At 52.4% G+C, this 57,671-nt stretch carries 55 protein-coding genes and 1 rRNA gene (1 of these 56 running past the window's edge); 38 read left to right on the top strand and 18 right to left on the bottom strand.

Going from position 1 to position 57,671, the window contains the following annotated elements:
* Both NK662_RS03775 and NK662_RS03770 read left to right on the top strand, forming a co-directional pair.
* A protein-coding gene (locus tag NK662_RS03775; RefSeq protein ID WP_254757577.1) for a DUF4350 domain-containing protein crosses the window boundary here: on the top strand, positions 1–3,494 show its 3' portion. It extends 1,891 nt beyond the left edge of the window; the window shows 3,494 of its 5,385 coding nt (coding positions 1,892–5,385); the start codon falls outside the window, past its left edge; it ends in the stop codon at positions 3,492–3,494.
* A gap of 194 nt (positions 3,495–3,688) precedes the next feature.
* Entirely contained in the window at positions 3,689–4,930 is a 1,242-nt protein-coding gene (locus tag NK662_RS03770) for a diguanylate cyclase (protein ID WP_254757576.1), read from the top strand.
* Positions 4,931–4,985: 55 nt separating this feature from the next.
* Here NK662_RS03770 and NK662_RS03765 read toward each other — a convergent pair whose 3' ends face one another.
* The gene (locus NK662_RS03765; RefSeq protein ID WP_254757575.1) at positions 4,986–5,270 is read right to left on the bottom strand and encodes a DUF2651 family protein; all 285 of its coding nucleotides are present in this window, start codon (positions 5,268–5,270) and stop codon (positions 4,986–4,988) included.
* Between the two features lie 82 nt (positions 5,271–5,352).
* Here NK662_RS03765 and NK662_RS03760 point away from each other — a divergent pair, with 82 nt between their 5' ends.
* Positions 5,353–5,784 (top strand): DUF2383 domain-containing protein, encoded by a 432-nt coding sequence (locus NK662_RS03760; protein WP_254757573.1) that lies wholly within the window; start codon positions 5,353–5,355, stop codon positions 5,782–5,784.
* A 40-nt stretch (positions 5,785–5,824) separates the two neighbouring features.
* On the opposite strand, the gene amyS is transcribed toward NK662_RS03760, so the two are convergent.
* The 3 genes from amyS to NK662_RS03745 form a co-directional block, all read right to left on the bottom strand.
* Positions 5,825–7,369: an alpha-amylase gene (amyS, locus tag NK662_RS03755; protein WP_254757571.1), complete on the bottom strand. Its 1,545-nt coding sequence runs from the start codon at positions 7,367–7,369 to the stop codon at positions 5,825–5,827.
* Positions 7,370–7,488: 119 nt separating this feature from the next.
* A complete protein-coding gene (locus NK662_RS03750; protein WP_254757569.1) occupies positions 7,489–7,653 on the bottom strand; it encodes a hypothetical protein in 165 nt (54 codons plus the stop codon).
* Positions 7,654–7,797: 144 nt separating this feature from the next.
* Positions 7,798–7,989 carry a hypothetical protein gene (locus NK662_RS03745; RefSeq protein WP_254757567.1) on the bottom strand — a complete coding sequence of 64 codons (192 nt, stop codon included), beginning with the start codon at positions 7,987–7,989 and terminating at the stop codon, positions 7,798–7,800.
* 115 nt (positions 7,990–8,104) lie between these two features.
* Here NK662_RS03745 and NK662_RS03740 point away from each other — a divergent pair, with 115 nt between their 5' ends.
* The 3 genes from NK662_RS03740 (at position 8,105) to NK662_RS03730 (ending at position 10,277) form a co-directional block, all read left to right on the top strand.
* Positions 8,105–8,854, top strand: coding sequence for an alpha/beta hydrolase (locus NK662_RS03740; protein ID WP_254757565.1), 750 nt, complete (start codon positions 8,105–8,107; stop codon positions 8,852–8,854).
* 136 nt (positions 8,855–8,990) lie between these two features.
* The gene (locus NK662_RS03735; protein WP_254757563.1) at positions 8,991–9,443 is read left to right on the top strand and encodes a hypothetical protein; all 453 of its coding nucleotides are present in this window, start codon (positions 8,991–8,993) and stop codon (positions 9,441–9,443) included.
* A gap of 144 nt (positions 9,444–9,587) precedes the next feature.
* Entirely contained in the window at positions 9,588–10,277 is a 690-nt protein-coding gene (locus NK662_RS03730) for a YwrJ family protein (RefSeq protein ID WP_254757561.1), read from the top strand.
* Between the two features lie 177 nt (positions 10,278–10,454).
* On the opposite strand, the gene NK662_RS03725 is transcribed toward NK662_RS03730, so the two are convergent.
* Positions 10,455–11,813 carry an arsenic transporter gene (locus NK662_RS03725; RefSeq protein WP_254757559.1) on the bottom strand — a complete coding sequence of 453 codons (1,359 nt, stop codon included), beginning with the start codon at positions 11,811–11,813 and terminating at the stop codon, positions 10,455–10,457.
* A gap of 812 nt (positions 11,814–12,625) precedes the next feature.
* Between NK662_RS03725 and NK662_RS03720 the strand changes: the two genes are divergently transcribed.
* Both NK662_RS03720 and NK662_RS03715 read left to right on the top strand, forming a co-directional pair.
* On the top strand, positions 12,626–13,711 hold the full coding sequence (locus tag NK662_RS03720) for a CotH kinase family protein (RefSeq protein ID WP_254757557.1): 1,086 nt from the start codon (positions 12,626–12,628) through the stop codon (positions 13,709–13,711).
* Between the two features lie 19 nt (positions 13,712–13,730).
* On the top strand, positions 13,731–14,096 hold the full coding sequence (locus tag NK662_RS03715) for an SET domain-containing protein (protein ID WP_254758020.1): 366 nt from the start codon (positions 13,731–13,733) through the stop codon (positions 14,094–14,096).
* 28 nt (positions 14,097–14,124) lie between these two features.
* Here NK662_RS03715 and NK662_RS03710 read toward each other — a convergent pair whose 3' ends face one another.
* Positions 14,125–15,045 (bottom strand): MBL fold metallo-hydrolase, encoded by a 921-nt coding sequence (locus NK662_RS03710; protein ID WP_254757555.1) that lies wholly within the window; start codon positions 15,043–15,045, stop codon positions 14,125–14,127.
* Between the two features lie 133 nt (positions 15,046–15,178).
* Here NK662_RS03710 and NK662_RS03705 point away from each other — a divergent pair, with 133 nt between their 5' ends.
* Together NK662_RS03705 and NK662_RS03700 are read left to right on the top strand one after the other, a co-directional pair.
* Entirely contained in the window at positions 15,179–15,613 is a 435-nt protein-coding gene (locus NK662_RS03705; protein WP_254757553.1) for a GNAT family N-acetyltransferase, read from the top strand.
* A 67-nt stretch (positions 15,614–15,680) separates the two neighbouring features.
* Positions 15,681–17,693 carry a YhgE/Pip domain-containing protein gene (locus NK662_RS03700; protein WP_254757551.1) on the top strand — a complete coding sequence of 671 codons (2,013 nt, stop codon included), beginning with the start codon at positions 15,681–15,683 and terminating at the stop codon, positions 17,691–17,693.
* Between the two features lie 10 nt (positions 17,694–17,703).
* Here the strand turns inward: NK662_RS03700 and NK662_RS03695 are convergent, their stop codons facing one another.
* Positions 17,704–18,342, bottom strand: coding sequence for an alanyl-tRNA editing protein (locus tag NK662_RS03695; RefSeq protein ID WP_254757549.1), 639 nt, complete (start codon positions 18,340–18,342; stop codon positions 17,704–17,706).
* Positions 18,343–18,418: 76 nt separating this feature from the next.
* On the opposite strand from NK662_RS03695, the gene NK662_RS03690 reads away from it, so the two are divergent.
* On the top strand, positions 18,419–18,889 hold the full coding sequence (locus NK662_RS03690) for a GNAT family N-acetyltransferase (protein WP_254757548.1): 471 nt from the start codon (positions 18,419–18,421) through the stop codon (positions 18,887–18,889).
* 67 nt (positions 18,890–18,956) lie between these two features.
* Here NK662_RS03690 and NK662_RS03685 read toward each other — a convergent pair whose 3' ends face one another.
* Both NK662_RS03685 and NK662_RS03680 read right to left on the bottom strand, forming a co-directional pair.
* The gene (locus NK662_RS03685; protein ID WP_254757546.1) at positions 18,957–21,143 is read right to left on the bottom strand and encodes a peptidoglycan D,D-transpeptidase FtsI family protein; all 2,187 of its coding nucleotides are present in this window, start codon (positions 21,141–21,143) and stop codon (positions 18,957–18,959) included.
* A gap of 234 nt (positions 21,144–21,377) precedes the next feature.
* Positions 21,378–21,803 (bottom strand): cytidine deaminase, encoded by a 426-nt coding sequence (locus NK662_RS03680; RefSeq protein WP_254757544.1) that lies wholly within the window; start codon positions 21,801–21,803, stop codon positions 21,378–21,380.
* 138 nt (positions 21,804–21,941) lie between these two features.
* Between NK662_RS03680 and NK662_RS03675 the strand changes: the two genes are divergently transcribed.
* The 3 genes from NK662_RS03675 to NK662_RS03665 all read left to right on the top strand — a co-directional run bounded on the left by NK662_RS03675 (position 21,942) and on the right by NK662_RS03665 (position 24,701).
* Positions 21,942–22,730, top strand: a complete 789-nt coding sequence (locus tag NK662_RS03675) for an aminoglycoside adenylyltransferase domain-containing protein (RefSeq protein ID WP_254757542.1) — start codon at positions 21,942–21,944, stop codon at positions 22,728–22,730.
* 1 nt (position 22,731) lies between these two features.
* Positions 22,732–23,229: a GNAT family N-acetyltransferase gene (locus NK662_RS03670; protein WP_254757540.1), complete on the top strand. Its 498-nt coding sequence runs from the start codon at positions 22,732–22,734 to the stop codon at positions 23,227–23,229.
* 170 nt (positions 23,230–23,399) lie between these two features.
* Positions 23,400–24,701 carry an acetyl-CoA hydrolase/transferase family protein gene (locus NK662_RS03665; RefSeq protein ID WP_254757538.1) on the top strand — a complete coding sequence of 434 codons (1,302 nt, stop codon included), beginning with the start codon at positions 23,400–23,402 and terminating at the stop codon, positions 24,699–24,701.
* A gap of 69 nt (positions 24,702–24,770) precedes the next feature.
* On the opposite strand, the gene NK662_RS03660 is transcribed toward NK662_RS03665, so the two are convergent.
* On the bottom strand, positions 24,771–25,316 hold the full coding sequence (locus NK662_RS03660) for a TetR/AcrR family transcriptional regulator (protein WP_254757536.1): 546 nt from the start codon (positions 25,314–25,316) through the stop codon (positions 24,771–24,773).
* 11 nt (positions 25,317–25,327) lie between these two features.
* A complete protein-coding gene (locus tag NK662_RS03655) occupies positions 25,328–26,020 on the bottom strand; it encodes an MBL fold metallo-hydrolase (protein ID WP_254757534.1) in 693 nt (230 codons plus the stop codon).
* Positions 26,021–26,220: 200 nt separating this feature from the next.
* On the opposite strand from NK662_RS03655, the gene NK662_RS03650 reads away from it, so the two are divergent.
* The 3 genes from NK662_RS03650 (at position 26,221) to NK662_RS03640 (ending at position 30,019) form a co-directional block, all read left to right on the top strand.
* Positions 26,221–27,540 carry a UDP-glucose dehydrogenase family protein gene (locus NK662_RS03650; RefSeq protein ID WP_254757531.1) on the top strand — a complete coding sequence of 440 codons (1,320 nt, stop codon included), beginning with the start codon at positions 26,221–26,223 and terminating at the stop codon, positions 27,538–27,540.
* Between the two features lie 170 nt (positions 27,541–27,710).
* Positions 27,711–28,829 carry a non-hydrolyzing UDP-N-acetylglucosamine 2-epimerase gene (gene wecB / locus NK662_RS03645; protein WP_254757528.1) on the top strand — a complete coding sequence of 373 codons (1,119 nt, stop codon included), beginning with the start codon at positions 27,711–27,713 and terminating at the stop codon, positions 28,827–28,829.
* Between the two features lie 128 nt (positions 28,830–28,957).
* Positions 28,958–30,019, top strand: a complete 1,062-nt coding sequence (locus tag NK662_RS03640; protein WP_254757526.1) for a glycosyltransferase family 4 protein — start codon at positions 28,958–28,960, stop codon at positions 30,017–30,019.
* Positions 30,020–30,069: 50 nt separating this feature from the next.
* On the opposite strand, the gene NK662_RS03635 is transcribed toward NK662_RS03640, so the two are convergent.
* Together NK662_RS03635 and NK662_RS03630 are read right to left on the bottom strand one after the other, a co-directional pair.
* Positions 30,070–31,059: an LCP family protein gene (locus tag NK662_RS03635; RefSeq protein ID WP_254757523.1), complete on the bottom strand. Its 990-nt coding sequence runs from the start codon at positions 31,057–31,059 to the stop codon at positions 30,070–30,072.
* A gap of 29 nt (positions 31,060–31,088) precedes the next feature.
* The gene (locus tag NK662_RS03630; protein ID WP_254757521.1) at positions 31,089–31,727 is read right to left on the bottom strand and encodes a YigZ family protein; all 639 of its coding nucleotides are present in this window, start codon (positions 31,725–31,727) and stop codon (positions 31,089–31,091) included.
* A 261-nt stretch (positions 31,728–31,988) separates the two neighbouring features.
* On the opposite strand from NK662_RS03630, the gene NK662_RS03625 reads away from it, so the two are divergent.
* From NK662_RS03625 to NK662_RS03540, 18 genes are all read left to right on the top strand, one after another.
* A complete protein-coding gene (locus NK662_RS03625; protein WP_254757519.1) occupies positions 31,989–32,831 on the top strand; it encodes a DegV family protein in 843 nt (280 codons plus the stop codon).
* Positions 32,832–32,973: 142 nt separating this feature from the next.
* Positions 32,974–33,291 (top strand): winged helix-turn-helix transcriptional regulator, encoded by a 318-nt coding sequence (locus tag NK662_RS03620; RefSeq protein ID WP_254757517.1) that lies wholly within the window; start codon positions 32,974–32,976, stop codon positions 33,289–33,291.
* Positions 33,292–33,553: 262 nt separating this feature from the next.
* Entirely contained in the window at positions 33,554–34,696 is a 1,143-nt protein-coding gene (locus NK662_RS03615; RefSeq protein WP_254757515.1) for a C40 family peptidase, read from the top strand.
* A gap of 127 nt (positions 34,697–34,823) precedes the next feature.
* A complete protein-coding gene (locus NK662_RS03610) occupies positions 34,824–36,152 on the top strand; it encodes an ATP-dependent helicase ComFA (RefSeq protein ID WP_254757513.1) in 1,329 nt (442 codons plus the stop codon).
* On the top strand, positions 36,149–36,856 hold the full coding sequence (locus tag NK662_RS23525; RefSeq protein WP_254757511.1) for a ComF family protein: 708 nt from the start codon (positions 36,149–36,151) through the stop codon (positions 36,854–36,856). Before NK662_RS03610 ends, NK662_RS23525 begins: the two co-directional genes overlap by 4 nt.
* Before the next feature lie 117 nt (positions 36,857–36,973).
* The gene (locus NK662_RS03600) at positions 36,974–37,171 is read left to right on the top strand and encodes a cold shock domain-containing protein (RefSeq protein WP_254757509.1); all 198 of its coding nucleotides are present in this window, start codon (positions 36,974–36,976) and stop codon (positions 37,169–37,171) included.
* Positions 37,172–37,425: 254 nt separating this feature from the next.
* On the top strand, positions 37,426–37,968 hold the full coding sequence (gene hpf / locus NK662_RS03595) for a ribosome hibernation-promoting factor, HPF/YfiA family (protein WP_254757507.1): 543 nt from the start codon (positions 37,426–37,428) through the stop codon (positions 37,966–37,968).
* A gap of 190 nt (positions 37,969–38,158) precedes the next feature.
* Positions 38,159–40,666, top strand: coding sequence for a preprotein translocase subunit SecA (gene secA / locus NK662_RS03590; protein WP_254757505.1), 2,508 nt, complete (start codon positions 38,159–38,161; stop codon positions 40,664–40,666).
* Positions 40,667–40,754: 88 nt separating this feature from the next.
* Positions 40,755–41,856, top strand: a protein-coding gene (prfB, locus tag NK662_RS03585; RefSeq protein WP_254757503.1) for a peptide chain release factor 2 whose coding sequence is annotated in 2 segments (ribosomal slippage) — positions 40,755–40,826 and positions 40,828–41,856 — 1,101 coding nt in all. Because the reading frame shifts where the segments join, the coding sequence is not laid out codon by codon here.
* A 387-nt stretch (positions 41,857–42,243) separates the two neighbouring features.
* On the top strand, positions 42,244–43,113 hold the full coding sequence (locus NK662_RS03580) for a YitT family protein (protein ID WP_254757501.1): 870 nt from the start codon (positions 42,244–42,246) through the stop codon (positions 43,111–43,113).
* Positions 43,114–43,186: 73 nt separating this feature from the next.
* Complete coding sequence (cccB, locus tag NK662_RS03575) at positions 43,187–43,540, top strand: cytochrome c551 (RefSeq protein ID WP_254757499.1); 354 nt, start codon at positions 43,187–43,189, stop codon at positions 43,538–43,540.
* Between the two features lie 273 nt (positions 43,541–43,813).
* Positions 43,814–44,500: a cell division ATP-binding protein FtsE gene (gene ftsE / locus NK662_RS03570; RefSeq protein WP_254757497.1), complete on the top strand. Its 687-nt coding sequence runs from the start codon at positions 43,814–43,816 to the stop codon at positions 44,498–44,500.
* Positions 44,490–45,383, top strand: coding sequence for a permease-like cell division protein FtsX (ftsX, locus tag NK662_RS03565; RefSeq protein WP_254757495.1), 894 nt, complete (start codon positions 44,490–44,492; stop codon positions 45,381–45,383). The genes ftsE and ftsX overlap by 11 nt, the downstream gene beginning before the upstream one ends.
* A 124-nt stretch (positions 45,384–45,507) precedes the next feature.
* The gene (locus NK662_RS03560) at positions 45,508–46,944 is read left to right on the top strand and encodes a S41 family peptidase (RefSeq protein WP_254757493.1); all 1,437 of its coding nucleotides are present in this window, start codon (positions 45,508–45,510) and stop codon (positions 46,942–46,944) included.
* A 117-nt stretch (positions 46,945–47,061) separates the two neighbouring features.
* Positions 47,062–48,255, top strand: coding sequence for a PDZ domain-containing protein (locus NK662_RS03555; protein WP_254757491.1), 1,194 nt, complete (start codon positions 47,062–47,064; stop codon positions 48,253–48,255).
* A gap of 246 nt (positions 48,256–48,501) precedes the next feature.
* The gene (locus NK662_RS03550) at positions 48,502–49,059 is read left to right on the top strand and encodes a helix-turn-helix domain-containing protein (RefSeq protein ID WP_254757489.1); all 558 of its coding nucleotides are present in this window, start codon (positions 48,502–48,504) and stop codon (positions 49,057–49,059) included.
* A 34-nt stretch (positions 49,060–49,093) separates the two neighbouring features.
* Positions 49,094–49,828: an AzlC family ABC transporter permease gene (locus NK662_RS03545; protein ID WP_254757487.1), complete on the top strand. Its 735-nt coding sequence runs from the start codon at positions 49,094–49,096 to the stop codon at positions 49,826–49,828.
* Complete coding sequence (locus tag NK662_RS03540; RefSeq protein ID WP_254757485.1) at positions 49,819–50,148, top strand: AzlD domain-containing protein; 330 nt, start codon at positions 49,819–49,821, stop codon at positions 50,146–50,148. The genes NK662_RS03545 and NK662_RS03540 overlap by 10 nt, the downstream gene beginning before the upstream one ends.
* A 184-nt stretch (positions 50,149–50,332) precedes the next feature.
* Here the strand turns inward: NK662_RS03540 and NK662_RS03535 are convergent, their stop codons facing one another.
* The 5 genes from NK662_RS03535 to NK662_RS03515 form a co-directional block, all read right to left on the bottom strand.
* A complete protein-coding gene (locus tag NK662_RS03535; protein ID WP_254757483.1) occupies positions 50,333–51,061 on the bottom strand; it encodes an ABC transporter permease in 729 nt (242 codons plus the stop codon).
* A complete protein-coding gene (locus NK662_RS03530) occupies positions 51,062–51,772 on the bottom strand; it encodes an ABC transporter permease (protein WP_254757481.1) in 711 nt (236 codons plus the stop codon).
* Positions 51,769–52,680: an ABC transporter ATP-binding protein gene (locus NK662_RS03525; RefSeq protein ID WP_254757479.1), complete on the bottom strand. Its 912-nt coding sequence runs from the start codon at positions 52,678–52,680 to the stop codon at positions 51,769–51,771. Before NK662_RS03525 ends, NK662_RS03530 begins: the two co-directional genes overlap by 4 nt.
* A 275-nt stretch (positions 52,681–52,955) precedes the next feature.
* Entirely contained in the window at positions 52,956–54,314 is a 1,359-nt protein-coding gene (locus NK662_RS03520) for a sensor histidine kinase (protein WP_254757477.1), read from the bottom strand.
* Positions 54,311–54,979: a response regulator transcription factor gene (locus NK662_RS03515; protein WP_254757475.1), complete on the bottom strand. Its 669-nt coding sequence runs from the start codon at positions 54,977–54,979 to the stop codon at positions 54,311–54,313. Before NK662_RS03515 ends, NK662_RS03520 begins: the two co-directional genes overlap by 4 nt.
* Before the next feature lie 139 nt (positions 54,980–55,118).
* Here NK662_RS03515 and NK662_RS03510 point away from each other — a divergent pair, with 139 nt between their 5' ends.
* The 3 genes from NK662_RS03510 to NK662_RS03500 all read left to right on the top strand — a co-directional run.
* Positions 55,119–55,661, top strand: a complete 543-nt coding sequence (locus NK662_RS03510) for a CcdC protein domain-containing protein (protein WP_254757473.1) — start codon at positions 55,119–55,121, stop codon at positions 55,659–55,661.
* 263 nt (positions 55,662–55,924) lie between these two features.
* The gene (locus NK662_RS03505) at positions 55,925–57,124 is read left to right on the top strand and encodes a serine hydrolase domain-containing protein (protein ID WP_254757471.1); all 1,200 of its coding nucleotides are present in this window, start codon (positions 55,925–55,927) and stop codon (positions 57,122–57,124) included.
* Positions 57,125–57,365: 241 nt separating this feature from the next.
* A 16S ribosomal RNA gene (locus NK662_RS03500) occupies positions 57,366–57,671 on the top strand; the annotation flags it as partial.

Here is a 57,671-nt window from a genome sequence, read left to right as displayed (position 1 = left end):
CACATAACCATACGAACATTTCCCATGACGGCGCAGGTACACCGGTACAGGCGGCACAGGCTGGAAAGGACCATGGCTATGATTGGTTCGCATTCTCTGACCACTCCCACGATATCGATCCGGAGCTTGTCGGGCAGGATACAGTCGACCATAAGGGGCAGCAGGAGCGCACAGGCGGCGCTGCTTGGCAGCTGACAAAGGACGTTGCCAAGCAATATACGAAAAACGGCGAATACGTCGTGTTCCCGGCGTTTGAAATGACGTCCACAACATGGGGCCACTCCAACGTATTCGGCACAGATAACTTTATTGACCGTAAAATGAATGCAGGCAAGTATCAGGATTTGAGCCAGTACTATGCTTGGGTGCTGACGTACGATAACGTTGCGGCACAGTTCAACCATCCGGACATGTCCGCCAATGCGTTCAACAACTTCATGCCATATGATAAAAACGTGGATAAGCTGTTCACGATGCTCGAGGTCGGCAACGGCTCCGGCAACTATGGCTACGCGAATGCAGAAAAGAAATTCTACAGCGCTTTGGACCTTGGCTGGCACGTGGCGCCGACCTACGGCGAGGACAACCATGACGGCACATGGGGCCAAACGATGCAGCGCACCGTAATTGTAGCGGATGACCTGTCCCAGGATTCCCTGTTCAGATCTATGCGCAACTACCGCGTCTACTTTGAAGAAGATCCGAACTTCAAGCTGGACATGCTGGCGAACGGCCAGTACATGGGCTCTGTCATCAACAGCAAGAACCTGTCCTTTACCATCAACGGCTCCGATGCGGTGGAAGAGAACAACTCCATGAAGGAATACAGCTTCCTGCCGGCATCCTTCAAGTCTGATGACCGCATTCAGTCTGTGGAACTCATCACCAACGGCGGCAAGGTGGTGGACTCCATCAAGCCAAACACAAAGGATTTCACTTGGAATCCGAAGGTCACGGTAACAGGCGGCCAGCAGTGGTTTGTCGTGAAGGTGACACAAATGGACGGACAGCGCATTTACTCCGCGCCTGTTTGGACGAAGGAAGAGCCGGTTGACGTTCGTGTCAGCGGCGTTGAGGTGGCCGGCAATGCCGTGACATCAGGCAACCCGGCAACGGTGGAAGCGGGCATCAGCAACCTCGGTTCTACTGAACTGGCCAATGTAGGCGTGAAGTTCTACGCTGACGAAAAGAAAGAAGCAAACCTGATTGGCACAGCAACAATCGCCAAGATTGCGGCAAAAGGCGTGGGCAAGGCAAGCGCGGTTTGGCAAAACCCGGCAGCGGGCAGCCACAGCATCATTGCCGTTGTAGACACACCGCAGGGCGATGATCCGGCGGACAATGAGTTTGTAAAGCAAATCAATGTGAAGCAATCCCTGGGTATTACAGTCATGATTGATGCGGCTCATAAAAATGAGAACACATCCACTGACCCGGGCACCTACAAGAATAACTTTAAGACCTTCACCCAAATGGTGCAGCGCGAAGGCTACACCGTTACGGAGAATACAAAACCACTGACGGATGACGTGCTGGCAAACGTGAAGGTGCTGGTGCTGACACATCCGCAGACAGATTTGACAGCCGAGGAAAACACGGCTGTGGCAAACTTTGTCAAGAATGGCGGCGCGTTGTTCCTGGCTGATAAAAGCAACTACAAGAACAACTCTGTCATTAACAATGACCTGCTGGAAGAAATGGGCGCGACCATCCGCATCAACAACGATGGCATTTTTGATAAGACAAAGGAAGGCAACTTCTGGTCTGATCCGGTGAAATCTCCGTTTGCCGTGCGCATGCACTTAAAGCCGGTGAACAACTATATCACAGACCGCGCCGATACACTGGAATACTACAGCGGCTCCAGCTTGGAGAAAGCAGGGCACCAGCCGTTGACGGACAGCGATACAGTCACGGTGCTGGCAAGCGGCAACGAAACAACCTATCAGGAAGCAGTGGCATCCGGCTATATGGCGTATGACCTTGTGTCCGATGACAAGGGCGGCTCTGCGATTCCGGCAGTTGCCTCCGAGACAGTCGGCAAGGGACGCATCGTGGTTACAGGTATGAACTTTATCAACGACAAGCAGTTGGATGAGTCCTACACACCAAAGGGCAACGATGAGCTCGGCCTGAACGCCATCAACTGGCTGGCAGACCGCGGCACAAAGATTGCGCCGATTGCCGATGCAAGACAAAAGGCTGAAGGCACAGAAGCGGTCGTGGAAGGCACCGTTACAACGAAAGCCGGCACATTCTACGATGCATTTTACGTACAGGATGCTTCCGGCGGTGTCATGGCGTTCCATGATGTGCCGGACGGCGCGCTGGAGCTTGGCGACAAGGTGCGCATCTATGGTCATATCAAAATCTTTGAAAACAACGTAGAACTGGAGTACACAGACTTCGCGAAGGATGTTATCAAAATCGGCCATGGGGATCCGGTACAGCCGAAGAGCGTGACAACCGGCGAAGCAAATGCGGAAGGCAACCAAGGCATGCTTGTCCAAGTGACGGGAAAAGTGAAGGAGAAGTACGACGACAACTCCTACATCATCAACGACGGCTCCGGTGACATTCTCGTCTTCACCGACGGCTACATCGTAACGCAAAGCGGCCCGGTTCCAAGCCTGAAAATCGGCGATACCCTGCAGGCAGCCGGCCTGACAGGCAAGTACGCAAAGGGCAACCGCATCCGTGTCCGCGACACGAAGGAGCTTGTGCGTGTGAAGGATGTACAGGCGCCGGTGACAACGGCGCAGGTGGATCCGGCGGAACCGAACGGCAATGACGGCTGGTACAAGAGTGATGTAACGATTACCTTGTCCGCCACTGACGATATGTCCGGTGTGCAGCAGACAGCGTACCGTGTGAACGGCGGCGAGTGGCAGGCTTACACAGCGCCGATCGTGCTGGCGGACGGCACCTTCTCTGTGGAATACCGTTCTGTCGACAACGAGGGCAACACAGAAGACACACATGCTGTACAAGCAAAGGCGGACAAAACAGCCCCTGTGGTGACGGCAACAGCACTGTCCTTCTTCCAAACAGACGCGGCCATTCCGGCAGTGCAGGCAGCAGATGCGGTGAGCGGTGTGGCGAAGACGGTCTACAAGCTGGACGGCAGGGCAATCAGAAGCCTTGGCGCAGTATCGCCGCTCTCCTTGAAGCTTGGCAGCCACACACTGCTTGTGACAGCCGAGGACATTGCGGGCAACAAGACGCAGCAGTCCTTCACACTGGAAGTGAAGATGGACGCCGCCCACTTGGATGAATTGGTGGCAATCGGCCAAGCATCCGGCTGGATCACCAAGCAGAGCACAGCACTGAGCATGCTTGATAAGATCAAGTCCATCCAAAGCGCAACAGGTATCGCGCAAAAGAATCAAATCAATGCCCTGCAAAGCTTTGTGCGGGCGCAAACCGGCAAGTCGATTGACACGGGCTATGCCCTGCTGGTGACAAGAGACCTGCAAAGTATAAGGGAGCAATAACAACCATAGACCAAGGTCCATTCTAACCTGAATCATCATGAATTATAGACCAACGCTGGAAACCGGAAGCAAGGGGTTCAGCGTTGGTCTATTTTCTATGCTGTAGCTTAAAATGAGTATTTAAATAGATGGTTTTATATTATATATTTATCTTGTACTTAAGAAAAATATATTGTATAAGACGAGGTTTAACCATGAAGCTTTTCGGAAGAAATGATGTGGTGCTCTCTCAAGAGAAGAGAGAGCTCTTAGAGGAGCAAATATTTAAAGAAAACATGCAGCAATGTAAATTGTTTGCGAGAATCATTAGCGTGTTCGAATTGGTCCTGCTTGGCCTGCACAGCATGTCTACAAAGAAGATATTCCCTTTTGACTTTTATTCGGCAATGTATTTTGTGCTGTTTGCGGTTTGTGCAGGACTGCTTCTGTTTGTCCGCTGGTATGAAAAAGGCGATGAAAAGCGGAAAGCGCAATTTGCGTTGTATCATAATGGATTGCGTATCTTTATTGTTTGTTTCATGGTTTGGGGAGCAGTCCTTGCCCTTGCCGACCAAAGCTATTATGGGAATGTCATGGCCTTTGCAATTAATATTATGTGTGTTTCTGTCCGATTTCTGACTCCGAATCGTATCATGCTTTGGCTGTACAGTTTGCCGGTCACCGTCCTTTATATTGGTTTGCCTTTCTTTCAGCCATCCAGTGCGATCGTAATGGGGCATTATATCAATTTAACACTATTTATCTTCTTTTGCTGGCTTACCTCGAGGATGGTTTACAATGGTTACTATCTAAACTTTTACAATAGCATGCTCTTGACAGAGACAAATGAAAGTCTTGCGTTGAAAATAGCGGAGAATGAGCAGATGAATCGGGAACTGGAGAGGGCGAATGAGCAGCTGAAGGAGTTGTCGCTTATGGATGAGCTCTCGCAAATTCCAAACCGCAGGGGTCTTCGAGAATATGTGAGACAAGTGCTTGCCGCAGGAGACCAACCGCGAAGGCTTGCCGTCCTGATGGTTGACATTGACTATTTTAAGCAATTCAACGACTTGTATGGCCACTTCGAGGGAGACAAGGTAATTCAGACAGTTGCCCGTGTGCTGCAGGCAAGTATGCATGCAGGCCGCGGACTTGCCGCCCGTTTCGGCGGAGAAGAATTTATTGTTGCTGTGTTTGACGCAGAGGATGAGTTTGTGCATAAGCTGGCGGAGGGGATGCGCCAAGCGGTTTTGGAGCAGCAGCTCCCCCACGGGTCTTCTCCTATTTCGCGTTATGTGACAGTCAGCATCGGGACAGCCGCACGATGGGTTGCCACAGAGGCGGCTGCGGAGGATGTGAAGGAAAAAGCAGATCAAGCCTTGTATCAGGCCAAGCTTACCGGACGAAATAAAGTGGAGATGGAACAGTTGGCTTTCGGTATACAGCTGCATCCTTGACCCAGGCTTATTGTGGAAAGCTGCCCGGACAAACATTGTCCGGACAATCTTTTTATTATGGTGCTGGGTTTCCTTTATTCCGTGATTTCATAATTGCAACAGTAATGATAAAGGAAAACAGGGCGTAAAACAGCGACCAGCCAAAGAGTGCCTGCCAGCCGAATCCGGTGAACATCGGCAGGACGATGGTAACAATGTTCAAGCCGATAAATGTGGCCAACGGCGCAGTGTAATACTGTTTATAGATGGGCGTCACAATTATGGTAATCATGACAGTGAGCACCGGAGCGAAAATGCCATATAAAACAGCTGCGTTCAAGGTATGTACCGCCTTTCTCATTTGCATATTCCTTCCCAGTATACCGTATCCGGCGGATATGCCACCAGCCCTGAGGGATACTAAGCGTAAGGAGGGTATGTGAATGGATCAAACGGTGAAGGAATTGAATAAGTTTTTGAAGGGGCAGTACATGGCAATCCACGGGTACGAGCATTACATGCAGAAGGAGCCGGATCCGCAGGTGCGGGCAGAGCTGCAACAGATTCAGCAGGAGCACAAAATGAATGCCATGCGTGTGGCGGAGCGGATTCAGCATTTGGGCGGCACACCCGTTACGGACGAGGGCTTGCTCGGCTCCATCCAAGGCTATTTGCACAATCTGAAAATTCCGCGCGACACCGGCATTATCTTGGAAAATGCGTTGCATGGCGAGGACTATTATGGCATGGAGGTCGCCAAGGACGAGGTGGCCGGCAAGCTGGATGAGGAGAGCAAGCGGCTCATTGACTCCATTTTGGAAAATCAGCAGACGCATGTCGACCGGTTGAATGCCCTGCTGCAGAAGGAAAGATAGTTTACAAGGAAAGGGCGGCCGCGGCCGCCCTTTCTCTGCATCAACGCTGTACGTAGATGGAAACAGATCCGCCGTTGACGTTAAATTGTCCCCAGCCGTCTGCATTGATGGTGACAGTATCCGTGCGGTTGCCCGTCATATCGTACCAAACCTCACCCGCATTTTGTTTGCCGACATACATCCACTTGGAGCCGCCGGGGCCGTCAGTAATCAGCGTGGCCAAGCCGGATTTCGCGCGGGATGTATCACCCTCGCGTGTCCAGCCGATGATGTCGGGGTTGTCGATATAGTCGTTTTGGACACCGTAGGCATAATCCTTGCGCGCCTTCAAAATCGGCTCAATCTTAGACTGCAGGTTTGGAATCTCACGGGTTGTAGTTCCTTTTGTACCGTACAGGTCACCGTAGAACACCTGCGGATAGCCGGATTGTCTTGTCATGATAAATGCGTATGCCAATGGCTTAAACCATGTCTGTACTGTGGATTCCAGCGCCTGACCCGGCTGCGTATCATGGTTCTCGACAAACGTTACTGCCTTTGTCGGATACTTGCCGACAACGGTTCCGTTCAACAGATTTCTCATATCATAATAGCCGCCCTGGGAAGAAGCTGCCTGGAAGTTATAGTGCAGCGGCACATCGAACACAGATTGGTTGAAGCCGGTTTTGTTCAAGTAATTTTCCAAAGCGCCAAGGTCGTTGTGCCAGTACTCGGCAACTGTAAACATTTCCTTGCCGGTGCTTGTGCGCACGGAGTTCACCCAGTCACCCAGGAAGGAAAACTTGATGTGCTTGGCCGCATCAATGCGGAAGCCATCCAGGTTCAGCGTATTTGCATACCAGGTGCCCCAGTTTTTCATTTCATTTACTACATCAGGATGATCATAGTCTATATCCGCATACATGAGATAGTCGTAGTTGCCATTCTCACCGGAAACCTCCCAATCCCAGGCCTTGCCGGTGCCGCGGAACTTGTAGATGCGGCTCAGGCTGCGGGACTGATCCCAGTCGGTGCCGTCAAAGTGGTACCACTGCCACTTGAAGCTGCTGTAGGTGTTGCCGCGTCCCGGGAAGTTAAAGCCGGTCCACGCCTGAATTTGGTAATCGCCGGACGTCTCTTGGTTACGGTTGCTTGGGTTTACCTCAACCGCCGTGACCGCTTGCGTGTAGTCTGCGCCGGCTTTATGATTCATGACCACATCGCCATATACCTGCACGCCGCTTGTATGAAGCGAACCGATGGCAGATTGCAGCTCAGATTTTGTGCCGTACTTGGTGCGGACTGTGCCTTTTTGATTAAATTCCCCCAAGTCGTACAAATCGTACGGTCCATAGCCCACATCCGATTGGCTGGAGCCCTTGTAGGCAGGCGGGATCCAAACAGCGGTAACCCCCAGATCGGCAAGATGTGCCGTGTCGTTGCGCAAGCGGTTCCAATGCTGGCCGTCGTTTGGCACATACCATTCAAAATACTGCATTAGCGTGCCGTTTGTGACGGCAGCTTTCGGCTGTTTGCCCGGTATAAGCGCAAACGTTAGCGCAAATACGAGCAAAACAGCCAGAAGTCCCTTAAGCTTCTTGAACATTCTCTCTCTTCCTTTCCCCCAACTCTTTTGAAAGCGGTTTCCGCTTCCGGTATATTAGATTCGGGGTTTAGACAGAGAATCCTCCTATTCGACAATATTACATTTTTGTAACAGCCGCCTTATGAACAGCAGGCGGCCGCTTCCTCCCGGTAATTGTCCGGAATCAGGATGTCTGTTCCGCGGTGAATGTAGGGAATGCCGGCCTTTTGCAGACGCTGGAACTGGGGCTCCTTGCTGTTCGTCCATTTGATAAAATCTCCATCCTGCTCTGAACAGCCGCCCAATAACAGGGCGGCTGCATATACATAGAATACCAGCTTCAGAACGATTCCTCCTCATTTGTGGCAGGCTGCAGAAATGTCTGATTGCTCATTATGCTGCAGTTGTTCTACATATTGTTCCTCGAATGGCTTTTCCTCATCCGGCAATCAAGCTGTATGTCTCTTTGCTTTTCGTTTGACAAGCAGGGCTGTCAGCAGACAAACAAGGCCGACAGCAAATCCAATGAATTGATCTGCTGATGCTTCACCGCGCAGCAGCCAGCGGAATACAAAGGTGCCTCCAAAAATAAGCATGGTGAGAATACCAAATGAGCGCAAGCCGCGATATATATGTTCCATAACCCATCCTCCCTTTCTTCAGCCTGCCATCATATTTTTCTGGGAGAAGAAGGAATTTTCCTGCTGCTGTCGAATTGTCGGGAGGTAGCTGAAGTGATGAAAGGGATGGGGAAAAGTGGAGCAGATTACGTTAGCAGATCGGACAGTCACTGTATATTTGCCGGAGGGCTATGGAGAAAAGAGGTATCCTGTCCTGTACATGCACGATGGCCAAAACGTATTTCGCGACAGCGAGGCAGTGGGTGGCGTATCACTCGGGCTGGAGCAATATTTGGCGGAGAATGGACTGGAGGTCATTGTAGCGGCTATTCATATCTCTACAGAAAAAGGCTTTCGGGTCAATGAATATTGTCCGTGGGAGGGCGGTTTGCTGGGCCGGCAGCTGTCCGGCGATGCTGAGCCGCGGGCGCCAAGAGGAACGGAATATGTAGACTGGATTGTGCAGGAGCTGAAGCCGCTGATTGACCATACATACCGCACTTTGCCGGAGCAGACGTTCATGGCGGGCATTTCGCTTGGCGCACATATTTCTCTCTATGCGGCGATCCGCTATCCGCATATTTTCAAGAGAATTGGCGCAGTTTCCGCCGGGTTTTACCGAAATCAGGAGAAGCTGGAGGATGTGCTGGCCGCGGCTGACTTATCCGGACTGGAGAGAGTGTATATGGACTGCGGGACGCGGGAAGCAGGGCCGGAGGAAGAGGTGAGCCGGGCATTTCTTGCTTCCAATCAAGCCATCTGCGATAGGCTGCAGGAAAAAGGGGTGCCTGTGGAATTTTATATCATGGAAGGGGCGGAGCACAGCTATTCCTGTTTCAGGCAGCGTGTGCCGGAGCTGCTCGGTGCCTTGTTAAAGGATGCATAGGAAATGCCTGGATCAGGCCGGTGAAAGCCGGCCTTGTTTATTTTAGAAAATGGTCAAGTGTCTCAGACATTGTCCCCCTTACGCACATATCATAGATTGAAAATTATTGAAATAGCCTTTATAAGGGGGAAACAGCTTGAACAGTACGTATGTAAAAGAGTTAAAAAGGTTGCTTGGGAATGAAGTCCAGGTTAACTTTGCCGGTCCGGAAAAGGGAAAAGGAAAGTTAAGAACAATGAGACAGGACTACTGTGCTGTAGAATGCAAAGACGGCATCTACTATTATTCCATGCAGCATGTCAAAAGCATCAACACAGTTGGCAAGAAGGAAGATGGCAAGGATGAAGCACACCATGCAGGCTGCCAAGAGCCATTGTTCAGCGGCTTCAGCTTTCAGACATTGCTGGTCAATATGAAAGGGCATCGTGTTACAATCAACCGCAAACTGAAGGGAATTGTAGTGGGTGCATCCAAGGGCAATCTGATTCTCGAGCACGAAGGCGAAACCATGTTTGTGCCGCTCTATCATATCCAGAGCGTTACACTGGATAAGGAGAAGAAGGAACAGAAGCAGGAAGAATCCCAATAAGCTGCAAGCTTGATGGAGAAAGCATCATGGAGTACTGCTCAGAGGGAACTAGACTGAACACGTAATAGGGGAGGTCTATTTCTCTCTTGAGTCCATGGAAGGGAATTATATACATTTTCATCTTGATATAAAGGAAGGATTGTTTTGGCTAGATTTCAACAACATATTACAAAGATGGTTCACGTCCAGTTGTCTGCGGATAAATTCATAGACGGTATACTGATAGACGAGGGAACAGATCTGCTTGTCGTATATGCGAAAGAAGGGTACTTCTATATTCCTTTCCTTCACATCCACAGGGTCCAATTCTATTCAAATCTGGACCAATCCGTTCAGGAGCATGATTTTCCTTCACTGGGCAGCGGAGCGCAGGAGGAATCTGTTCTTTCTGCCACAGCATCCTTTCATGATACGCTGCAGATTGCAAAGGGACTGCCAGTAGAGGTCTTGGCTGCCGGAAATCGGCCGCTGCAGGGCTGTGTGACAGACGTGATGGATGACTATTTTATTCTGTATGCCCCTCTGTATAAGAGCATATATATTCCACTGCAGCATGTGAAATGGGTGAAGCCTTACAAGGATGGGCAACTCCCTTACGGCTTGGATCAGCAGAGTTTCGCTCCAAAGCAAAGCTCAGATGCTCTTTCCCGCTCCTTTCAGGAACAATTAAACACTTTTCTGGGCCAAATTGTCATATTTGATCTAGGTATTCATTCTTATAAAGTTGGAAAGCTGATTGAGGTGCAGAACGACCAGGCTGTCATTGTTACAGCAAGCAATGAAACCGTGTATTTAAACCTGCATCATGTGAAAGCCATGCATTCTCCAGCTTAACAGGTGGAGAGACGGCATAGAAACAGCATACGCACCGGTGAAGAAAGGTATCAGAGGGATACCTTTTTTTTACACAGCAAGCCCGCTTATGGAGTCCTCTCCAGCACCGAAGGCAGCAGGTGCCTTGTGTACCGGAGGGGAGGGCTGCTTACAGTCAGTCTTCTTGGAAATAGATTTCTATTTTGAAAAGATAAGTTCAATCCAATAGAAGAGACAAAGCAGTGTGAAAATAGTTGTCAAAGGCACGACAATCAGGGAAACCCTTAAATAATCCTTCCACTTAATCCGGATTTTATATTGCCGAAGAATGTGCATCCAGATGAGAGAGGCCAGTGTCCCGATCGGCAGAAGCAGCGACCCCATGTCGCTTCCGATAATATTGGCCAAATAGATGGTTTTGAGTGTGAGTGGATCCAGTTGCATTTCTGTTAAGGTAAGGGTGCCAATCATTAAGGCGGGATGGTTGTTAAAGAGGTTGGACATAACAGCGATCAGTCCGCCCATCATCAGGCTGGCATGGAACAGCCCTTGGGTCACAATCGGCTGGCAAATGGAAACAAGCAGGTCGGTCAGGCCGGTATTGTGGAGCCCGTAGATAATGACATACATGGAAAAGGCGAAGACAAGAATTTGCCAAGGTGTTTTCTTCAGCAAATCAGCCGGAGTGGCGCCCAGGTAATACCATCTCCACAGCAGCAGAACCAGCGAGCCAATAATCGCCACGATTTCAATTGGAATGGCGAAGTAAGAAGCGACGAACAGCAGGGCGCGCATGGATAAGACGAAGAGCAGGATTCTGAGCATGAACCTTGTCCGCTTTCTTTTCGTCCCGGTGGAAAGATTTCCTTTCAAAGGATGAAAGTTTTTTGTGAAAAACAGATGTTCCATATCGGAGGTGGAGTTTGGCAGGTGCTTTGTCAGCCTTGGTTTCACCACTATATACATCAAAGAGGACATAAATAATAAGCCGAGCATGGCTGGGACGAAAATCATAAGGGTATGCATGTACAAGGTCATATGCACGATGTTCAAGGAAATCAGGTTTACAATATTGCTGACACCGATGGGAGCGCTGGAGGCGGTGGCGATGAGGGCGCCCGGCAATAGGTAGGGGATTTGCTGGTGGGGCTTGAGCTGAAGATTTCGAAGCAGCAGAATTAAGATATGTGTTGTGATGAGGATGCTGCCATCATTGTTAAAGAGTATCGTCATCAGAAAGCAAAGCAGCTGGATCAGCCAATATAACCTGTAGCCGGAGCCTTTCGCCAGCACAACCATCCGGGCGGCGCACCAGTGAAAGAAGCCGAAGCTTTCCAGGGTGACTGCCATAACGATGGTGGCCAGAATGGTAAGGCTTGCGCCGCCTATTTTGTTCACAATATCCAGCAAGTTGCCGCCGGATACAGTTCCGGTCAGCAGGATGATAATAGCTCCGATGGTGGCCGGCCATGCTTCGTGAATTCCCTTCGGTCTCCAGAATATAACGAGCATGGTCATACTGAATACAAGTATGGGAACTATAATTTCAAAGCTCATTCTATACGGTTCTCCTTTCTATTGTCAAAGTGCAGTGTGACGCACTCAACTTCTATTTATATATATGCTTGTTCTGCTAAAAGGAAATAGACAATACAGACGAAAAATAAAAAGATGAGAATCTGTATGTACAGAATTCATAGAGCGTACCTTGAACAAGCAAGGCCCTCTTCTGATAAGCAGAGGGCTTGTTGCTTGAAGTAAGAGGGTGTCTCTATCACAAAGGTTGTGATACAAGATATGGTGTTTTGGGACAAACCGGGGTCTGTCCCAAAACAGACCGTATCGCAGCCGGGACAAGACCGGCCCGCCCTTCCTGTCTTTGCTTCCGCTGCAGAAGCTTAGGCTTAGGAGCCCAATCGGCGGAAACGGTATACTTTGTAGTCTTTGTGGCATGTAGTAGAGCCTCTGGAGCCTGAGCCTACAGAGCCTGAGCCCACGGAGCCTGAGCCTCTGGAGCCTGAGCCCACGGAGCCTGAGCCTCTGGAGCCAGTGCCTCTGGAGCCTGAACCTTTCCCTGAGCCTTTTCCTGAGCGTTTTCCTGAACCTTTCCCTGTGCCCTTTCCTCTTGCAACCGGGTTTTGTGTCAAGAACTCATCGAGCCCCAAGCTTTTTGCTTGCCCAATCAGTTCAAGAATACCTGATTTTCCCATATATGCAGTCCACCTTGTTTTATAGATTCCTTAAAATCATAAGGTACTGCAGTTTATGTAAGGGTTGTCTTGATTGTTCTGGGTTTTCATGGAATTTATGAGCAAGTGGATTGGACAATTCATATACTGGGGTAAGAATTGGAGAGGGAGGACAGCATTGTGCAGAAGGGCAATTTACCAGTACTGGATATCTCTATCGAGCCCTCGTATTTAAGAGTGCTGCAGCGCAATATATGGAGCGAGAGGCTTGTTCCTGCAACCTTGTCAGCGGACGGTGTTTCCCACGAGGCGGGGCTTGCTTATCGCGGAGCGCATACCCGCGGCATGGCAAAGAAATCATACCGGGTGGATTTTGGGGCATATAATAGAGCATTTGGCGGACGTGAAATCCATCTCAATGCCGAGTATTTGGATCCATCCGTTATGCGGAACAAAATGTCGTTTGACTTTTTTAAGGATATTGGAAGCATCTCACCGGATTGTCAGCATGTGTTGTTACAGGTGAACGGCAAGCCTATGGGAATCTATTTGCAAATTGAATCAGTCGATGCCTTTTTTTTACATAAAAGAGGGCTGTCTGACGGACCTATCTTTTATGCTACGAGCTATTATGCCAACTTTTCATTAATGGCATCACGCTATAAACCAAAATCCAATCTTCTGGCCGGATACACCCGAAAGCAGGGAGAGGATGAGGACAGCCGTGATTTGGAAGATTTGATTGCCCATATTAATACCATTTCCCGCGAGGATTTTGGAAAAGAGATTGTGAAATACGTAGATGTGGAGAAGTATCTGCTGTGGCTGTGCGGGGTTGTTTGCACGCAAAACTATGATGGCTTCATTCAAAATTACGCATTATACCGAAACGGAAAAACCGGCCTATATGAAATGATTCCATGGGACTATGATGCAACATGGGGAAGAGACTGGAATGCAAGGGTGATGGAATACGATTATGTTCCCATTACAGGCTATAACACGCTGACAGCCCGTCTCCTGGATGTGAAGGACATCCGCAGCAGATATCAGCACCTTTTGAAGAAGATTTTGGCCACCTCTTTCACTGTGGAGGCGTTAGAGCCGAAGGTGACAGCTTTCCATCAGCAGCTGCGCCCTTATCTGGCAGAGGATCCTTATAAAAGGAAATCTATCGCTGTCTTTGATAGGGAGCCTGACTATATTCTGGCGTTTATCACCAACCGCAATCAATATCTGCAGCAGCATCTGAAGGACTTGTCATGAGAGGGGGATCGGTTTGCCAGTGATTTATGTGAAACAAACAGAACAGTATGGCAGAGGCGTGTTTGCTGCCAGAGCGATTCAAAAGGGTGAATATTTGGAGGAAGCGCCCGTCCTGATCATTCCTGAGGAAGAATGGGCAAACATGAGAGATAGTATTCTCACAAACTATGTTTTTCGCTGGGGGGCGGACAAAGCCATTGCTTTGGGCTATGGCTCCTTATACAACCATTCGTATACACCCAACGCCGGCTATATTACCGATCGAAAAAAGGGCTGCATTTCGTTCTATGCAAGAAGAGATATTGCGAAGGACGAGGAAATCCGGGTCAATTACAACGGGGACTCCAGAGACCAATCCCCGCTGTGGTTTGAGGTCCTAGAGTGAAAAAAGGCTGACTCCGGTCAGCCTTTCCCTATGGCCAAAGCGTCTCGCCGAGCGCCAGCACCTTCAGTTGATTCTCCTCCAGCAGCAGCCGGTCCCACTCGTGGTACAGGCGCTCCAGCGCTTCCGGCCCGGTATCGTCCGCCAGACGGTAGGCGCCGTAATGCATGGGGATGAAGACCTTGCCGTTCAGCTCCTGAAACGCCTTCACAGCATCCTCCGGGTTGATATGGGAAACGGCCATGAACCACTCCGGCTCATAGGCTCCGATCGGCATGAGCACGACGTCAATGTCAAAGCGCTTGCCGATTTCCTGAAAGCCGCGGAAATAGCCCGTATCGCCGACGAAATAGACAGAGCGCCGCAGCGTCTTATTCTCCATCATCCAGCCGCCCCAATGGGAGGTGTTGGTGTCAAGCATCGTCCGGCGCGTCCAATGCTGGGCGGGAACGAAGGTGAACACGAGCCCGTTGTGGTCGAAGGAATCCCACCAGTTTGCTTCAACAACATTGCGATAGCCCCGGCGTGTAAAGGCATTCTTCAAGCCGGCAGGCACATAGAAGGCCGGGTTGCCCTTCAGCTTGCGGATGCTGCCGAAGTCCAGGTGGTCATAATGGCCGTGTGAAATGAAAACAACATCAATTTCCGGCAAATCCGCGATGGCAAGCCCCGGATCTGTCAGCCGCTTTTGCACGCCCATCCGCTTGGCCCAGACCGGGTCCGTTAAAATGTTCAGGCCCTCCAGCTGAATCAGGAACGTGGAGTGCCCGATCCAGGTGATGGAAAAGCCGTACTGGTTGCGGTGCAGCTTGCGGATGTCTTTATAGGGGTATTGTTCAATCTGCCGCGACAAATCCTTCTTTTTCGCCCGCCGTTCCTTCATCCAACGGCGCATGTCGCTGAAGGTTTTATCATTTGTAACCTTGTCCATATTTTCGTATCGCGTACGCATAACGTGCCTCCCGTTCTAGATACTCCCATTGTAGCATGAGCAGGAGCGGGAACAAAAAATCATGCCCGCTGGCAGGGAGACGAATGTTGTAGTCTTCCCCTGCATGATAAGCTGTAAGAGGGAGGGATGAAGGATGCAGCTACAAACAGAGCGTCTGACGCTCATGCCATGTACAGCAGAAGAAGTGAAGAAGTGGAGCTATCCGTCCGGCCCCCATATCGAAGGGCATCTGCGGGCCCTGCAGCGTGACAGCAGCTTGTATGGCTGGGGCGTCTGGCTGGCGGTTTGGCACGGAGAGGTAATCGGGGATCTTGGCTTTAAGGGAAAGCCGGATGAACAGCGGACAGTGGAAGTCGGCTACGGCCTGCTGCCTGCTTATCATGGGTATGGCTTGGCCACGGAAGCTGTGGCGGGCCTGATTCGCTGGGCTTTCGCAACAGGGGAGGCGGAGGCAGTGCGGGCAGAGTGCTTGAAAGGCAATGCGGCATCCATCCGCGTACTGGAGAAGAATGGCTTCTCGCAAACGGGGGCTGACGCTGAAATGCTGTACTGGATTTTGGAAAAGTGAATACATCTTTCCTGCTGGCGGGGCGCATAGTAAGGACAACAAAGGACGCCTGAAAGGGGAGCCGGCAGTGGGAAACATTTGGCACGTGTATCGAAATGACTGGAAAAGCATATTGATGGTTCTCCCGGTAACGCTCCTTGTTGCCGCGCTGGCCATTCTGCCGTCTGTATACGCCTGGGTGAACATCAAGTCGATGTGGGATCCCTACAGCAATACGTCCGGGATCCCGATTGCGGTCACGAATGAGGATGAAGGAGCCGAGGTACGGGGCAAACACATCCGTGTCGGGGGCGATGTGATAGAAAAGCTGAAGCATAATAAGAATCTCGGCTGGGTGTTTGTGGACCGCAAGCAGGCGGAGCGCGGCGTCCGGCATGGAGAGTATTATGCTTCTTTGCTCATTCCCAAGGATTTTTCCCGAAAGCTTTCCAGCATTTTGGAGCAAAATCCGCAAAAGCCGAACATTCTGTTTTCTGTAAATGAGAAAATCAATGCGGTCACACCGAAAATTACAAAGTCCGGCGCCTCCAACGTAACAGCCCAGGTGGAGGAGGCCTTTGTGGAAAACGTGGGCCATGCCGTTCTCACTGGTTTTCAGCAGGCCGGTGTGAAGCTGGAGCAGGAGCTGCCGGCCATTCAGGAAGTAAAGCGAAAAATATTTGCTTTGGAGAAGGCTCTGCCGGAGATTGAGGCAATGGGGCAGAGGGCTATTGAACTGGAGGGGAAGCTGCCGGACATTCGGCAAAAGGGACAGCAAATTCTTGTGCTGGAGCAGCGGATTCCAGACTTGGACAGGGCCGGGGCGAGCATTTTGAAGGTGGAGCAGGCTTTGCCGCAGATGGAAGCGGCGGGAGGAGAGATCGTGCGCCTGCAGGAGCAGCTTGCCGCCATGCAGCAGGCGCCAAGCATTGTGGCGGATATGGAACAGAATTTGGCTGCCGTGGAAGCGCGCTTGCAGGAAAGCATGGCTGCGTTGCAGCAAAGCGGGGAGAATGTGGCGTCACTGGCACAGCTGCGGGAGCAGCTGGCGGGGGTGCGGAAGGATGTGGCCGCCAACCAGGATGCTCTGCAGCAGCGCGCGGCGGAAGCGGTGCGTCTCATCGGGGCAGCCGGCACATTTATGAAGGAGGAGTGGCCTGCCGCGAAGGCACAGGTGCAGCGTGCAGCCGGCTTTGTGCGGAAGGATTTGCCGAAGCTGGAGCAGGACATACACAGGGCGGCGGACTTGATCCGGACAAAGCTGCCGGCTGCTGAATCGGCCATTCACAAGGCAGCGGACTTCGCCCGGAATGATCTGCCGAAATTTGAACAAGAGGTGCGCGGGACGGCTGCCCGCATCCGCGAGTTTGACAAGGGTGTGGATCTCAATCGGGTCATCGACTTCCTGAAGCACGATCCAGAGAAGCACAGCACCTTTCTGGCGAATGCGGTCGCACTGGATACAAAGCGGATTTTTCCGATTCCGAACTATGGTTCGGCCATGGCGCCGTTTTACACCATGCTGGCGCTTTGGGTGGGGGCGACTCTGCTGGTGGCGTCCCTGCGTGTGGAGGTGGAGGATCCAGAAGGGAAATATCGGGGCTATCAGCGGTATTTCGGGCGCTTGTTCACCTTCCTGACCATCGGTGTATGCCAGGCGCTGATTGTATCGCTCGGGGACGTATTTCTGCTGAAGACGTATGTAGTGGACAAGCCGCACTTTGTGCTGTTCAGTGTGTTCATCAGCCTCGTGTTCATTACAATCACGTATACGCTTTGCGCCGTGTTCGGCAACATCGGGAAGGGCATGGCCATTATTTTTCTTGTGCTCCAAATCGCGAGCTCAGGCGCAACGTTTCCGGTTGCCATGACATCACCGTTTTTTCAGCACCTGAATCCGTTCATGCCGTTCACCTATGCCATCAGCATGCTGCGGGAGGCTGTCGGAGGTGTGATGTGGGATATCGCCGTCATGGATGCCCTGCGCCTTTGCTGCTTTGCCTTGCTTAGCTTTCTGCTGGCGCTGCTGCTGAAAAAGCCGCTTGCGAAGCGGCTGCAGCGGACGACAGAGCGGGTGCGCATGACCAAGATTGTGCCGTAAGGACGCCGGCCTACGAAACGTAGATTTCGATGCGCTCCTTGCCCTTGCCGATATTTTTGCGCTTAAGAGAAATGCTCCCGACTTCGCCCGTTCTTTTCAAATGGGTGCCGCCGCAGGGAACCTTGGAGAATCCGTGGATTTCCCAGGTGCGCCGTTCTGTTTCTTCCTCGCTGAAGGAGCTGATAATGTCGTGGTTTGCAGTGATCAAAGCATGGGCCCGTTCCTGCAGCAGCGGGAAATGCGCGGCAATATTGTCAGACAGGGCAAAGTCAATGCGCGACTTGTCCTGCGCGATGTGCGCACCGATTTTTTGCACGTCGCCGAGGTGCTGATACACGAGCTCCAAAATGAGCTCTGCCGCAAAATGCAGCCGCATGAGCCTGTAGCGCCTGTCCCAGTCGATGCACATGAGAACCTTATCGCCGGCTGCCAGTCCATGCCCCTCCGGCAGCGTGTAGATGATTTCTTTTCCTTGCTTTACCGCCTGCAGCACGGAGCAGCCGCCAATGGTTCCCGCATCGCTTTCCTGTCCACCGGAAAAGGCATAGAAAATGGTATCCTCCACGGTAATTTCATTGCCGTTTACAGACACAACAGTCGTGTCCAGCTCCGTCAAATACGGGTCTTCCCAAAATACTTTTCTGACCATGTCCTCACATCCTCTGGAAAAATATCTCACGTTTGCTGTAGTATAGCATATGTAGACAGGAGAGGGGAGCAGGGAAATGAATCTCGTGATTGAAAAAGCAGAGCTTGAGAAGAAGTCTGTGCTGCGCCGGTTAATGGAGCTGTATAAATACGATTTCAGCGAGTTTGACCCGGAGGACGTCAATGAGCACGGCTTGTACGAGTACATGTACTTGGACCACTATTTCACAGATGCTGATCGATTTCCGTTTTTCTTCAAGGTGGACGGCCGGTATGCCGGGTTTGCCCTGATTCGAAAGATGGAAGCGCACTATTCCATGGCAGAGTTCTTCGTGATGAAGAAGTACCGCAAAAGCGGCATTGGCAAGCAGGCGGCACAGGAGCTGTTTCAGCGCTTTCCGGGAACATGGGAGGTCGCGGAGATGGAGGAGAACGTGCCGGCACAGCACTTCTGGCGCAAGGTGATTGGCGCTTATGCGGCTTATGAGGAAATCCGCAAGCCCGATTGGGACGGGCCGGTACAGCTCTTCTATGCAAGTGGAGACTGAGTAGCTGGACACATAGAGTGGAAGGAACGAGAAAAGCGCCGGAGTGCCCGGCGCTTTTCCTTATATCTTATTGTTGTGCAGCAGGAGCCTGTGCCGGCGTCTGCGGCTGAGCCTGGCCATCGGCAGCTGGCTGCTGTTGGGACTGGTCATCAGCAGGCGGCTGCTGAGCCGCTTCGGCAGTCTTCTGCTGGAAGTATGCCTCCACAACACGTTTGCCGATCAGCTTGGAAATGGGATGGTTGGCATCATCCTTCACCCATGGCACAACGACAGAGAACGCAACCTCGGGGTTATCAGCCGGTGCATAGCCAATCAAGGTCAAATTCACACATGCAGGTGACGTGCCGCCTGGCCCGGATTTGCGCAAAGCGTCGTTCGGGCCGTCATAGAAGGTCTGGGCTGTTCCTGTTTTTCCAGCCAGCGCATAGCCCGGCAGCTCCTGCGCAAAGTGGAAGTATCCTGTTCCGCCCGGCTGCATCACTGCCTGGAAGCCCTGCTTCACACGATTGATATAATCGGTGGACATATCAATCCGGTTCAGTACAGCCGGTGTTGTCGCGGAAATCATCTGTGTCGGATCATCCGCTTTTGTTTTCGGCGCATACACAGCCTTTAGAATTTGCGGCTTCAAGCGGTAGCCGCCGTTGGCAATGGTGGATACATATTGGGCCAGCTGCAGCGGTGTGTAGGTGTCATACTGGCCAATCGCCAAGTCAAGCAGGAAGCCGGGACGGTCCGCCAAGCCCTTAAAGCCCGGAGCCTCATTCGGCAAATCGATGCCGGTTGGCACACCAAGCCCGAATTCGCTGAAGGAGCGGCGCATTTTGTCAAAGACACTTTGCGGAATATCCAGGGACATATAAGGTGTGTACTCATAGCCGGCCAGGCGCAGCGCTGTTTTGAACATATATGCGTTGGAGGAAACCTGCAGCGCCTGCTCATCAGAAATCGGGCCAAAGACCTTATAGGATTTCTTTCGCGGTGTGCCCTTGATGTAGATTTCTTCATCGCGCAAAACCTCACCGGGCTTGATTGCGCCCTGCTGGAAGCCCGTCAGAACGGTTGCGCCTTTCACGACGGAGCCCATTGGATAGGAGCTGGTCATTGTGCCAAGTGCAAAATCCTGCACCTTCTCAGTGCCGTTGTCATTGACAATCTGCTTGCCTGACATTGCCAGCACTTCCCCGTTCTGCGGATTTGTCATGACGACAAACGCACGGTCAACCAGGTTTTCGCCGCTTTGGCGCGCCTTTTTCAGCTCATCCTCGATGATTTGGTCGATGGACTTCTGCAGGTTGATGTCGATGGTCAAGTACAGGTCCTTGCCTCGTTCTCCTTTAGAGACATATTGCGTGCCAAGGATATTGCCATCCTTGTCCTTCGTATTTTTAATGACAGCGCGTTTGCCATGGAGCAAATCTTCATACACCTGCTCAATGTAGCTTTTGCCGACACGGTCATTGCGGTCGTATTCACGTGCCAGATAGAAGTCCAGCTTCTCCTTTGGAAGGCCTTCGTTGCTGTTTGTGACACTGCCAAGCACAGAACGGAAGGTGTCGCCAAATGGGTAGGTGCGGTCCCAATCCACCGTTGTGTCCACGCCGGGCAGCTGCATCAGATGCTCGCTGACAACAGCGTATTCTTCATTTGTCACACCTTCGCTTTTAATGATCTGCGGGGCGTCCTGAAACCCGCTGTCCATTTTGCTTTTGATATACAGCGTCTTTAAATCCAGCTGCGTGAAGCTGTTGATTTCCTGGGCCGTAATGCGAGAACGCAGCCGGTCATCCAGTTCGGCGTTGGTGATTTTCTTTTGGTCCGCCAGCGCTTTATCTTCCTTTGTCAGCTTCTCTTTCGCTTCATCTTCATGGAGGAAAATCCAGAAGTCTTTCTTGTCGCGCTCTGTAATCTTGTCAGTCGGCACATCAATCAGTTGTGCGAGCTGCTTGGCCACTTCATAGCGGCCCTTTGCCGTAGAGCCCTTAAAGCGGGTGTAGGTGATGGCTTGAAGCGGCTGGTTGTCGACGATATCAAGGCCGGATCTGTCATAAATTTTGCCGCGCGGCACAGGCACGCTGGTGATGCCTTCAGCGGTGCGCTCCACCTCTTGCTTATAATCTTCTCCGTAAATAAGCTGGGCCGTGCCCAGGCGCAGGATCAAAAGTGTAAACATGACAAATACAAACAAAAACAAAAGATTTAAACGAAATGGAACATGCGGCTTTTTCTTTTGGGCTTTCTCTTTTTTCTGCATGTTATACTTCCTTCACTAGTAGGATGAACTGAAAACAATGGTCTTTAGACATAGTAGACTAAGAGACTATGAAATTCAACTCTCGTCTATCAAGAGTTATGCTGCAAATCGGAATACGCGTGTACGAAAACACGGCGCGCGGGTCATATCGTATGAGATGGGCTGTCCCTGCTGCAGTCTCCCTGCACTAAGTCTAATGATACTACATTTTTTCAGCCGATGTTTCCTCCATTTTCAGGAATGGCGCTTATATTTCAATGGCAGCAGCTCGCTGATTGTGGTTTTGCAGGGCCCGCTGTTGCTTTCTAAAATCACGAAGCAATCCGGTGCATAGTCAGAAATGAGCTCGCGGCACATGCCGCATGGGCTGACAATGCGCAGCTCCCGGTTTTCTTCATCTGAATAGGGGTGGCGGACCGCAACAATGGTGTGAAAGCCCCCGGCCTCCTCCGAAACCGCCTTTCCAATGGTAATCGCTTCGGCACAGACGGTAACTCGGCCGATGTACGCTTCTATGTGCACGGCTGACACAATGCGCCCGTCTGTTGTCCGCAGGGCTGCACCGACATGGTGTTTATTTTCTTGATATAGTTTCGTGATCGTTGTTTTCGCAGCTTCAACCAGTTCATAATCGGCAGCTGTCAATGGATATGTCTTCATCCGGCATACTCCTCCTCCAATTCAATAGGAAAAGTATAAGCGTTCAGGAAGAGGATGAAAAGGATTTTAATCCGAAAATATCCTCTTGTTCCATAAAAAGTAAGGTGGGATAATGAGGAGGTTAAGGAGGGGAGAGCTATGCCAACATTGCCGGAGCGGGTGGCTGAGGTGCTGGAGGAATATATCAGACAGGTGGATCAGGCGCTGCCTGATAGGCTCATCGGTCTGTACTTATACGGCTCTGTTACGCTTGGCGCGTTTCAGGATGGAAAGAGCGACATTGATTGTATTGCAGTGATGGAGCAGGCGCCGGGAGAAGCCGTTCTGGAAAAGCTGAAGGGCGTGCACAGCCGTCTGAAGCAGCAATTTCCGAAAACGGATGTGATGGGCTTGTACATGACAGCGGAAGAGCTGATGGCCGGGGGCGATGCATGTGTCAGCTTCATTGATGGGGTGTTTCAAGGATACCAGCCGTTTGAGCGTCATTCCATTGATGCTTATCAGCTTAAGCAGTACGGTATTACGGTACGGGGCCGGTCTATTGCGGAATATGATTACACCATAGACTGGGAGGTGCTGCTGCGGGGGATGCGCGACAACCTCCATACATATTGGGCCGGCTGGCGGGATGACGGGAAGGTGCCATCCTCAGAGCGGGGAATCCAACTGCTGTTGGAGGAGGCGGTGGAGTGGTGTGTGCTCGGGGTATCCCGGCAATATTACACGTTCCGTGAACGGGATATTGCTTCCAAGCTGGAGGCCGGTGCGTATGCGCTGCAGCACGTGCCGGAGCGGTGGCATCCCATTATAAGAGAAGCGCTGCGGATCCGCAGCGGACAGGGCCAGCCGCAGTACCGGTCTGCTTCTGCGAGGCGCAGGGATGCCGTGGACTATATGGATTTTTTAATTGGGGAAGCAGGTGGCTGACATGGACATAATCGAATTGCAGACAATCGGGGGGTATAGAGACAGCCTGGCAGAGCTGCTGGTGCGGGTGGTGGAGGATGGGGCCTCCATCGGCTTTTTGCCGCCGCTGTCAGGGGCGGCGGCTGAAAGGTACTGGGAGGAAGTGCCGGCACCCGGCGTCGCTGTATACGTGGCTGTGCTGGAGGGAAGAGTGGTCGGCAGCGTGCAGCTGCACTTATGCCTGAAGCAAAACGGCAGCCACCGCGCGGAAATCGCCAAGCTGATGACGCATCCGGATTTCCGGCAGCGCGGCATTGGTCGTGCGCTGATGCGGGCGGTGGAGAAGCGTGCGAAGCAGGAGGGACGGTCACTGCTGGTGCTCGATACGAGAAAAGGGGATCCGTCCAATTCCCTGTATCAATCTCTGGGTTTCGTGGAAGCCGGGGAGATTCCGGGCTACGCACAATCGGCGGACGGAGCACTTCATGCGACGGTGTTTTATTATAAGAATATCGCCTGAAGCCGGATTGATGGCGGTGTAGATGGCCCGAAGCAGCATGGCTTCCATCATCGACAGAATTCCGTCATGAAAAGTCTCTCCTGGAACGATGCTCCCATGGTAAAATCAGGGTATCACAGCACAGAGAGTGTCACAGCGGAGACGGCTGCATACATATGGAGGCAGAGCTGATGAGAGGTGGGATTGAGAGGATGCTGACTGCAGACAAACGCAGAACGGTGGAAGAGTTTTTGGCGTATATTCAGGACGGCGATGATGTGATTGTGCCGCTTGGCAATGGGGAGCCGGTGCGGCTGTTGGATGCGCTGGAGGAGCATGCCGGCCGGTTTCGGGGCGTGCGCATTCATCAAATGCATGCGATGAAGACAAGGCCGTACATCATGGGGGCGTATCCGGGACAGCTGCAGCATGTTGCCTATTTTCTGAGCGGTGCCACGCGGCAGGCGTTCTGGGAAGGGAAGTGCGAGCTTGTGCCGAACCACTTCCATGAAGTGCCGCGGCTGCTGCGGGAGACCACGAAGGCGTCCATCGTCATTGCCAGAGCGGCGCCGATGGATGAACACGGCTATTTTTCCCTCGGCACGCAGGCCGACTACGTGGCGTCCTTTATTGGGGAAGTGCCGTTTTTCCTGGAGGTCAATGCGCATATGCCGCGGACACAAGGGGAGAATCAGGTGCATATCAGCCAGATTCTCGGCTATATCGAGCATGATATGCCGCTGTATGAAGCAAAACCGATTGTGCCGTCCGCGACAGATGAGCGGATAGCCGATTTTGTCGCGGAGCGCATCGAGCATGAAAGCACGCTGCAGGTGGGCATCGGCGGCATTCCGAATGCGATTTTGCCAAAGCTGATGCATCTGCGGGACTTGGGCATTCATACAGAGCTGCTGACAGACGGCATGATTGATTTGGTGGAGGCGGGGGTCATTACAGGGCTGGCAAAGAACACGTATCATGGAAAAATGGTGGGCACGTTCGCATTGGGGACGCAGCGGCTCTATGATTTCATTCATGAGAATGCCGGTGTCGAGCTGCTGCCGGTGCATATTGTCAATGACCCGCGCGAGATTGCGAAGGAGGACCGGATGGTGTCCATCAACGCGACAACCGAGGTGGACTTCTTGGGGCAATGCGCCTCGGAAACCGTGGGCGGTCGCTATTACAGCTCCTCCGGCGGCCAGGCGGATTTTGCCCGCGGCGCCCGCTTTGCCAAGTATGGCAAAGGCTTCATTTGCATGCACGCGACAACAAAGAACGGAGAGATTTCCCGCATCCGGCCGCGCTTGTCCATGGGCTCCGCCATCACAACCTCGAAAAACGATGTGGACTATGTGGTCACGGAGTTCGGGGTGGCGGCGCTGCGTGGGCGCAGCATCCGGCAGCGGACGGAGGCGCTGATTGCGATTGCGGACCCGAAATTCCGGTCTGAGCTGACATTTGATGCCAAGAAGCTGGGATATCTCATCTAGGAATGAAGAGGGGCTGATCCGTGTAATGCGGGCCAGCCCCCTTCAGCTATCCGGGCCTGCTTGACTTTGTCAGGCTTTTGCCAGCCCGGCCAAATATGCCTCCAGAATCCAGCGCAGGCTTTCGGTCGGGGCAATCTCCATGCGAAAGCCACCGCCCTGTTCAAGAGAGGCGAATCCGTGCAGCAGGCTGCGCAAGCCGCGAACGGCATGAATGACATGCCGCTCCTCCAGCTCGAAGTCTGCCAGCAGGCGGACGGCCAAATCCACGATGCTTTGCCCGGCGGCCGGCATGCCGGTTGCCCGCAGCGTTGCCTCATATACACCCGGGTGCTGCCGGACGAAGGCGGCATATGCCATGCCGGCCTGCAGGACGGCTTCCTTTCCGCTGTGTCTGTTGGATGCTTCCAGCATGGCTCTGTGCAGCTGCTCCAGCCCATATGCCGCCAGCTGCTGCCGGAGGGCCGGCAATCCGTCTATGTGATTATAGAGGGAAGGGGGCCGGACGTTCAGCTGCCTGGCCAGCGCTGCCAGCGTCACGCCGTCCAGTCCGTGTCGGTCCGCCAGCTCCGCAGCAGCGCTTAGAATCATTTCTTCATCTAATCCCATTCGCGGCATACGCTTCCCCCTTATCCGCGGGCAATGGCCTGCTTAATTTCCAATGCCGGTGCGCGCAGCAATTCTCCGTGCCCGACAGCGAGAACAGCCGGCTGCAGCTCTGCAATTTTTTGGGCGCTTTGCAGGGCTGTGGTCTTGCTCCATGTGCCCCAAGCCGGGAAGGGGAACAAGGGACGCACTTGCCCGGCGACAGCCAGGCCGCCGCGCGTCTGCAGGGCGTCTCCAACAATGAGGGTGTTCGTGCGGATATCCAAAAAGGAAAGTGAACCGGGTGTATGCCCGGGTGTTTCCATTACGCGCAGCGAGCCAGCCATATCGCCCTCCTGCAGGGTGCCGTCCGGCCTTGTTTTCACCTTTTCTGACACCCCGCCCTTAATGGGTGTCTGGTCTTCGTGCGGCAGCAGGGATTTATCGCCGTTCATGATCTGGGCATCGCGGGCTGACATCAGCAGCGGCGCCTGTGGAAATGCCGCTTTCACTGCATCGAGCGCCCCGACATGGTCATCATGGGCATGTGTCAGCAGAATGCGGATGATGGGCTTTCCGATACGCGCTGCAGCCTGCAGAATATCCTTTGCCGCCAGCCCAAGGGCGGCATCAATGAGCGTGAGTCCTTCCTGCTCTTCAACAAAGTAGCAGTTAACCGGAAACAAGCGAGGAAACAACGTAAGCTGATACAGGTGTTCCGAATGAATGACACGCATGGAAGAAGGCCTCCTTTTCAAAAAAACTAATGGTGTTAGTTTTAAGTTAGCTGACCGGGGAGGGTTTGACAAGAAAATCCATTCGACATTTGCCATGATATTTTTTCAATCTCCTTTCGGACCTTCAGGCAGAACAGTTGAATGCTTGGAGTGGATTCGCTACAGTAAGGGCAAACGCGTTCTTACAAAGGAGTGGAAGCATGAAGGTTACAGTAATCGGGACGGGGTACGTGGGTCTTGTGACGGCTGTCGGGCTGGCGAAAATCGGCCACACGGTGATCGGCTATGATGTGGATCCGCGGAAAGCCGCGCTGCTGCAACGCGGCGAAGTGCCCATCTATGAGCCGGGATTGGCGGAGCTGATGCAAGAATGCCGGCAGGAGGGCCGCCTGCTGTTCACGGATGAGGCGGAGCTGGCATATCGGGAGCCTGAGCTTGTGTTCATTGCGGTCGGAACACCGCCCAAAGCGGACGGATCTGCGGACTTAACGTATATTGAGCAGGTGTGCAGGGACATCGGCCGTTATATGGACCATGATGCGGTTGTGGTGACGAAAAGCACGGTGCCGGTCGGGACGAATGATCACATCCAAGGCCTGCTGCAAGCCTATGCGCGTGGGGGAACGGCATTTACAGTTGTGTCCAATCCGGAGTTTCTGCGCGAGGGCACTGGCGTGCATGATTTTTTCAACGGTGACCGGATTGTCATCGGCACCTCCTGCGACCGGGCAGCCGGGCTGCTGGAGGAGCTGTATGCGCCGCTTGGCTTGCCGCTGTTTCACACGGATATACGGAGCGCCGAGATGATCAAGTATGCCTCCAATGCTTTTTTGGCGGCAAAAATCAGCTTTATTAACGAGATTTCCAATATATGTGAGAAGGTGGATGCGGATATTGAGTCGGTTGCCTTTGGCATGGGGCTGGATAGACGGATCGGCCCGCAGTTCCTGAAGGCCGGCATCGGCTACGGCGGCTCCTGCTTCCCGAAGGATACAAAAGCCCTTGTCCAAATTGCGGGCCATGTGCAGCATGATTTCCAGCTGCTGAAGGCTGTGATCGAGGTGAACAATAAGCAGCAGGCTTCTCTCGTCAAAAAAGCGAAGGAAGTGCTGGAGCTGAAGGGCAAACGGGCCGCGCTGCTTGGTTTGGCCTTTAAACCGAACACTGATGATATGCGGGAAGCCCCTTCGCTGGCCATCGCGGAGCAGCTTCTTGAGGCAGGGGCTGATGTGATTGCTTATGACCCGGAGGCAGCTGAGAATGCAAGGCGTGTATTGCCGGAGCAGGTGCAATATGCTTCGTCCCTGCAGGAAGCATTGCAAGGGGCGGATGTGGCTTTCATCGTGACCGAGTGGGCGGAGATTGTGGAGCTGCCGCTGTCTCAGTATGCAGAGCTCATGAGGGAGCCGCTTGTGTTTGACGGCCGTAACTGCTACAGCCTTGAGGAGGCCGGGCGGCATGATCTGTACTATTGCTCCATTGGCCGTCGGACGGTTGCGGGCCATACAATGTCGATCTAGGAAGGGCCGGACGGAAAGCCTCTCTTTTCATAATGAAAGAGAGGGGCTTTCCGATTTTCACAGAGAAAACGTTTCTCCCTTCGCGGCACTGGTATATAATAGACGAGTGCATACATAGGCATCGCAATCAAGTGCAAGATAAGGAAAACAACCGAAAAGGGGAAGCAGAAATGACTGAACGTATAAAAGTGATGACGATCTTCGGCACACGTCCGGAAGCAATCAAAATGGCGCCGCTCGTACTGGAGCTGCAGAAGCATCCGGAGCATATTCAATCTATCGTAACGGTTACGGCACAGCATCGGCAAATGCTTGATCAGGTGCTTGATATTTTCGGCATTACACCGGACTATGACCTGAATATTATGAAGGACCGCCAGACGCTGCTGGATATTACAACACGCGGCCTGGAAGGCCTGGATGGTGTCATGAAGGAAGCGGAGCCGGATATCGTGCTGGTGCATGGCGACACGACTACCACGTTCATTGCAAGCTTGGCAGCACTGTACAACCAAATTCCGATTGGCCACGTGGAAGCGGGTCTTCGCACCTGGAACAAGTACTCCCCGTTCCCGGAAGAGATGAACCGCCAGCTGACGGGGGTTATGGCAGACCTGCATTTCGCGCCGACATCCAAGTCCGCGGACAATCTGCGCAATGAAAATAAGAAGGAAGAAGCCATTTTCATCACGGGCAACACAGCGATTGATGCGTTGAAAACAACTGTAAAAGAAGAGTATGCGCATCCTGTGCTGGAGAAGGTGGGCAACAGCCGCCTCGTTCTGATGACAGCGCACCGCCGTGAGAACCTGGGTGAGCCAATGCGCAATATGTTCCGGGCCATCAAGCGTCTGGTTGATAAATATGAAGATATCCAAGTGGTGTATCCCGTGCATATGAACCCGGTTGTCCGGGAGATTGCCGGCGACATTTTAGGGGATGACAGCCGCATCCATCTGATTGAGCCGCTGGATGTTATCGATTTCCATAACTTTGCGTCCCGCTCCTATTTGATTTTGACAGATTCCGGTGGTGTGCAGGAAGAAGCACCGTCTCTTGGTGTGCCGGTGCTGGTGCTGCGCGACACGACTGAGCGTCCGGAAGGCATCGAAGCAGGCACCCTGAAGCTTGCCGGCACAGAAGAGGAAACCATCTTTGAACTGGCTGATGAGCTGCTGTCTGATCAGGAAGCGCATGCCCGCATGGCGCATGCGTCCAACCCATATGGCGATGGGCACGCATCTGAGCGCATTGTGCAGGCCATTTTGAAGCATTTCGGCCGTCAATAAAAAGAGAAGAGGGGGCTGATCCATTGAGATCAGCTCCTCTTTTTTGTGTGCGAAATGGCCGCGGAGAATAAAATCGGCGATCCTGCAGATACTAAGGTATCTATATGTTGGATAAAGTAGGTGTCCCGGTGAATAGTTTCCATTATATCCTGGCTTTCTTGGTTTGCTTCTTCACAGCGTTCTTCGCGACGCCGTTCATTATAAAATTGTCTTACCGGTTCGGGATTGTTGACCGGCCCGGCGGCAGAAAGGTGCACGCCCATGCCATGCCCCGTCTGGGCGGTTTGGCGATTGCTGCCGGAACAGCGGCAGGCATGCTGTTGTTTCCCTTTTCCTTTCCGGGCATCTCCGGCATCATGGCCGGCTCACTGGTCATTCTGCTTACCGGCTTGCTGGATGACATATACACACTGTCAGCCAAGCAAAAGCTTGCGGGCCAGGTTGTGGCAGCGCTGCTGCCGATCGCTTCAGGTGTTTCCATCAATAAGTTCATGCTCCCATTCTATGGCCAGATAGAGCTGAATGTAACCAGTTACATCATTACATTGCTCTGGATTCTGCTTGTCACCAACTCCATTAACCTGATTGATGGACTTGACGGACTGGCAGCAGGAGTCTCAACCATTGCCCTGGTGATCATGCTGTTTATTGCGGTCGCACAGCAGCAATATTTCTTAATTGGCTATATCGTGCTTTTGATTGGCAGCAGCACGGGTTTTCTCGTGTTCAATTTTCATCCGGCCAAGCTGTTCATGGGCGACATCGGCTCCCTGTTCCTGGGCTATTCCATTTCCCTCTTGTCCATTGTCGGCTTCTTTAAAGGAATCACCATTACAAGCGTGCTGATTCCCATCATCATTCTGGCCATTCCGCTGTCCGACACCTTCTTCGCAATTGTTCGCCGGCTGCTGAACAAGCAAAGCATTATGGCCCCGGATCGGTTCCACTTGCACCATTGCTTGCTGTATCTGGGCCTGAGCCACCGCAACGCTGTGCTGGTGCTGTACGGGGCGAGCCTGCTGTTTGGAATTTTTGCCTACTTCTTTCCCTATCACAATTACCGCTCGGCCATCGTACTGTTTCTCGTGTTCCTGTTTGTCTTGGAAGTCATGGCGGAGGTCATCGGGCTCATTGGGCGCAAGCGCAAGCCGGTGCTGACCTTTTTGAAAAAAGTGCGCACAAGGCTATGAAAAAAGAGCTTGGGAAATCCCAAGCCCTTGGAAGCAGGCAGCTTCGCTTTTTATGGCTTTGTTGCAGCGGCCTCCGGCATTTCCAGGGCGCTCCAAAGCTCATCGTGCACCTTCTTCTGGCTTTCGGCTGACGGCAGGAAGTAGAACAGTCCGCCAACCCGCTTGTCCTCGCCTTCCAGCGTGACCGTCTGCATGGCGGACGTATCCAAGCCGGACAGCTTATTGTACAGCGCCAAACCGTCAGTCAGCGGAATATCTGTTTTCACAGCATTTCCGACAGCCTTGGCAATTTTATTGATGCGCGGCACGACGGATGGGGAATTCATCTTATGCACGACGGCTGCCAGCACTTGCCGCTGCCGCTGCGTCCGGCCATGGTCTCCCAGCGGGTCCTGCTTGCGCATGCGCACATAAGCCAAGGCCTCTTCTCCGTTTAAAGTATGCCGTCCCTTCTTGAAGGAAATCATCTTGCCGTAATCGACATCGGAGTGCTCCTCAAAGTCAAACGGAATGTCTACTTCCACACCGCCAACTGCGTCCACAATCTGCTTGAAGCCCTCAAAGTCAAGCTTCACATAATGGTCCACCGGGACCTTCAGCAAATCCTCAACGGCATTGATGGTCATGCTCTCGCCCCCGATGGCATGGGCGGCATTGATTTTGCTGGCCTCCGTCCGTCCGGGCAGCATCACCCGTGTGTCCCGTGGAATGCTCAGCAGCTTGACCTGCTTGGTGGTTGGATTGATGACGGCAAACATAATGGAATCCGTCCGTCCCTTTTCTCCGCCCGCGTAGTTTTCAACACCCATAATGAGAACACTGAAGGGCTTTTTCGTAATTTCCACACTCTCCGTACGAAGCTTGGACTTCTCCCGCTGTGCCCCGCTGTAAATGTTGGTCAGCGAGGAGAGAAAATCGAAGGAGGTATAGGCTCCATAGCCGATGCCGCCAATCAGCAGCAGGAGGAGCGCGACCAGCAGCGTGCGTCGCCGGCGCCGTTTCATGAGGCGGCGGCGCTGAATATCATCATAACGACTCATACAAAATCTCCTTTACTCCCTAATCCGGCCTATTGCTGCACGCTTTGTTCCAGGTACAGCGTTTCGCCTTCGGCAATGGCGCAGCGTCCGTTCGTCAGTTCGACCATCCATTCAGTAAAGGCTGCCGTTTCCTGCTCTTCTACGTAGGTGTCCACCGTCACGTCCTCCAGGTAATGGATTTCTTTTACTGCGTAAGGCGAGGCTCTCAGCTCGTTCTCCAGCTTGCCGAGCAGGGTATATTCCACTTTCGTATGCATAACCCGCATCAGCTTGCGCTCCACCACGCCTGTGTGGTTTAAGCCCTCGCTTGTGCTTCTGCTGTAAGCGCGGATGAGGCCGCCTGCCCCGAGCTTAATGCCGCCGAAATAACGGGTTACGACAACGACTGTATCCTTCAAACCCCGTTTTTTCAGCACCTCCAGCATGGGGACGCCGGCTGTGCCGCTTGGTTCGCCGTCATCGTTTGCTTTTTGAATGTTGTCATGCTCTCCAATCAGATAGGCGGAGCAATTGTGAGTGGCATCCCAATGCTTCTTCTTGATGCCGGCAATAAACTGCTGTGCCTCTGCCTCCGTGGCGGCCCGGCTGACATAGCAGATGAAGCGGGATTTCTCAATTAAGATCTCATGCTCCCCGTATCCCTTTACAGTTCGGTATGATGCTAACAATGTATATACGCTCCTATCTTCTAGAATTACCCATATTGCTTATTCTAAAGCGAAAAAAGGGAGATTCAAACATTTTCTTGTATTTTATCATGGTTTTTGCCGGAGCACGCAGCAGGCGCCTTTCCGGCAGGGGGAAGAATATGATTGAAAATTGTATAAATATTTATTATAATTTTACATTTGTGTAATGGCAAGAGATAATGCACCTTTCCCTGTTATCGTGTACAATGGAGGAAAACTAAGCATAAGGATGGTACGGAGATGAGAACAGCAATCGTGACAGACAGCACGGCTTACATACCGGAGCATATAAGGGCTGAGCTCCACATTCATATGGTGCCGCTGAATGTAGTTTTCGGACAGGCATCCTATCAGGAGGAAGAAGAGCTGACAGCCGAGCAGTTCTATATCAAGGTGCGCGAGCAGGACGAGCTTCCGAAGACATCGCAGCCAGCCATCGGGCGATTTGTGGAGCTGTTTGAACAGCTTGGAGAAGAATATGATGCCATTATCAGCATCCACCTCTCAAGCGGCATCAGCGGCACCTATCAGACGGCGGCCACCGTTGCCGGCATGATCGAGAATACGAGGGTGTACGCATATGATTCTGAAATCAGCTGTGCCGTGCAAGGCTTCTACGTGATCGAAGCGGCGCGCATGGCGCTTGCAGGCAAGCCGGCAGAGGATATTCTCGCCCGTCTGGATGAGATGAAGCAGACCATGAAAGCTTACTTCGTGGTGGATGATCTCCATCATCTGCAGCGCGGCGGCCGCCTCAGCAGCGCCCAAGCCTTCCTTGGAAGCCTGCTGCAGGTGAAGCCGGTGCTGCACTTTGAAAATAAGGTGATTGTGCCGTTTGAAAAAATCCGCACCCGCAAGAAGGCGATGAAGCGGATTGTGGACCTGCTCGGTGAAGCGGCAGCGGACGGCGAGCCGATGGAAGCGGTGGTCATTCATGCCAACCGGGAAGCGGAAGCGGAGGAATGGCGGCAGGAGCTGCAGGCGCAATTTCCGCGAATCACCTTCCATACGGGGTACTTCGGCGCTGTCATTGGCACGCATTTGGGCGAGGGCGCGCTTGGCCTGGGCTGGTACAAACAATAATTCTGCACTTATCTATATCTTTTTCGAAGACTCTCTTTGGCGGGAGTCTTCTTATTTATGTGCTATATGGGCATACTGAACAGAGAGTCAATGCTTACTTTTTATAAGAGACTATTCTATAATGGAGATGAGGTGAGCAGGTATGCAGCAAAGTGAAGCATTATGTCCGAAATTTGAGTTTGCCTTTTCCATTCTCAGCAGAAAATGGACGGGGCTCATTATACAGACGCTGCTTCCGGGTCCGAAGCGGTTCCGGGAAATTGCCGATATGATTCCGAACATGAGCGACCGCATGCTGTCGGAACGGCTGAAGGAGCTTGAGGGCGAAGGGATTGTTATGCGTACGGTGTATCCGGACATTCCGGTGCGGATCGAGTATGCGTTGACCGAGAAAGGGAAGTCGCTCGAAAGCGTGATGCGTGAGGTTCAGAAGTGGGCGCAGCAATGGGTGGATTGTTAAGGAGCGCGGGAGGAGAGTCCTGCGCTCTTCTTTTTTGGGCTGATTGCAGCGGGAGTATACAAGTAACGACATAGATCCGTCCTCTTTTTGTCGAGAAACGGGAGAATTTCTCCCCTTTTCCTACACGGAGCTACAATAAGGCCGCGAAATCTTCAAAATATTACAAGCGCAATGTTACATTTGTTTTACAAGTCTGTAACATTCAAAAAAAACGTTGCAGATTATGGTATAAATGTAATTGTGAAAAGGAAGGTGTGAAATAATGATGAAACAGGTAAAAGCATTCTCCTGCGCCGTAGCAGCAGGGTTAATGATATTCTCCTCCATGGCACCTAGTACATATGCGGAAAAGAACTCCACTCAGCTGCAGGCTGAGAAAGATGACATACAGAAGCAAGTTGACGACTTGAAACAGACAGTGGCTGATGCGAAAGCAAAGGTTGTTGAAATGGATAAATCTATTCAAGAAAATGAGAAGAAGCGTGATGAGCTGAAAACGAACATCGCAGCTACTGATCAAAAGATTGCTGAACTGAACGCGAAGATTGAAGAGCTTGAGCAGCAAATTAAGAAGCGCGAATATGTAATTAAAAAGCGCTTGCAAACGCTGCAGTCACAGGAAAAGGAAAACATGGTGGCAGATTTGCTCATCAATGCGAAAAGCTTCGCGGATCTGTTGGACCGCATGAGCTCCATCGGCATGATTTTTGAATCCGATAAGAGCATTCTGGAAGCGCAGCAGCGTGACCAGGATGAAGTAGAGCGCCAGCGCGCCGAATTGGCAAAGAAAAATGCCGAACTGCACAAGCTGCTTGCTGAGCATGATAACATTCTTGCGGCATTGAGCGCAGAGCGTGAACAGCGCCAAAATCTAGTGGACCAGGCAGAAGAGAGCTTCCTCGCGAAGGTGTCCGAGCTGTCCTCTGTGGCAACGCAACTGAGCCAGCAGCGTGCACTTGAACGTGCTGCTCTTGCCGTACAGACTATGACTGACGGCGCGTCCACAGCCAAAACAACCGTTGCACCTAAACCGGTCAACATTCCAATGGGCACATCCACCGGCGGAAACGGAAGTGTGGTAAGCAAGGCACAGCAGTACCTGGGGGTTCCATATGTATGGGGCGGCGCTTCTCCAAGCGGCTTTGACTGCAGCGGATTCATCTCTTATGTATATGGTGTGGGCCGTCAAACGGCAGCAGGCTTCTACAGCTCTGCTGCAAAGGTAAGCAACCCGCAGCCGGGTGACCTTGTATTCTTTGCAGGCACATACAAAGCCGGAATCTCTCATATTGGCATCTATGTCGGCAACGGCATGATGATCCACGCAAGCGATGACGGCATCGCGTACGGCAACCTGAACAGCTCCTACAACCGCGCTCATTTCGCGGGATATGGCAGACTGTAAGTTTCATACAAGCAGAATACTAGAATCAAAGCCGATGGCTTGCGAGATCGACGCAGGTTATCGGCTTTTTATACGTTGTGCAAATGCCTCCTGCCCATGCTACACTGGCGGAAAAAGGAGGGAAGATATGCATAAGCTTGCCGGCAGACAATGGTTCCTGGACGAAGGGATTCCGGAAGAATTGAAGGACAAGGTTGTATTGGAGCAAGGACTTGCGGCCGCAGGAGCGGGTTGGCTGTGCAATCGCTGCGGCAACCAGAGCAAAAGCCGCTTTGCCTCTTTCCCATGTGCCCGCTGCGGCAAAACCTGCGCGTATTGCCGCCATTGCATCAGCATGGGGCGTGTCAGCGCATGCACCACATTGGTCCGCTGGAGCGGAGAAGAGGAAAGCTGCAGCAATCCCGGCACGCTTGTTTGGGAGGGCACTCTCTCGCCGGGCCAGAAGCTCGCCTCACAAGCTGTCGTGGAGGCTGTACAGCAAAGAACCTCTTGTCTCATTTGGGCTGTTTGCGGCGCAGGCAAAACCGAAATGCTGTTTGCCGGCATTGCCGCGGCCCTGCAGGGCGGCCAGCGCGTCTGCCTGGCAACGCCTCGCACGGATGTTGTTCTTGAACTGGCTCCCCGCCTGCGGGAAGTCTTTCCCCATACTCCCATTGCCGCCTTGTACGGCGGCACCCCGGACCATGATGCGGGGGCCCCTCTTGTTATTGCTACCACACATCAGCTGTTCCGCTACCACCGCGCGTTTGATACTGTCATTCTGGATGAAGCCGATGCTTTCCCTTATTCTGCGGATGCAACCTTAAGATTTGCTTTAGAGGGGGCCCGGCGGCGGCAGTCCGCCATGGTGTACCTGACAGCCACCCCCAATGAGGAATGGAAGCGGGAGGTGAAACGCGGCAAGCGCAAAGCCGTCATCATTCCAGCGCGCTACCACCGCCATCCGCTTCCTGTGCCGTCCTTTGCCTGGTGCGGGGACTGGCAGCGGCTTGTCAAGAAGGGGAGGCTGCCGGCCCGTGTGCTCCGTTGGGCTGCCGGGCATTTGCAGGCCAAGCGTCCCGTGTTCCTGTTTGTGCCGCATATCCGCTATGTGGAGCTGGCCACGGCCATTTTGCAGCGGCTGGATGAACGCATCGCGGGCGTGCATGCGGAGGATGCACAACGAAAGGAAAAGGTGGCGGCCTTCAGACGGGGCGACATTCCCCTGCTTGTGACCACCACCATTCTGGAGCGCGGTGTGACAGTGCCGAATGTACAGGTGGCGGTGATGGGGGCGGAAGACCGCTTGTTCACCGAAAGCGCCCTTGTGCAAATTGCCGGGCGGGCCGGAAGAAATGCCAAGTTCCCGGCTGGGGATGTTGTATTCTTTCATTTTGGCAAAACAGAAGCGCAGGAAGCCGCCAAGCGCCACATTGCGGGGATGAACAGACAGGCGAAGGAGATGGGGCTGCTGTGAAGGAATGCTTGCTCTGCTTGTCGCCCTTGTCATCCCAAACGGGCTGGCTGCCGCTGCTGCGGGGCGGTTCGTGCACCGTGCTTTGTACGGAGTGTAAGTCCAAGCTCCGGCGGCTTTCTGGACAATTGTGCGCCTGCTGCGGCCGGGACATGCAGAGTCTGCCGGCTGAGTATAAGCGGGAGAACCGCTGTATGGATTGTGTGCGCTGGGAGGAAGGGGAGCTGGGGAGCGTCCTGCAGCGAAACTGTTCGCTGTATGAGTATGATGAGTGGATGAAGGAGGTAGTGGCCCGTTTTAAATTCCGGGGTGATGCCGTACTGGCGGAAATCTTCCAGGAGGAGCTGCTCAGCTGCTTCCGGTCCCATTTTTCCCGCAGCACCGCGGTGCTGCCGGTGCCGCTCAGCGGGGAGCGCTTGCGGGAACGCGGCTTTAATCAGGCGGCCCTTCTGGCGGCGCGGCTGCCGGTGCCGCAGCTGGCTGCCGTCGTCCGCGCCCACACGGAAAAGCAAAGCAAGAAATCGCGGCTGGAGCGGCTGCAGGGTGCTTCTCCCTTCCGCTTGGAGGGAAGCCGCGACTTTGGGGGGGAGCATATTCTGCTGGTGGATGACATATACACGACGGGAACAACCCTGCGGCAGCTTGCCGCTTTGCTGCGGGAGCACGGCGCAGCCTCGGTCCAATCCCTGACACTGTGTCGAAGCTGACTGTCGAAGCTGCGCGGAAAAAGAGGATGAAGGCATTTTGACTTGCCCTGCATCATCCTGTATAGTAAAAATATGGGTTGTCCCATACAGTTTAAGATTGAAAGGAATGGAATGAACATGCAAGGAAAAGTAAAATGGTTTAACTCAGAAAAAGGCTTCGGATTCATTGAGCGCGAAGAAGGGGACGATGTATTCGTACATTTTTCTGCTATTCAGCATGAAGGCTACAAGTCATTGGATGAAGGCCAAGAGGTGGAGTTCGACATCGTGGAAGGAACACGCGGACCTCAGGCTGCTAACGTACGCAAGCTGTAATTCAGCCGACACAAGCTGCACCGCCCGGATTGGGCGGTTTTCTTTTTGTCCCCCTTATTGTAATAAATTATTCATATTTCTCCCAGTTTGTACGTGAAAGAAAAGGATATAATAATAGTGTAAATACGACTCCCTTTCATCATCAGCAGCACACGCTCCAGGATGCCCGGCCAGTTTTTTTTCAAGAGGCCGGAAGGGATATTCGACACCTGCGTCGAATACAGTATACATAGCTTGAAAGGAGGAGTTCATCTATGAAATTCAACATTCGCGGTGAGAACATTGAGGTAACTCCAGCATTGGGAGAATATGTGGAGAAGAAGCTCAGCAAGCTGGAGCGCTACTTTGACACCTTCCCGGAAGTGAAAGTCAACCTGAAGGTATATGCTGACAACCAGCGCGTGGAGGTTAATATCCCATTCCGGGACTTCATGCTCCGCGCCGAGGAAACAAACACAGACATGTACGCAGCTATCGATCTTGTTGTTGATAAATTAGAGCGGCAAATCCGCAAGCATAAAACAAAAGTGAACCGCAAGATCCGTGAGAAAGGATCTGCGAAAATGATGTTCGCTGCGCCGGAAGCGCCGGTCGCGGTGGAGGAGCACGATGAGGACGAAATCGAGCTTGTGCGCACAAAGCGCTTCGATCTGAAGCCGATGGATATCGAGGAAGCGGTTCTGCAAATGAACATGCTCGGCCACAACTTCTTCGTTTTCACCAACTCCGCAACAAATGAAACAAATGTCGTATACTCCCGCAAGGATGGCACATACGGCTTAATTGAAGCGAAGTAAGCAAAGAGCGCGGCCCCCGGGGCTGCGCTCTTTCTGATTGCATTGTTGTCACATCTGCCCGGAAAGTGTTACAATTATAATTAAGTCTATTCGGCTTGTCCCATTCTTTCTATGAGAAAAAAGATGCAATATCTTTTCATATATGGACACACAGCATTCCTACACTTACGTAAAAGAGGAGCGGTATTTCATGATAGGCATTCTTAAAAAGGTGTTTGATCCAAATCAGCGCCAGCTGAACCGCATGCAGAAGCTGGTTGAACAGGTGGAAGCATACGGCCCGCAATTCGAGAAGCTGACGGATGAGCAGCTGCAGGCGAAAACACCGGAATTCAAGGAGCGCCTGGCAAAAGGGGAGGCTCTGGACAGCCTGCTGCCCGAGGCGTTTGCGGTTGTGCGCGAGGCATCCACGCGCGTGCTTGGCATGCGCCCGTACCCGGTCCAGATCATGGGCGGCATTTCCCTGCATGAGGGCAACATCTCTGAAATGAAGACAGGGGAAGGGAAAACCCTCACATCCACGATGCCGGTGTACTTGAACGCGCTGACTGGAAAAGGCGTCCACGTTGTGACGGTCAACGAATACTTGGCGCAGCGTGACGCGCATGAAATGGGCCAGCTGCACGAATTTCTCGGGCTGACAGTCGGCTTGAACCTGAACTCCATGTCCCGCGAAGAAAAGCAGGAAGCATATGCGGCTGATATTACGTACAGCACAAACAACGAACTGGGCTTCGACTATTTGCGTGACAACATGGTGCTTTACAAGGAGCAGCGCGTACAGCGCCCGCTGCACTATGCGGTAATCGACGAAGTGGACTCCATTTTGGTTGACGAAGCGCGTACGCCGCTGATCATCTCCGGACAAGCAGAGAAGTCCACTGAATTGTACGTATTTGCCAATGCATTCGTGCGTACGCTGCGCAAGGATACAGATTTCACCTATGATGAAAAAACGAAAAATGTGCTGCTGACGGAAGAAGGGATGACAAGAGCGGAGAAAGCATTCCGCATTGAAAACCTGTTTGACCTGAAGCATGTGACATTGCTGCATCACTTGAACCAGGCGCTGCGCGCCCATGTGGTCATGCACCGTGATACGGACTACGTGGTACAGGAAGGCGAAATTGTCATCGTAGACCAGTTCACAGGCCGTTTGATGAAGGGCCGCCGCTACAGCGAAGGCCTGCACCAGGCGATTGAAGCAAAAGAAGGCGTGGAAATTCAAAATGAAAGCATGACGCTGGCGACAATCACGTTCCAGAACTACTTCCGCATGTACGAAAAGCTGTCCGGTATGACAGGTACAGCGAAGACAGAGGAAGAGGAGTTCCGCAACATTTACAACATGAACGTGCTGGTCATTCCGACAAACCGCCCGATTCAGCGTAACGACCGCCCTGACCTGATCTTCAAGACAATGGAAGGCAAGTTCAATGCGGTTGTGCAGGAAATCGTGGAACGCCATAAGAACGGCCAGCCAGTTCTTGTCGGCACGGTTGCGATTGAAACCTCCGAGCTGATTTCCAACATGCTGATGCGCAAAGGCGTCAAGCATGACGTATTGAACGCGAAGAACCACGCGCGCGAGGCGGACATTATCGCAAATGCCGGCCAAAAAGGCTCTGTCACCATCGCAACCAACATGGCGGGCCGCGGTACAGACATTAAGCTGGGAGAAGGTGTCCGTGAAATCGGCGGTCTGGCGGTAATCGGCACAGAGCGCCATGAAAGCCGCCGGATCGACAACCAGCTGCGCGGCCGTTCCGGTCGTCAGGGCGATCCGGGTGTGACACAGTTCTATCTGTCCATGGAGGATGAGCTGATGCGCCGCTTCGGCTCTGACAACATGAAAGCGATGATGGACCGTCTCGGCATGGATGACTCCCAGCCGATTGAGAGCAAGATGGTATCCCGTGCGGTTGAATCCGCGCAAAAGCGCGTAGAGGGCAACAACTTCGATGCGCGTAAGCAATTGCTGCAGTACGACGATGTTCTGCGCCAGCAGCGCGAGGTCATCTATAAGCAGCGCCAGGATGTGCTGGAATCCGAAAACCTGCGTGAAATTGTAGAGGGCATGATGCTTGGTACGGTGCAGCGCGCTGTGGCAGCCCACACGGCTGATGAACTGGAAGAAGACTGGAACATCCGGGCGCTCATCGACTATCTGGAGGCAAACCTTATCCATGAGGGTGCGGTGACAGAGGAAGAGCTGCGCCGCCTGGCTCCGGAGGAAATCGTTGAGCTGGTGATGGAGAAGGTCAAGCAGCGCTACGACGAGAAGGAAGAAGCACTGCCTTACGACCAGATGCGCGAATTTGAAAAGGTGGTTGTACTGCGTGCGGTTGACTCCAAGTGGATGGACCACATTGATGCCATGGATCACCTCCGCGAGGGAATCCATCTGCGTGCATACGGCCAAATTGACCCGCTGCGCGAGTATCAGATGGAAGGCTTTGCGATGTTTGAGGCGATGATCTCTTCCATTGAAGAAGAGGTATCCCGCTACATCATGAACGCCCAGATCGAAAGCAACCTGGAGCGCCAAGAGGTGGCGCGCGGCCAGGCGGTGAACCCGAAGGAAGAGGGCGACGTCAAGAAGAAGCCTGCAGCCAAAGGCGACCAAATCGGCCGGAACGACCCATGCCCATGCGGCAGCGGCAAAAAGTATAAAAGCTGCCATGGCGTTGGAAAATAAATGATAATACAATAAAACGAAGAGACTCTCCCGGCTGTCTTGGACGGGGGAGTTTCCCTTGTTGCATATATGAGTAGGAGTGAAGGAAATGGAATTGACAGAGATTCGACAAGAGTTAGAGAAAATGGCTAAGCGATTAGCGGACTTCAGGGGGTCTCTTTGACCTCGGTAATAAGCAATCCCGCATTACTGAGCTAGAAGAGACCATGCTGGACCCGACATTCTGGGATGACCAGAAGGCGGCCCAGGTTGTCATCAATGAAGTCAACGCACTGAAAGAGCAGGTGGTAAAGTTCCAGGATATGCATGACAGCTACGAGAACCTGGAGCTGACGCATGAGCTGCTGAAGGAAGAGTACGACGAGGACATGAAGAATGAGCTGGAGCTGGAAGTCAAGGCGCTGACCCAGCAAATGAACGAATATGAGCTGCAGCAGCTGCTGAACGAGCCATATGACAAAAACAATGCCATCCTTGAATTGCATCCGGGCGCCGGCGGAACTGAGTCCCAGGACTGGGGTTCCCAGCTGCTGCGCATGTATACACGCTGGGCTGAAAAGCGCGGCTTCAAGGTGGAAACACTGGATTACCTGCCGGGCGATGAAGCGGGCATCAAGAGCGTCACGCTGGCGATTAAGGGCCACAATGCTTACGGCTACCTGAAAGCGGAAAAGGGCGTACACCGTCTTGTCCGTATTTCGCCGTTTGACTCTTCGGGCCGCCGCCATACGTCCTTCGTATCCTGTGAGGTCATGCCGGAGTTCGACGACACGATTGAAATCGAAATCCGCACAGAAGACTTGAAAATTGACACCTACCGTGCGAGCGGCGCCGGCGGCCAGCACATCAACACGACGGACTCCGCTGTCCGGATTACGCACGTTCCGACGAACACGGTTGTAACCTGCCAGACGGAGCGCTCCCAGATCAAAAACCGTGAGCGCGCGATGAACATGCTGAAGGCGAAGCTGTACCAGAAGAAGCTGGATGAGCAGCAGGCCGAGCTGGATGAAATCCGCGGCGAGCAGAAGGAAATCGGCTGGGGCAGCCAAATCCGCTCCTACGTATTCCACCCGTACTCCATGGTCAAAGACCATCGTACCAACACAGAGGTGGGCAACGTGCAGGCGGTCATGGACGGCGACATCGATGTCTTCATCGACGCCTACCTGCGATCTAAGATGGCCTAAGAAAAAGCGGAGGGGACTCGCTCGGCTTCCTGGCAGGAAGCCAGTCCCCGTAGCTAGACATAAAGAAAAGCGAAGCCGGCCAAGAGCCGGCCGCCAAAAAGCTCAAGAAAAAAGCCGGCTCTTGGCCGGCTTTTATTACAAAGAGGAATGCTTGGAAGGAACTTGCTCTTATATCTCTGGAGGAGAACAGGGGAGAGAAGTTGCGTGGGGCAGCTTCTCTTTTTTTGTGGAAGTGCTGCTTTTATCATAGCAAGGTACACACCTGCTGTAAAAAGCCGGAAAATAACAAGCACCCGGCTGCTTTTTCGTAAAAGACAAGGCTATCTCTTGATTTTGGGGAAGGCTAAATAGAAAAAGAGAGAATGGGATGATTCGGGAGGATGTCGTATGGCAAGAAAACGGGAAGCAAGCCGTCTGAGGCAAACACCCCTTGATTTTGTGTTGGAGTACTTATACATTTTAATCGGCTCAGCCATTATTGCATTGGCCTTCAATGTGTTTTTGCTGCCGAATAAAGTCGCTTCGGGCGGAGTCAGCGGGATCAGTACCATTTTGTTTACAACGCTTGGCTGGGAGCCGGCCTATGTCCAATGGGCATTCAATATTCCGCTTTTCATTGCGGGCGTGGTCCTGCTTGGCCGCCAGTTTGGCGCGAAGACACTGGTTGGCACAATCTTTCTGCCGTTCGTGGTGTATTTGTCCAAGGATTTGCCGCCGGCCACAATAAATCCGCTGTTGGGTGCGCTGTTTGGAGGCATTTCGGTTGGGTTGGGCCTTGGAATTGTATTCCGCGGCAAGGCCTCCACCGGCGGGACAGACCTGGCTGCGCAAATTGTTCATAAATATACGGGGCTGTCTCTTGGGCTGTGTGTAGCACTCATTGATGGCATGATTGTGCTGGCATCGGCCATCGTGTTCAGCTTGGAGAGCGGGATGTACGCACTCATTTCCCTGTATGTCACCAGCAAAACCATTGACCTCGTGCAGGTCGGCCTTTCGCGCTCCAAAATGGCCTTTATCATCACCAATCAGGAAGAGGAAGTGCGCAATGGCATCCTGTTTGAGATTGACCGGGGTGTGACGCGTCTGCCGGGACGGGGCGGTTTTACGAATGATGACCGGCCGGTGCTGATGTGTGTGATCCAGCAAAATGAGTTCACAAAATTGAAACAACTGGTCAGAGCCCTTGATCCTGCTGCATTTGTCATTGTGACCGATGCATCTGAGGTGCTTGGGGAAGGCTTTAAGCGCGCTTAATCTTTTTCAAATGTGAGTAAAGTGTCTATAATGAAATTGTGGTATGTAAACATTTCCAAGAGGGGGCATAGGCATGAACAAAAAGTTTCTTGTAGTGGCACTCGGCGCTGTCCTGACGCTCGGACTCGGCGCGTGCGGCAGCAGCGATAAGAGCACCTCTTCCTCATCCGGCGGCAGCGGATCTTCCGCTTCCACCCAAACGGCAAGCGCCGGAGATGCAGATAAGGTGTTTAAGCAAAATTGCGCCAGCTGCCACGGCGAAAACCTGCAGGGCGCTGTTGGTCCAAACCTGACCAAGGTTGGCAGCAAGTATACTGCAGATGAAATCAAGAACATTATTACAAACGGACGCGGCGCGATGCCGAAGGGAATCATCCAAGGCGGCGATGTGGATAAAGTGGCGTCCTGGCTGGCTGAAAAGAAGTAAGAGACAAGGAAGAGGTGACGCAACGCAGGCGGCCGCCTCTTTTTATTTTGCAAAAAGCGCTTCTGGGGAGCCGGAACCTCCCTTCGGATGGCTAAGCGGGCTGCTTTCGCTTTTCTTGTAACATAAATGTAACAGAAATGTATCTAAAGTTGAAAAATAATGATGTTACAATGAAGAACGTAGCTGGAAATGAAGCGTAGAATTTTGGGGAAATTATTTATATATTCGCACAATATGTCGAACGAAAAATATATGATACTTAGGTGATCCGTAATGATAACAATGACGAATGTGTACAAGACGTACCCGAACGGCGCCAAGGCCGTGAATGGGATTTCCGTCACCATCAAGCAGGGCGAGTTTGTTTATGTCGTCGGTCCGAGCGGTGCGGGAAAATCAACCTTCATCAAAATGATGTACCGGGAGCAGAAGCCGACTTCCGGCTCCATCCGTGTGAACGGCATGCAGCTGGAGACGATGCAGGAGCGGGATATTCCATATTTCCGCCGTCGCATTGGCGTTATTTTCCAAGATTTTAAGTTGCTTCCAAAGCTGACAGTGTATGAAAATGTGGCGTTCGCACTGGAGGTAATCGGGGAAGAGAAGAGCGCCATCCGCCAGAAGGTGGCAGAGGTATTGAAGCTTGTCCGCCTGTCCCACAAGACAGATGCGCTGCCAAACCAATTGTCCGGCGGCGAGCAGCAGCGTGTGGCCATTGCGCGTGCCATCGTGAACAAGCCGCAGGTTGTCATCGCGGACGAGCCGACAGGAAACCTGGATATCAATACATCCTGGGAGATTATGGAGATTTTTAAAGAAATCAATAAGCAGGGCACAACCATTATTATGGCAACGCACAATGCAGATATCGTAAACACATTCCGCAACCGCGTGCTGGCCATTGAAGGCGGTAAGATTGTGCGCGATGAGATTGAGGGAGGGTATGGATATGACAGCTAAAGTCCTCGGTCGCCATGTGCGGGAAGGCCTGAAAAATCTGGCACGCAATGGCTGGATGACGTTTGCCTCTGTAAGTGCGGTCACCATCACGCTTTTGCTGGTCGGTGTGTTCTTGACCGTCATCCTGAATATGAACCACTTTACGGCGAAGGTAGAGAATGATGTGGAAATCCGGGTGCATGTGGACCCGGCAGCAAGCAAGGATGACCAGGAAAAGCTCCGTGCGCAGCTGGGGTCTATCAGCCAAGTCGATTCCGTGAAGTTTTCCTCCAAAGAGGAAGAGCTGAAGCGAGTCATTAAGAGCTTTGGCGAGAGCGGCAAATCCTTTGAATTGTTTGAGCAGGATAATCCGCTGAAGGACGTATTTGTTGTCAAAACAAAGGAGCCGCGCGATACGATTTCCGTTGCTCACAAAATTGAAAAGATGCAGTATGTAAGCCTCGTCCAGTACGGCAAGGGCCAGGTGGAAAAGCTGTTTAACGCAATTGGCTGGATCCGCTACATCGGCGGCGGCTTGATTCTTGGGTTGCTGTTCACGGCAATGTTCCTGATTTCCAATACGATCAAGATCACCATTTATGCCCGCCGGACGGAAATTCAGATTATGAAGCTTGTCGGCGCGACCAACTGGTTCATCCGCTGGCCGTTCCTGCTTGAGGGCTTCTTCCTCGGTGTGCTTGGTTCCATTGTGCCGATTATCCTGACAATGGCATCGTATGGCTTTATCTATGATATCCTGACAGGAAAGCTGGAGGGCACCGTGCTGGAAATGCTGCCGTTCAACCCGTACATGTGGTACATTGCGCTGCTGCTGGCTGGGATCGGCGCCATCATGGGTATGCTGGGCAGTGTCATGTCCATCCGGAAATTCCTGCGCATTTAAAACATATTTCGTACAAGCTTTTCATATAGTAGTCTTAGAGCACGGCATCACACAAGGAGTGTGATGCCTTTTTCAAAAGCGTGGGGCATCGTACATAGAAGCAACAGGAAAGGAGAATTCCGCATTGAAACGTAGAACAGCTGTTATTCTTATTATTGTGGCGTTTCTGATCGGGTCGGGCGGCACATATGCCGGATTCCGGTACTTGTATGGGCAGGCATTGGCCCAGGGCAGCTTCCCATATCAATCGAGTTCAGAGACAAAGGAGGACGACCTGGCGAAAATCCGTCAGGCCTATGACCTCATCGACTCCAAGTATGTCGAGAATGTCAAGGATGACAAGCTGGTGGAGGGCGCCATTCAAGGTATGCTCGGCACACTTGAGGATCCGTATTCCACCTACATGGACAAACAGACAGCTGTACAGTTTGAGCAATCCCTTGATTCCACATTGGAGGGCATTGGCGCCGAAGTGAACAAGACAGACGGCAAGCTCATCATCGTATCACCGATCAAGGATTCTCCGGCAGAAAAAGCAGGCTTGAAGCCCAATGATCAAATTATGACGGTGGACGGCAAAAGCGTGAAGGACCTAACGCGTGAGGAAGCTGTGCTGAAAATCCGGGGCAAAAAGGGCACGACTGTGGCACTGGAAATTAAGCGCCCGGGTGTGGACAATACACTCACCTTTAAAATCAAACGCGATAAAATTCCGCTGCTGACAGTGTTCAGCTCCGTGAAGCAGGAAAGCGGCAAGGATATCGGTTATATTCAAATCACCTCCTTCTCCGAGGATACAGCCAAGGAGTTCAAGCAGCAGCTGCAGGAGCTCGAGAAGAAGGGCATCAAGGGTCTTGTCATTGACGTGCGCGGAAACCCGGGCGGCTACCTGACGAGCGTGGAGGACATTCTGAAGCTCCTCGTGACAGACAAGAAGCCGATGCTGCAGGTGGAAAACCGCGAAGGCAAGAAGGATAAGTATTATACGGATTTGAAGGAGCGCAAGCCATATCCAATCTCTGTGCTTATCGATAACGGCAGCGCGTCGGCCTCCGAGATCTTGGCTGGAGCCCTGAAGGAAGCCGAAAACTATCCGCTTGTCGGCGTGAAGTCCTTCGGAAAAGGAACCGTGCAACAGGCTGTTCCGCTTCCGGACGGCAGCAACATCAAGCTGACGATGTTCAAGTGGCTGACGCCGGACGGCAACTGGATCCACAAGAAAGGCATCATGCCGACATATGAAGTGAAGCAGCCGGCGTACTACTATGCGGCGCCGATTCAGTTTGAAAAGAAGCTGGCCTACAACATGAACAATGAGCAAATTAAGAATGCCCAGACGCTGCTGAAGGACCTTGGCTTCGAGCCGGGGCGCGAGGATGGCTACTTCAGCAAGGAAACCGAAGCAGCCGTGAAGGCCTTCCAGCAGACAAACAAGCTGAAGGAAACCGGCGAAATCGATAAGGAAACAGCCGAGATGCTGCAGAATAAAATCATTGATAAAATCCGCTCCGGCGACAATGATCTGCAGCTCGAAGCAGCGCTGAAATTGGTGGCAAAATAAGACAGGGATATTGTAAGATTTGTCGAAAGTATACAGGTACGCCTGTATACTTTTTTTCTGCTTCATGATAGAACTATGATAGATGAGCGAAAATGACAAGAAGGAGGCGGGGGTCCTTTGGAAAACTGGTTATGGGAAGCTGCGGCGGGAGTCGGGCGGTTCCTGCTGCACCCGGTCCTATATATTTTTATCATCGCCAATCTGCTGGCCGGCAGGCTCCGGGTCAGCCGGGAGCGGCATGATTTTCATTCTAAGGTGTATCCGTCCGGCCGCGAGCTGCAAAGTTCGCTGCTTCCAGGCATCGGCCTCGGGCTGTTTCTTTCCGCGGTCATGGTCGTAGCAGGCATCGTGCTTTCAACGGCAAGCCTGCTGTTGATTGCCCTGTGGACGGCGGTATTTGCCCTGCTGCTGCAATTCCGCTTTGCATCGCCGGCCTACAGCCTGGGTTTCACCACACTGCTGTTCTTGTTCCTCCCAAGCATCAAAACGAATACAGCTTTGGATACATGGCTGCAGGACCGCGGCGAGACAAGCTTAACGGCGCTGGCTGTTCTCATGGGGCTTTTGCTGCTGGCGGAGGGCCTGCTTATTGCGGGAAAAGCGGCTGATGAGACGACGCCGCGGCTTTGGAAAGGAAAACGGGGCCTGCCGATCGGTGTGCACGTGATTCAGAAGTTTTGGTTCGTGCCTGTATTCGTGCCGGTGCCGGGGGAAGCCCTTACACGCCTGTTCGATTGGTGGCCGGTCATCCATACAGGGGCGGAGACCTTCTCTCTGTTCCTTGTGCCGTTTGGCATCGGCTTTGCCAGATCCGTGCGCGGCATGCTGCCGCACGCTGCAATTGCATACACAGGCCGCCGCGTTGCCGGACTTGGCCTGCTTGTCCTGCTGCTGGGAGCGGCCAGCTACTGGCTGCCGGGCGTTGCAGTGGCGGCGGCAGGCATTGCCATGCTGGGCCGATTTACCATCATGGTGCGCGAGCGGCTGGAGGATGACAAGCTGCCTGCCTATTTCAAGGCGCGAAACGGTGGGCTGACCATTTTGGATACCATTCCAGGCTCGCCGGCACGGGAGCTGGGTCTGAAGGCCGGAGAAATCATTACGCGGGTCAACGGCACTGTGCCCGCCAGTCCGCGAGAGTTTTACGAAGCGCTGCAGTTGAATACCTCCGGCGCATTTTGCTCCATTGACGTGCTGGATACGGACGGCGAACTGCGCAACGTCCGGCGCGGGCTGTTTGCCGGCGAGCATCATGAGCTTGGCATCATTTTCGTCGAGCGGGAGCATAAGCTGGATACAGAGGCGATCTAGTGTAACCTTACGCCTTTCCTTAAAATTTTTTTCAGCATTCATAGAACTGCACTGGGCATAGCTTAGTGCAGTTTTTCTATTTTCAAGCGAAGCATCCTGCCGAATCATGTACCCATAGGAGGGAAAAGAGCGGGCTGAAAATTGGATTTCAATTCATACATATGGACACCCGTTTTTTTATTCTGTATGATATAATAATCAAATGTATGCTATAACGCACATGATTCTATTCTTACGGAGGCCGGTATGCACCAAATCAACCTGAGTATTGGCAAGAACCTATCCCGAATACGAAAAGAGCGTGGTCTTAGTCTGGATAAGGTTTCTGAAATGACAGGGGTCAGCAAAGCGATGCTGGGACAAATCGAAAGAGGAGAGTCCAATCCCACCGTAACAACCCTTTGGAAGATTGCCAATGGACTGCGGTTGTCCTTTTCTTCCTTGATTAAAGAAGAAGCACCCTCTATTACAATTGTTTCCACAGATACTGTGGACCCCATCGTGGAGGACGACGGGAAATACCGTGTGTATTCCTTGTTCCCTTTTCATCCTAAGAAACAATTCGAGATGTTTTCCATCGTGCTGGAACCAGGATGCATTCATGAATCAGAGGCTCATCATGCAGGAATGGAAGAATACATTATGGTTTCCGCAGGCACTTTAGAAATTTTGCTGGAGCAAGAAATATATGTAGTGGAGCAGGACAGCTCCATTCATTTCCAAGCAGACCGGCCTCATGTATACCGAAATTCCGGTTCCTCCACCGTCAAATGCTTCATGGTCATTCATTATCCGAGTGAGTAACGAAAGATACAACATAGATAGAGAAAGAGGGAGAATGATGCAAGAGAATCTTCAAATCCAACAGCATGGGGTTGAAATCAGGGAAGAAAGCTTTCTCCGGGGGGGTAAGGATTGCATTCCCACCTTATTGGGGTATTTGAGCATTGGGTTTGCTGCTGGTGTTGTCGGCAAAACATCAGGACTCAGCGTAGCTGAAATCACGCTGATGAGTGTACTGATTTATGCCGGTTCCGCTCAATTTATCGCGGCCGGGATGATTGCGGCAAATGGTTCGGCTGCTGCGATTGTCTTTACGGTTTTCTTTGTGAATCTTCGCCATCTTTTAATGAGCGCGGCCTTATCACCTTATTTTCGCCATCTTACGCCTTTAAAGAATATGTTCATAGGCTCTTTGCTGACAGATGAGACATTTGGCGTTGCGATCAGCCAGACAGCCAGCAAGAAGCGCATCAGTGAAAAATGGATGTATGGCTTAAATATAACAGCATATCTGAATTGGATCGCAGCGACTGCAGCCGGAGGTTTTTTTGGACAGTGGATTACCAATCCCGAAAAGCTTGGACTTGATTTTGCGCTGCCGGCCATGTTTATCGGCCTTCTTGTTCTATTGATGATTGGCCGCAGAAAAATTGCTGTGGATGTCATTGTTGCAAGCAGTGCCGTTATCATTGGGGTAGGCGTGAGCTTGGTCTCGTCCGGAAGCTTAGGCGTCATTGCAGCTACAATCGCTGCGGCAACAGTAGGAATGGTGGTGGAACGATGGAAATAAGATGGTCTGTTTTTATTATTATTATAGGGTCAGCCCTTGTCACCTGTATCCCCAGGGTGCTTCCGCTTGTGTTCCTGAGCCGTGTCCAGCTGCCTGACTGGGGGATGCGATGGCTGAACTATGTGCCGGTCGCGGTCATGGCGGCGCTGGTGGGGCAAGAGCTGCTTATGTCAGACGGAGAGCTTGCACATTTCGGGAAAAACATTGAACTGTTCGCTGCATTGCCGACTTTTGCGGTGGCTATATTCACACGCAGCTTATTGGGTACTGTAGTGGCTGGGATTCTTTCTGTATTTCTGCTGCGTTTGTTTTTGAATTGAAAATAGGAGTAGCTATTTTCACAATCAGTATTTTTCAAAACGCGGTTTCTTCTGGCGGACACATCATATATGTACAGCGCAGCCCGCAGCCGTAAAGACGTCTGCGGGCTGCGCAACAGAAGCAACCCGATTCTCGAAAACCGCCTCTTGTTGCGGAGTCCCCTTCCTGGAATCTGCCAACCCTTCACACCGCTTTCCGCTGAAAGTGCACATATCCCCCGATGAAAAACAGAAGAAAGCTGCCGCCGACAACCGTCAGCAATTGCTCCCACGGGATGAAAAATACATCATTTGTGCCCTCGCCGATATACATCATGGAAAAGGGCTGCGCCCATGGGTAGAATGGCCCGAAGCGTTCCGAGTTGATGGCCAGGATGGCCGGCAGCGTGAACATGACATTCACCGCAAACGGTGCGGCAAAGCTTTTGAACAGGATGGACATCCACAGCTGCAGGGCAATCAGCGGGAAAACCGCCACCCAGCCGCCGAGAATGCTTTTCCAAATTACTTCGCTTGGGAAGGGGCTTGTGAAGCCCTTCATGGTGCCGACCGTATAAATGACAGCGAGGTACAGGAGCTGCATGAACAGCGCCAATGCCAGCAGCAGCACATATTTGGCGAGAAACACGCTGCCCCTTGTCACCGGCAGGGCAAGCAGCTGCTTCCAGCCGCCTGCCTGATGCTCATAGCGGCAGACAAGGCCGGCCAGCACCGCGGTGATGAGCGGCAGAAACAGCAGGGCGTAGCCCAGGTTCATGACAAGCACTGTCATCTGCCACTCATTCATGCCTTCACCCGCCGGCAAGTCGGCGCCAAGGCCGATGCAAAGCCCGATGAGCGGGCCGACAAAAAGAATGCCCGTCATATTGGATTTTCGCAGCTTCAACCATTCAGATTGCAAAATTGTCAGCATTTATTTTACATCCCTTCTCGTGAAATCAAGCATGCCGGCCATATATAAGAGGAGACCGACCCCAATGCCCATCCAGACATTCACAAGCGGCTCCTTCCACTGATTCATCAGCGTCGGCCACTTCCACGGCATCCAGTCCGGCAGCGCAAAGGCCGAAAAGGTAAGGATGGTGCCGACAATGCCGGTTGTAATCGGAACTCCCTGGTTTTGGCTTACGGTGGCGACCCACAGCTGCAGCGCCAGCACAGGCAGTGCGGCAAAGTATGGATAGAAGCTGTACTTGGCCAATTCCATATAAGGAACAGAAGTCCCCAGGTCCAACAGCGTGCCGTGAATCAAAGCGAACAGCATGAGGGAGCAGGAGGACAAGAGCAGAAGCCCGGCCAGCACCGTGAATTTCGCCAGATACACCTGCAGCTTGGAAACCGGCAGGGCAAGCAGCTGCTTCCAGGCATTCGTTTCATCCTCAATGCTCGCGGTGAACGAGGTCAGGATGACAATTCCCAACACAAGCGCAAGCGGGGTAAAGGAGTGTACATTTGACACGTAATAGCTCCAATCATTCTCGCTTTGCCCAAGTAAATACTCCTTCCGGATGCCATAGTTCACCATCTGCAGCGCGACTACACCGAATGGCCCCAGAAATGTCAAGAACCAAAAGCCTTTTCGTCTGAGCTTCAGCAGCTCGGCGCGTAAGAGCTGTCCCATCATACGAGCTGTCCTCCCTGTGTCATTTGCAGGAAGATGTCCTCCAAGGACCGCTTTTCTTCCTCCACCCGGTAAATGGAGAAGCCATCCCCTGCGAGATGGGAAACCGCCTCTGCCACCATTTCGTCTGTCGGTGCAGCCAAGCGGACCAGCCCATCCTCATAATCAGCCTTCATGCCTTTTGCCAGCAGAGAGCGCCAGGCGCGTTCACTGCTGCTGACCTTCAGGGATACCTGCTGCTTCGCCAGCTGCCGCATGGCGGCAATAGAGTCTTGAAAAATCATTTTCCCTTTGGTGACAACGCCGACAGTGGTCGCCATCTGATCAATCTCAGAAAGCAAATGGCTGGAAATCAGCACCGTCATGCCATATTCGGCCGGCAGCCGCTTGATGAGCTCGCGCATTTCAATGATGCCGAGCGGGTCCAAGCCGTTTGTCGGTTCATCCAAAATCAGCAGCTCGGGCTGATGCAGCAGGGAAGCGGCAATGCCCAGGCGCTGCTTCATGCCGAGTGAGAAGCCCTTCATCTTTTTATGGGCGGCATCTGTCAGGCGCACCAGCTCCAGCACTTCATCAATTCGCGCCTTTGGGACACCGAGGATTTTCCGCAGCGCCTCCAGATTTTCATAGGCGGTTAAGTGCGGGTAATAGGAAGGATTCTCTACAAGAGAGCCGACCTTTTGCAAAATCTGAATTCGTTCCTGTTGCAAATCCCTGCCGAAGATGCGCACTGTTCCTTCTGTCGGCTTCGCCAGCCCCAGCAGCATGCGGATCGTCGTCGTTTTCCCGGCTCCGTTCGGCCCCAGAAATCCATATATTTCACCCTTCGGTATGTTCATATGCAGACCGGCAACCGCTGTTTCCTTGCCGAATGTCTTCGTTAATCCTTCTGTTTTTACAATGTATTCCACTTCCCCCACCTCCATCTTTATCATAGGACGGCAAGGTTAAAAGGAGGTGGGGAGGAAGTTTAAGTTTTGTTTAAAAAAAGCCGGGATGATTCGAAAGTAGAGTTCTGAATCGCCATCAAGAAATAGACCACTGCTGCAATCAAGAGTTTCGGCAATGGTCTACTTCACAGAAGAGGATGGGCAAGCGCTGCATTTTCGGGTGAATATGCCATGGGTGAATAGGAATTGTTTCTTGCCAGCCAGACACCATATGAAAATAGGGGCAGCCTCCCGCTTTACTTATATTTTTGAATCCGAATAGTTGTCCCTTCTTCACTGGAGTCAATCTGCCAATCCAATCCCAAGCCTTTCACCATCATGTTCACAATGGATAAGCCGATGCCGGCGCCCTTCTGATTGGATTGCTGCTTCATGCCGCCGCCATGGTCACCGATGACAATGGCATCATAGGCGGCGGTGGATTCTGTCGTCACCTCCACATACCGGCCGCTGCTTGCGTGGCGGAGCACATTTTGCAGCAGGTTGTCGAGAATGCGGCCGAGCCAGACAGGGTCGACTGACCAGATGGGCTGCGTGAATGGAACCAGTTCAAACTCCATCTCGAACTCTTCCTTCTCAAACACGGGATACCAGGAAGCCAGCCGCTCCCGGACGTACCGGATGATATCCACCTCTTTTTTCTCCTTCTTGTACTTGCTGGCCATCAGCAGAGTGTAGGACATGAGATTTTCAATAAGACTGTCGACATCGGCAATGGAAGTCTGCAGGACACGCACCGCCTGCTGTGTTTCAGGCGCAGTTGTTTTCGCCAAGGAATACACCTGGGCGCTGATTTTTGTCAAGGGTGTCCGCAAATCATGGGACAGGTTCGCGATGAGTTCTTTGCGCAGCTGCTCTTCCGCCTGCTCACGCTGCTTGCTTCCCCGCAGTTCGCCCACCATTTTGTTGAAGGCCTGCTCCAGCCGGCCGATTTCATCCCGTTTGTGAATCGTGATGGGGAGCGGCAGCTGGTCCACATCACGCAGCGTCATCGCCTTTTGCAGCTGTACGAGCCGTTTGCGGATGCCCTGGAAAAAGAGAAGGGACACCACAATGAACAGCACCACAATGATGATAATCAGCAGCATCAGGATTTCCCCATAGTTCTCCTGAAGGGTCTGCAGCGGCGGCTGGAAGTAGGAGCGCGGCATATCCAGCACCAGGAAGCCCTGACTTTCATCAGCCCCGGCGAAGGATACAACCGTGAAGGTGTCCCCTCCGTAGTGCTCCTTCATGAATTTTGCTGTGGAAGAAGGCGTCCATGCGGCGGGCAATGGGCTCTTCACGTTCACCTGGACAGACAAGGAGCCGCCAGCATCAATCCAGAACATGGAGGCCTTCGGGAATTGCTTCTCCCAGCGGCCAAACAGCTGCTGCACCTTCTCCCGTGAAGGCGGCTGCAGCTGCCCGGCTTCCCTGTGCCAGCGTGCCTCTATATCATCATAGTCCAGGGTGACCTGCCGCCCCGGCTCTGCTGTTTTTACCAGTATGGTGCCAAGGACGGCGTAGCCGACCTGAATCAGCAGCAGCAGGGAGACGGCTGTGAAAATAATCATCATATATCTTGCCAGCAGGGACCGGAAAAACTGCTTCATCGCTTCACCCTGTAGCCGATGCCGCGGATGGTCTCAATGATTGCCGGCTTGGCCGGATTTTCCTCCAGCTTCTCGCGCAGATAGCGGATGTGCACCATCAGTGTTTTATCGCCCTCTATATAGCGCTCGCCCCAAACGCCTTCATACAGCTGCTCCTTCGTCAGCACCTGATTGAGGTGGCGGAGAAAGTAGTGAAACAGCTGATACTGCTTGCCGGTGAGGAGAATTTCCTCCTCCGTCGCTTGTTTTACAAGGCGCATTTCCTTTATGTATACCTTGAGATGGCCAAGCTCCAGCGTATCCTCATGCTTCTGGAAGCGCCGCAGCAGCACCTCGATCCGGGCTGCCAGTTCATCCGGATGAAACGGCTTGGTCATATAGTCATCCGCGAAACTGAGGCCTTCAATCTTATCCTCGAGGGCCGTCCGGGCGGACAGCATCAGAATGGGCACATCACGGGCGGCCTGCTTCAGCCGCTTTCCGATGGAGAACCCGTCCAAACCGGGAAGCATGACATCCAGCACAACGATGTCCGCTTGTCCGATCCATTGCTCCGCCTGTTCGCCTGATGTCAGCCAGGTGACATCGTGGCCCCGTTCCGTCAGCTCCTGCTGCAGCCAACGGCCGATTTCTGCTTCATCCTCTACATATAAAATACGTGACATGCTGCTCCCCCTTATGTATCTTCAAGAATATGTAAATTATACCATGCCTTCAGGAGGGGGATACATCTGCCTTAAGGCACATTCCAAGGCGGAGGAAAGAGTGTATAGTAAAGGGAAAAGAAGGAAATGGGGAGTCAGAATGAACCAGCAAGTCTATTCGATTGCCATACTCGCATTGCTCATTGGATTTTTAATTTACCGGCGCGTGCGCCGCAATATCGGCTGGCAGCTGTTGAGCCCGCGCAAGCTGAGAGTGCGCACAATCATTTTCCTGTTGATCGGCCTGATGTTTTTGTCATCGGGGCTGCTGCATCCGGTAAGCCTTGTCTCAGATGTCGCCGGCATTGTCATCGGCGGGGCGCTCGCTTATTACGGGATGGGGCTGACAAGCTATCAAACGAATGGCGGGCGGCGGTACTATAAGCCGAATACTTGGATTGGGAGTGCGGTCATCGTTTTGTTTCTGGGGCGGCTCGCATACCGGTTTTACCGGATGTACAGCATGGGGCTGTTTGACGGCAGCGGCCCATCGGCGTATGCAGCGGGCAACATGAATGAGATGAACTTTGGCACAGGCACGCTTTGGTCATCAGGCTTCCTTATGATTATGTTTGCGTATTACGCGGTGTACTATATCCTGCTGCTGCGCAAGGAGAAATCTGCTGAAGCAGTTCGCGTGTGAATATAAGAAAGGGAGGATGACGGCCATCCTCCTTTTTTGCTTTTTTCGTGTCACAGCCAGTGTATACTCGTCCCCCTCAGGATAGAAAATAATCGGACAGGATGTATGTAAGTTCATTAAGAGAATGTTAAGCATCCCCCGTTATCATTCTTGTTAGAAGCAGGAGGAACGGTTTGTATGTGTCAGGGCTCCACAATTTCCTCCGTAGATTTGCGGGACGGCATAGGCCGGCAAATCATTCAGAACACGAGAGGGAGATTTGTATGAAACAGAGAACGGGATGGGCGGCCAGAAAATATCAATTTCTGCGGGCGGGTTTGGCGGGCACGCTGCTTGCGGCAGGATTTTCAGTGTATACGCCGGATGCGGCAGGGTTTGAGAGCAGTTCGTTTATGAATAGAAGCTTGCTTGCCTTGTTTCAAGGAGAGCAGAATGTGTATGCTGCGCCATCTGTGTCAGACGGGGTGCAGCCGGTGCAAGGAAACAACGCGCTTGCCGAGAAAATTGACCAACTGCTGAAGGCCAATGATTTCAATGGCTCTGCGCTGATTATCAACAAAGGACAGACACTTTTGGATCAAGGCTACGGCTATGCAAATTTTGCAAATAGAACCATGAATACAGCACGCACGCAGTTTTACGTGGCATCACTGACAAAAACGGTGGTGGCGACAGCTGTTTTGCAGCTGCAGGAGCAGGGCAAGCTGAAGGTTACTGATAATGTGCATCAGTATGTTTCTTCTTTTGATGAGAGCCGGAACATTACAATCTCTGATTTGCTTTCCCATACTGCCGGTATTGCAGCCACAGGAGGCGAGCTTGATTATTCTTCTCCGCGCAGCCTGGCCATGTCCATTGGTGAGCTGGCACCGGCTGCTGAAGCGGGGACTGCATGGGCGTATTCGGACCGCAACTATATGGTGCTGGGCTATATCATTGAGCAGCTGTCCGGCGAACAGCTTTCGGGCTATTTGAAAAAGCACATTTTCCAGCCGGCCGGCATGGGGGAAACAGGAACAGGGCGCATTTTTGGATATGATCAGTTTCTTGCCAAAGGCTATACCATGGAGGATGGCAAAAATGAGCTGACCAGCGCACTTGATTTTTCAACGCTGTATGGCTGTGGGGATATGTATTCTACAACGCACAATATTTATCTGCTTGATAAAGCGCTGCTGTCCGGCAAGCTTTTGTCAGAAGGCAGTGTACAGCAGATGTTCACTCCTGTTTCTGAGCGGGAGGCTGCAGTTGACAGTACGTATGGCTATAGCTTCTACGTCGATGCCATGTATCATGTGCAGGGGATTTTGAGCGGCTGGGATTCCTTCAACAGCTTTACATCCGATGGAGAAACATATGTTATTTTACTTTCCAATAGAAGAAACGCGGATGCCAAGGGTGATGATGAGTTAAACGAAACAATTAAAAACATGCTGGCTGCTGCAGAGCAGCTGTCCCAGTAGGTGCAAATTGTCTTTGGAATTCCTTATATTTCCTGAAGGCAGGAGGTTGCAAGGATTGCTGTGGTATGATATATTGTAAATCCGCCGCTGATATGTCGGTTGGCGAAAAAAGTTTTAAAAAGATGTTTACAAATGTGATGGGATGCTGTAAGATAATATCTTGTCAGCAAGAAAACAGCTCTTTGAAAACTGAACAAAACACAAAACGTCAACATTTATTTTTTGAAGCTAGACAAACACTTTTATGGAGAGTTTGATCCTGGCTCAGGATGAACGCTGGCGGCGTGCCTAATACATGCAAGTCGAGCGGAGCCCTTCGGGGCTCAGCGGCGGACGGGTGAGTAACACGTGGGTAACCTGCCTGTAAGACTGGGATAACTTCCGGAAACGGAAGCTAATACCGGATACGTTCTGAGACCGCATGGTCTCGGATGGAAAGGCGGCTTCGGCTGTCACTTACAGATGGACCCGCGTCGCATTAGCTAGTTGGTGAGGTAACGGCTCACCAAGGCGACGATGCGTAGCCGACCTGAGAGGGTGATCGGCC

The sequence above is a fragment of the Ectobacillus ponti genome, assembly GCF_024294785.1.
In the GTDB taxonomy this organism is placed as follows: Bacteria; Bacillota; Bacilli; order Bacillales; family Bacillaceae_G; genus Ectobacillus; species Ectobacillus ponti.
This window is presented reverse-complemented; position numbering and strand designations above follow the sequence as displayed.

Excerpts from the sequence above, each read along its gene's own strand:
- NK662_RS03770 (WP_254757576.1), top strand. The coding sequence starts at position 3,689 with ATGAAGCTTTTCGGAAGAAATGATGTGGTGCTCTCTCAAGAGAAGAGA.
- NK662_RS03765 (WP_254757575.1), bottom strand. The coding sequence starts at position 5,270 with ATGAGAAAGGCGGTACATACCTTGAACGCAGCTGTTTTATATGGCATT.
- NK662_RS03760 (WP_254757573.1), top strand. The coding sequence starts at position 5,353 with ATGGATCAAACGGTGAAGGAATTGAATAAGTTTTTGAAGGGGCAGTAC.
- amyS (WP_254757571.1), bottom strand. The coding sequence starts at position 7,369 with ATGTTCAAGAAGCTTAAGGGACTTCTGGCTGTTTTGCTCGTATTTGCG.
- NK662_RS03745 (WP_254757567.1), bottom strand. The coding sequence starts at position 7,989 with ATGGAACATATATATCGCGGCTTGCGCTCATTTGGTATTCTCACCATG.
- NK662_RS03725 (WP_254757559.1), bottom strand. The coding sequence starts at position 11,813 with ATGAGCTTTGAAATTATAGTTCCCATACTTGTATTCAGTATGACCATG.
- NK662_RS03710 (WP_254757555.1), bottom strand. The coding sequence starts at position 15,045 with ATGCGTACGCGATACGAAAATATGGACAAGGTTACAAATGATAAAACC.
- NK662_RS03705 (WP_254757553.1), top strand. The coding sequence starts at position 15,179 with ATGCAGCTACAAACAGAGCGTCTGACGCTCATGCCATGTACAGCAGAA.
- NK662_RS03695 (WP_254757549.1), bottom strand. The coding sequence starts at position 18,342 with ATGGTCAGAAAAGTATTTTGGGAAGACCCGTATTTGACGGAGCTGGAC.
- NK662_RS03690 (WP_254757548.1), top strand. The coding sequence starts at position 18,419 with ATGAATCTCGTGATTGAAAAAGCAGAGCTTGAGAAGAAGTCTGTGCTG.
- NK662_RS03685 (WP_254757546.1), bottom strand. The coding sequence starts at position 21,143 with ATGCAGAAAAAAGAGAAAGCCCAAAAGAAAAAGCCGCATGTTCCATTT.
- NK662_RS03680 (WP_254757544.1), bottom strand. The coding sequence starts at position 21,803 with ATGAAGACATATCCATTGACAGCTGCCGATTATGAACTGGTTGAAGCT.
- NK662_RS03675 (WP_254757542.1), top strand. The coding sequence starts at position 21,942 with ATGCCAACATTGCCGGAGCGGGTGGCTGAGGTGCTGGAGGAATATATC.
- NK662_RS03670 (WP_254757540.1), top strand. The coding sequence starts at position 22,732 with ATGGACATAATCGAATTGCAGACAATCGGGGGGTATAGAGACAGCCTG.
- NK662_RS03665 (WP_254757538.1), top strand. The coding sequence starts at position 23,400 with ATGAGAGGTGGGATTGAGAGGATGCTGACTGCAGACAAACGCAGAACG.
- NK662_RS03660 (WP_254757536.1), bottom strand. The coding sequence starts at position 25,316 with ATGCCGCGAATGGGATTAGATGAAGAAATGATTCTAAGCGCTGCTGCG.
- NK662_RS03655 (WP_254757534.1), bottom strand. The coding sequence starts at position 26,020 with ATGCGTGTCATTCATTCGGAACACCTGTATCAGCTTACGTTGTTTCCT.
- NK662_RS03650 (WP_254757531.1), top strand. The coding sequence starts at position 26,221 with ATGAAGGTTACAGTAATCGGGACGGGGTACGTGGGTCTTGTGACGGCT.
- wecB (WP_254757528.1), top strand. The coding sequence starts at position 27,711 with ATGACTGAACGTATAAAAGTGATGACGATCTTCGGCACACGTCCGGAA.
- NK662_RS03635 (WP_254757523.1), bottom strand. The coding sequence starts at position 31,059 with ATGAGTCGTTATGATGATATTCAGCGCCGCCGCCTCATGAAACGGCGC.
- NK662_RS03625 (WP_254757519.1), top strand. The coding sequence starts at position 31,989 with ATGAGAACAGCAATCGTGACAGACAGCACGGCTTACATACCGGAGCAT.
- NK662_RS03620 (WP_254757517.1), top strand. The coding sequence starts at position 32,974 with ATGCAGCAAAGTGAAGCATTATGTCCGAAATTTGAGTTTGCCTTTTCC.
- NK662_RS03615 (WP_254757515.1), top strand. The coding sequence starts at position 33,554 with ATGATGAAACAGGTAAAAGCATTCTCCTGCGCCGTAGCAGCAGGGTTA.
- NK662_RS03610 (WP_254757513.1), top strand. The coding sequence starts at position 34,824 with ATGCATAAGCTTGCCGGCAGACAATGGTTCCTGGACGAAGGGATTCCG.
- NK662_RS03600 (WP_254757509.1), top strand. The coding sequence starts at position 36,974 with ATGCAAGGAAAAGTAAAATGGTTTAACTCAGAAAAAGGCTTCGGATTC.
- hpf (WP_254757507.1), top strand. The coding sequence starts at position 37,426 with ATGAAATTCAACATTCGCGGTGAGAACATTGAGGTAACTCCAGCATTG.
- secA (WP_254757505.1), top strand. The coding sequence starts at position 38,159 with ATGATAGGCATTCTTAAAAAGGTGTTTGATCCAAATCAGCGCCAGCTG.
- NK662_RS03580 (WP_254757501.1), top strand. The coding sequence starts at position 42,244 with ATGGCAAGAAAACGGGAAGCAAGCCGTCTGAGGCAAACACCCCTTGAT.
- cccB (WP_254757499.1), top strand. The coding sequence starts at position 43,187 with ATGAACAAAAAGTTTCTTGTAGTGGCACTCGGCGCTGTCCTGACGCTC.
- ftsE (WP_254757497.1), top strand. The coding sequence starts at position 43,814 with ATGATAACAATGACGAATGTGTACAAGACGTACCCGAACGGCGCCAAG.
- ftsX (WP_254757495.1), top strand. The coding sequence starts at position 44,490 with ATGACAGCTAAAGTCCTCGGTCGCCATGTGCGGGAAGGCCTGAAAAAT.
- NK662_RS03550 (WP_254757489.1), top strand. The coding sequence starts at position 48,502 with ATGCACCAAATCAACCTGAGTATTGGCAAGAACCTATCCCGAATACGA.
- NK662_RS03545 (WP_254757487.1), top strand. The coding sequence starts at position 49,094 with ATGATGCAAGAGAATCTTCAAATCCAACAGCATGGGGTTGAAATCAGG.
- NK662_RS03540 (WP_254757485.1), top strand. The coding sequence starts at position 49,819 with ATGGAAATAAGATGGTCTGTTTTTATTATTATTATAGGGTCAGCCCTT.
- NK662_RS03535 (WP_254757483.1), bottom strand. The coding sequence starts at position 51,061 with ATGCTGACAATTTTGCAATCTGAATGGTTGAAGCTGCGAAAATCCAAT.
- NK662_RS03530 (WP_254757481.1), bottom strand. The coding sequence starts at position 51,772 with ATGATGGGACAGCTCTTACGCGCCGAGCTGCTGAAGCTCAGACGAAAA.
- NK662_RS03520 (WP_254757477.1), bottom strand. The coding sequence starts at position 54,314 with ATGAAGCAGTTTTTCCGGTCCCTGCTGGCAAGATATATGATGATTATT.
- NK662_RS03515 (WP_254757475.1), bottom strand. The coding sequence starts at position 54,979 with ATGTCACGTATTTTATATGTAGAGGATGAAGCAGAAATCGGCCGTTGG.
- NK662_RS03510 (WP_254757473.1), top strand. The coding sequence starts at position 55,119 with ATGAACCAGCAAGTCTATTCGATTGCCATACTCGCATTGCTCATTGGA.
- NK662_RS03505 (WP_254757471.1), top strand. The coding sequence starts at position 55,925 with ATGAAACAGAGAACGGGATGGGCGGCCAGAAAATATCAATTTCTGCGG.